This is a genomic window from Methylobacterium indicum (assembly GCF_001043895.1).
Taxonomy (GTDB): Bacteria; Pseudomonadota; Alphaproteobacteria; order Rhizobiales; family Beijerinckiaceae; genus Methylobacterium; species Methylobacterium indicum.
Window position 1 is genome coordinate 1 of record NZ_JTHF01000155.1, and the last position, 41,035, is coordinate 41,035.

General features: G+C 70.8%; 36 protein-coding genes and 3 pseudogenes. 23 read left to right on the forward strand and 16 right to left on the reverse strand.

The window, feature by feature from the left end:
- From QR78_RS18690 to QR78_RS18730, 11 genes and pseudogenes are all read right to left on the reverse strand, one after another.
- A partial coding sequence (locus QR78_RS18690; RefSeq protein WP_048429072.1) for a hypothetical protein occupies positions 1 to 850 on the reverse strand: 850 nt, incomplete at its 3' end.
- Positions 851 to 854: 4 nt separating this feature from the next.
- Positions 855 to 1,151 carry a DUF6881 domain-containing protein gene (locus QR78_RS18695; protein ID WP_048429073.1) on the reverse strand — a complete coding sequence of 99 codons (297 nt, stop codon included), beginning with the start codon at positions 1,149 to 1,151 and terminating at the stop codon, positions 855 to 857.
- An 18-nt stretch (positions 1,152 to 1,169) separates the two neighbouring features.
- Positions 1,170 to 2,168, reverse strand: a complete 999-nt coding sequence (locus QR78_RS32965; RefSeq protein ID WP_082171582.1) for a type VI immunity family protein — start codon at positions 2,166 to 2,168, stop codon at positions 1,170 to 1,172.
- Between the two features lie 7 nt (positions 2,169 to 2,175).
- Positions 2,176 to 3,195 (reverse strand): DUF4150 domain-containing protein, encoded by a 1,020-nt coding sequence (locus tag QR78_RS34990; RefSeq protein ID WP_244276298.1) that lies wholly within the window; start codon positions 3,193 to 3,195, stop codon positions 2,176 to 2,178.
- A pseudogene (locus QR78_RS36720) lies at positions 3,192 to 4,239 on the reverse strand (DUF2169 family type VI secretion system accessory protein). Before QR78_RS36720 ends, QR78_RS34990 begins: the two are co-directional and overlap by 4 nt.
- A gap of 9 nt (positions 4,240 to 4,248) precedes the next feature.
- Positions 4,249 to 4,512, reverse strand: coding sequence for a hypothetical protein (locus tag QR78_RS18705; RefSeq protein WP_048429074.1), 264 nt, complete (start codon positions 4,510 to 4,512; stop codon positions 4,249 to 4,251).
- Between the two features lie 267 nt (positions 4,513 to 4,779).
- Complete coding sequence (locus tag QR78_RS18710; RefSeq protein ID WP_048429075.1) at positions 4,780 to 5,772, reverse strand: DUF808 domain-containing protein; 993 nt, start codon at positions 5,770 to 5,772, stop codon at positions 4,780 to 4,782.
- A 156-nt stretch (positions 5,773 to 5,928) separates the two neighbouring features.
- Complete coding sequence (locus tag QR78_RS18715; protein ID WP_082171580.1) at positions 5,929 to 6,378, reverse strand: nuclear transport factor 2 family protein; 450 nt, start codon at positions 6,376 to 6,378, stop codon at positions 5,929 to 5,931.
- A gap of 348 nt (positions 6,379 to 6,726) precedes the next feature.
- Complete coding sequence (locus tag QR78_RS18720; protein ID WP_244276296.1) at positions 6,727 to 8,436, reverse strand: efflux transporter outer membrane subunit; 1,710 nt, start codon at positions 8,434 to 8,436, stop codon at positions 6,727 to 6,729.
- A 5-nt stretch (positions 8,437 to 8,441) separates the two neighbouring features.
- Positions 8,442 to 11,576 carry an efflux RND transporter permease subunit gene (locus QR78_RS18725; RefSeq protein ID WP_048429076.1) on the reverse strand — a complete coding sequence of 1,045 codons (3,135 nt, stop codon included), beginning with the start codon at positions 11,574 to 11,576 and terminating at the stop codon, positions 8,442 to 8,444.
- 43 nt (positions 11,577 to 11,619) lie between these two features.
- On the reverse strand, positions 11,620 to 12,912 hold the full coding sequence (locus QR78_RS18730) for an efflux RND transporter periplasmic adaptor subunit (protein ID WP_048429077.1): 1,293 nt from the start codon (positions 12,910 to 12,912) through the stop codon (positions 11,620 to 11,622).
- A 518-nt stretch (positions 12,913 to 13,430) separates the two neighbouring features.
- Here QR78_RS18730 and QR78_RS18735 point away from each other — a divergent pair.
- The 15 genes and pseudogenes from QR78_RS18735 to QR78_RS18800 all read left to right on the forward strand — a co-directional run bounded on the left by QR78_RS18735 (position 13,431) and on the right by QR78_RS18800 (position 29,827).
- The gene (locus QR78_RS18735) at positions 13,431 to 14,048 is read left to right on the forward strand and encodes a ParB-like protein (RefSeq protein WP_048429104.1); all 618 of its coding nucleotides are present in this window, start codon (positions 13,431 to 13,433) and stop codon (positions 14,046 to 14,048) included.
- Between the two features lie 193 nt (positions 14,049 to 14,241).
- On the forward strand, positions 14,242 to 14,484 hold the full coding sequence (locus tag QR78_RS18740; protein ID WP_048429078.1) for a hypothetical protein: 243 nt from the start codon (positions 14,242 to 14,244) through the stop codon (positions 14,482 to 14,484).
- Between the two features lie 138 nt (positions 14,485 to 14,622).
- Positions 14,623 to 15,762 carry an FtsW/RodA/SpoVE family cell cycle protein gene (locus tag QR78_RS18745; RefSeq protein ID WP_048429079.1) on the forward strand — a complete coding sequence of 380 codons (1,140 nt, stop codon included), beginning with the start codon at positions 14,623 to 14,625 and terminating at the stop codon, positions 15,760 to 15,762.
- 215 nt (positions 15,763 to 15,977) lie between these two features.
- Positions 15,978 to 17,093: an undecaprenyldiphospho-muramoylpentapeptide beta-N-acetylglucosaminyltransferase gene (gene murG, locus QR78_RS18750; RefSeq protein WP_048429080.1), complete on the forward strand. Its 1,116-nt coding sequence runs from the start codon at positions 15,978 to 15,980 to the stop codon at positions 17,091 to 17,093.
- Positions 17,094 to 17,135: 42 nt separating this feature from the next.
- The gene (murC, locus tag QR78_RS18755) at positions 17,136 to 18,551 is read left to right on the forward strand and encodes a UDP-N-acetylmuramate--L-alanine ligase (protein ID WP_048429081.1); all 1,416 of its coding nucleotides are present in this window, start codon (positions 17,136 to 17,138) and stop codon (positions 18,549 to 18,551) included.
- Positions 18,552 to 18,566: 15 nt separating this feature from the next.
- Positions 18,567 to 18,917 (forward strand): annotated as a pseudogene (locus tag QR78_RS36120) (endonuclease domain-containing protein); the annotation flags it as partial.
- A 320-nt stretch (positions 18,918 to 19,237) separates the two neighbouring features.
- The gene (murB, locus tag QR78_RS18765) at positions 19,238 to 20,158 is read left to right on the forward strand and encodes a UDP-N-acetylmuramate dehydrogenase (RefSeq protein ID WP_048429082.1); all 921 of its coding nucleotides are present in this window, start codon (positions 19,238 to 19,240) and stop codon (positions 20,156 to 20,158) included.
- A gap of 340 nt (positions 20,159 to 20,498) precedes the next feature.
- Positions 20,499 to 20,595 (forward strand): annotated as a pseudogene (locus QR78_RS36725) (D-alanine--D-alanine ligase); the annotation flags it as partial.
- A 127-nt stretch (positions 20,596 to 20,722) separates the two neighbouring features.
- Entirely contained in the window at positions 20,723 to 21,715 is a 993-nt protein-coding gene (locus QR78_RS18770; protein WP_048429083.1) for a cell division protein FtsQ/DivIB, read from the forward strand.
- A 79-nt stretch (positions 21,716 to 21,794) separates the two neighbouring features.
- A complete protein-coding gene (ftsA, locus tag QR78_RS18775; RefSeq protein ID WP_048429084.1) occupies positions 21,795 to 23,120 on the forward strand; it encodes a cell division protein FtsA in 1,326 nt (441 codons plus the stop codon).
- Positions 23,121 to 23,236: 116 nt separating this feature from the next.
- The gene (gene ftsZ / locus QR78_RS18780; RefSeq protein WP_048429085.1) at positions 23,237 to 25,105 is read left to right on the forward strand and encodes a cell division protein FtsZ; all 1,869 of its coding nucleotides are present in this window, start codon (positions 23,237 to 23,239) and stop codon (positions 25,103 to 25,105) included.
- A 397-nt stretch (positions 25,106 to 25,502) separates the two neighbouring features.
- Positions 25,503 to 26,450 (forward strand): UDP-3-O-acyl-N-acetylglucosamine deacetylase, encoded by a 948-nt coding sequence (gene lpxC / locus QR78_RS18785; RefSeq protein ID WP_048429086.1) that lies wholly within the window; start codon positions 25,503 to 25,505, stop codon positions 26,448 to 26,450.
- A 247-nt stretch (positions 26,451 to 26,697) separates the two neighbouring features.
- Positions 26,698 to 27,600: an outer membrane protein assembly factor BamD gene (locus QR78_RS18790; protein WP_048429087.1), complete on the forward strand. Its 903-nt coding sequence runs from the start codon at positions 26,698 to 26,700 to the stop codon at positions 27,598 to 27,600.
- Positions 27,601 to 27,723: 123 nt separating this feature from the next.
- A complete protein-coding gene (gene recN, locus QR78_RS18795; protein WP_048429088.1) occupies positions 27,724 to 29,397 on the forward strand; it encodes a DNA repair protein RecN in 1,674 nt (557 codons plus the stop codon).
- Positions 29,398 to 29,635: 238 nt separating this feature from the next.
- Positions 29,636 to 29,827 carry a hypothetical protein gene (locus QR78_RS18800; protein ID WP_338100689.1) on the forward strand — a complete coding sequence of 64 codons (192 nt, stop codon included), beginning with the start codon at positions 29,636 to 29,638 and terminating at the stop codon, positions 29,825 to 29,827.
- Between the two features lie 85 nt (positions 29,828 to 29,912).
- Here the strand turns inward: QR78_RS18800 and QR78_RS18805 are convergent, their stop codons facing one another.
- Positions 29,913 to 30,110: a hypothetical protein gene (locus QR78_RS18805; RefSeq protein WP_048429090.1), complete on the reverse strand. Its 198-nt coding sequence runs from the start codon at positions 30,108 to 30,110 to the stop codon at positions 29,913 to 29,915.
- 199 nt (positions 30,111 to 30,309) lie between these two features.
- Here QR78_RS18805 and QR78_RS32990 point away from each other — a divergent pair, with 199 nt between their 5' ends.
- Positions 30,310 to 30,486 (forward strand): DUF1328 domain-containing protein, encoded by a 177-nt coding sequence (locus QR78_RS32990; RefSeq protein ID WP_048429091.1) that lies wholly within the window; start codon positions 30,310 to 30,312, stop codon positions 30,484 to 30,486.
- Between the two features lie 132 nt (positions 30,487 to 30,618).
- Here the strand turns inward: QR78_RS32990 and QR78_RS18815 are convergent, their stop codons facing one another.
- Entirely contained in the window at positions 30,619 to 30,879 is a 261-nt protein-coding gene (locus QR78_RS18815; RefSeq protein ID WP_048429092.1) for a NepR family anti-sigma factor, read from the reverse strand.
- A gap of 211 nt (positions 30,880 to 31,090) precedes the next feature.
- On the opposite strand from QR78_RS18815, the gene QR78_RS18820 reads away from it, so the two are divergent.
- The 3 genes from QR78_RS18820 to QR78_RS18830 all read left to right on the forward strand — a co-directional run bounded on the left by QR78_RS18820 (position 31,091) and on the right by QR78_RS18830 (position 33,495).
- Complete coding sequence (locus QR78_RS18820) at positions 31,091 to 31,894, forward strand: response regulator (protein WP_048429093.1); 804 nt, start codon at positions 31,091 to 31,093, stop codon at positions 31,892 to 31,894.
- Positions 31,895 to 32,710: 816 nt separating this feature from the next.
- A complete protein-coding gene (locus QR78_RS18825; protein WP_048429094.1) occupies positions 32,711 to 33,214 on the forward strand; it encodes a hypothetical protein in 504 nt (167 codons plus the stop codon).
- Between the two features lie 74 nt (positions 33,215 to 33,288).
- Positions 33,289 to 33,495 carry a hypothetical protein gene (locus QR78_RS18830; RefSeq protein WP_048429095.1) on the forward strand — a complete coding sequence of 69 codons (207 nt, stop codon included), beginning with the start codon at positions 33,289 to 33,291 and terminating at the stop codon, positions 33,493 to 33,495.
- Between the two features lie 215 nt (positions 33,496 to 33,710).
- On the opposite strand, the gene QR78_RS18835 is transcribed toward QR78_RS18830, so the two are convergent.
- Entirely contained in the window at positions 33,711 to 33,905 is a 195-nt protein-coding gene (locus QR78_RS18835) for a con-10 family general stress protein (protein WP_048429096.1), read from the reverse strand.
- 313 nt (positions 33,906 to 34,218) lie between these two features.
- Between QR78_RS18835 and QR78_RS18840 the strand changes: the two genes are divergently transcribed.
- The 4 genes from QR78_RS18840 (at position 34,219) to QR78_RS18855 (ending at position 38,832) form a co-directional block, all read left to right on the forward strand.
- Positions 34,219 to 34,437, forward strand: coding sequence for a hypothetical protein (locus tag QR78_RS18840; RefSeq protein WP_048429097.1), 219 nt, complete (start codon positions 34,219 to 34,221; stop codon positions 34,435 to 34,437).
- A 130-nt stretch (positions 34,438 to 34,567) separates the two neighbouring features.
- Positions 34,568 to 37,534 carry an ABC transporter ATP-binding protein/permease gene (locus tag QR78_RS18845; protein WP_244278488.1) on the forward strand — a complete coding sequence of 989 codons (2,967 nt, stop codon included), beginning with the start codon at positions 34,568 to 34,570 and terminating at the stop codon, positions 37,532 to 37,534.
- Positions 37,531 to 37,977 carry a Crp/Fnr family transcriptional regulator gene (locus QR78_RS18850; RefSeq protein ID WP_048429098.1) on the forward strand — a complete coding sequence of 149 codons (447 nt, stop codon included), beginning with the start codon at positions 37,531 to 37,533 and terminating at the stop codon, positions 37,975 to 37,977. The genes QR78_RS18845 and QR78_RS18850 overlap by 4 nt, the downstream gene beginning before the upstream one ends.
- An 84-nt stretch (positions 37,978 to 38,061) precedes the next feature.
- Complete coding sequence (locus tag QR78_RS18855; protein WP_048429099.1) at positions 38,062 to 38,832, forward strand: SDR family NAD(P)-dependent oxidoreductase; 771 nt, start codon at positions 38,062 to 38,064, stop codon at positions 38,830 to 38,832.
- A gap of 10 nt (positions 38,833 to 38,842) precedes the next feature.
- Here the strand turns inward: QR78_RS18855 and QR78_RS18860 are convergent, their stop codons facing one another.
- Both QR78_RS18860 and QR78_RS18865 read right to left on the reverse strand, forming a co-directional pair.
- The gene (locus QR78_RS18860) at positions 38,843 to 40,165 is read right to left on the reverse strand and encodes a pilus assembly protein (protein ID WP_048429100.1); all 1,323 of its coding nucleotides are present in this window, start codon (positions 40,163 to 40,165) and stop codon (positions 38,843 to 38,845) included.
- A 156-nt stretch (positions 40,166 to 40,321) separates the two neighbouring features.
- Positions 40,322 to 40,765, reverse strand: a complete 444-nt coding sequence (locus tag QR78_RS18865) for a VOC family protein (RefSeq protein ID WP_048429101.1) — start codon at positions 40,763 to 40,765, stop codon at positions 40,322 to 40,324.
- Between the last annotated feature and the right edge of the window lie 270 nt (positions 40,766 to 41,035).

The following is a 41,035-nucleotide window of genomic DNA, read 5'->3' on the forward strand; positions in this document are numbered from 1 at the left end:
CGGCGGCGAGCGCGGCGATGCCGGCCCCGGGCGCGGCGGCGCGCGCGACCGCGACGCCGAACTCCTCGGCCCGCCAGCGCTCGCCGGTGAGGTCGGCCAGCAGGCGGTCCGGCGGCAGGAAGCGGGCACCGCGCGCGAAGGCCTTGGCGAGCCACCGCCCGATCAGGCCCCGCGGCGCGGCCACGTCCTCCTCCTCGACGCCGCGGAAGACGCCGAGCACGGCACCGCGCCCGGGACCGTGCGCCGGCTCCCCGGTCTCGAGACCGAGGGCCATCACGACCGCGGCCTCGCCGGGGATCAGACCCCAGGGATTGCCGCGCATCAGGATCCGCTCCTCCACCGCGAGGCGGTCGAGCAGGAGCGGGTGGATGGCGCTGTCGAGGGCACCGACCAGGACGTGGTCCTCGGCCCCGTCCCGGACCGCGACGGCGGCGTGGGCGAGGTCGGACAGGGCCTCGGCCGGCCCGCCCGGCAGGAGGTCGAGGTCGCGCAGGAGGCCGGCATGCGGCTCCAGCAGGGAAGCGCGGAACGCGTCCCGGTCGGGATGCTCGCAGAGCTCCGGCCGCACCGTGAGCCGCAGGAGCCAGCCGCCCGGCGGCGGCACCCGGCCGGCGCAATCGGCGAGCGCGGCGGCGAGCAGGCGCCGCAGCCGCCGACCGTAGTCGCGGCACTCGGCGATCGGGATCGCCTGGGCGAGCGTCGGTGGCAGCCCGTCCGCGCCGACGAGGGCGCGTTCGAACCGCTGTGCCCGCTCGCCCGCGGCGTAGCGCCGGGCGGTCTCGGCGAACGTGGCACCGAGCGGGCTGCACAGGCCGACGGCGAGGATGGCGGGGAGGCGGTCGGTGGGCATGATGCTATCGGGTCTGGCGTGCGCACGCCTCCGTCCAAAGATCCTCGAACTCTTCCTTGGTGATCAACCCGGCAGTCCACTCGGATGCGCCGTGAGCACGGAGTTCGTCGAGAGTCGGGATGGCCGGGACGGAGAGTCGGGTGTCGCGTGTCTCCGTTTCTTCCGAGGCGCGTTCAATGCGCCCGTCGGGGAAATGTGCGACCCGGCGGACTTCGGCGCGGTCGTCCCTGCCGATTTCGGAGACGACCAGCGTAGGGTCGTCGTCGGTGGGGCGGGATATGTCGATTCTGATGTATTCCATCGAATTTTCCTTCGAAAATCAGTCAAAGCGCGTAATCCATTCGCGCGTCGCCGCGTTGCCATCAACAATATCAGGTACGCGCAGGTACGGTCCGCGGTACTCTTCGAACCTGGCCGGCCTCAGGATTCGGTTGACGGCCTTATAGGCAGGTGGCACGTCATCGAAATTGGCGTCGCCGATCATGGGCCGAGCGCCGGCCTGGAAAATGACTCCGGTATCATAACGATGTACAATGACACCCGCTGGAGGACGCTCGGCAGCTTTTACGATGCTGGGATGCTTTTCAAGTATAATCGATCCTACAGCAGTCAACCAATTAACATCACGTATGACGTCTTCTCTTTTTTGTGTTTCAAGTCTAAAGCCATTGACGTCTGCGTAAACTAGTCCTGGAAATATTTTGTAAATCGGATAGCAAAGTTCGGGCTGGATGCTTGAGTATGTGCCATACAGAAGGGAAATTCCCGAAACAGCGTAGCTTGAGCGCAACTTTTCACAGGTATTTTTGAATAATTTGATGTAATCATCGACATTTTCATTTAATTTATTTAAGTAAAAATTGTAGTATAAACTTCCGCCAAGCGCGAAATTAGCAGCGTCAATCAAGCAAGAAAAATCGATATGCGAAGGTTCGAACCTCTTCAAGCCCGGTTCTACTCCACGAACGTAGAATGACATTGGTTCGTCAGGCTGTTCGAACCGCCAACGTAAGCGCCCGTGCCTTATGAATGAGCTTATGTCTTTTGATGAATTAATTTTGGTGTTGGACGTATCAGATGCAATGTATGCCTCTACAGGATTCAAGATATTATAGTATTCCTCAGCCAAATTTACAGTCGTATCTTTTAACTGCCGCCTGCCGGTGGCAACGAAGTAAAATTCCGATGTGGCTCCAAAGCTACAATTTATCAAATTGTGAGAATGGAAAAAATACTTGTCATCAAGTTCGTAAAAAGTATCGGTGCGATTTAAGTCTGCGATGTATGCAATAACTTCAGCGAGCGAGATCATGATCATGCCTCAATTATCGAGGTAGTGGGATGCCGAGAGGGACCGGAAGGGGCAGCCATTTCGGACCCTGACGCAGCGCGCGGCCGATCGCTTCGTATTTTCGCTGTCTTGCAAGGGCATCGGCAGTCTGTTCCGATTTTTGTCTGTCTTCTTCTTGACTGCAATCGTCACACCACTCTGGAACTCGAAATTCTCCATCGTACTTGGAGCCATATTTATTTGCAATCGCACGATAAGATAGATCTTTTGCAAGGTCATTCGGGGCGTCATCTCCAAATTTAATCTCCCACATATCAGTCATTTGGCCATCTTGAATATAAATTGCATCTATCCAGCGGCTTCCGCTATTCCTCCAGAACGGAAATAGTTTGCTGGGACTGATTATTCCTCCCGGAGGCGTCGTCGAGCCGGGAAGGTTTTTCGGATTCAGGGGGGCCCAAAACCCGATCTCGGAGGCTAAACCGGTTCCTGACCCCGGATCACCAGCAACAACTTCCGGGTATCGGCTACGGACATCTTTTGTAAAACAAATAGAATACCGATTGCTGGCGCTGAAATTTTTATTTTTTACATAACAGGGGCAGGCTATTTCGCAAATATGAACCTCTTTGCCGATTGGCTTCCTCGTTTGATATCCCCCGACGCTGACCGTATTCCCCCGGTTCATCATCATCTTGTCGGTCAACCGCGTGACCGGCCGGCCCTCCATGAACACGTTCGGCGACCAGGACAGCCACGTCGCCTCGTGCCGGTTCACCCCCGACGTGACGCCCCCGCCCGTGCCCGGCTCGTCGTCGTAGGACGGGTAGAAGCGCGAGCCCTTCACCCCGTTCATCGCCCCGCCATGCGAACGGACGGTCACCGTCCCGTTCTCCAGGTCGCGGGCATAGGCGACGTTCGCGTACGGCACCGGCGCCACCGGCGAGCGGCACACGTCCGGCAGCGTCGCGCGCACGAAGCCGATCGCCGAGTGCTTGTGGCACAGGGTCAGGTCGTTGATCTTGACCGTCTCGGTCGAGGTCAGGCCGCTCACCGCGCCACCCCCGCCATCTGCCGCACCGTCACGGTCGAGCCCTCGACCGCGTGGTCGCGCCCGTTGCACGCCACGGCGGCGTTGAAGATCAGCTCGACGCTGCGCGCGCTGCCGTCGAGGATCGCCGCGACGAGGCGCAGCCGCTCCTGCATGCGCGCCGTGCCGATGCGGGTGCGGGCCTCCAGGAGAACCTGCGGCAGGCGGAAGGCGTAGGGACCGTCCGGGTGCAGGCCCTCGACCTCGACCGGCTCGCCGCCGCGCAGCACCCCCGGATAGATCTGGTCGGCCGGGGCGGCCTAGTGGAAGGCCTCGGAGAAATCCTCCGGCGGCAGCGGCGCGCGGGTCGCCATCCAGGCCTCGTCGTAGGTGCCGGCATGGTCGAGGCGGGGGCGCCAGGCCGGCTGGAGCGGCCCGAAGCCGTGCGGCGGCGGCAGCGGCCGGCCGGGGACGACCGGCCGGGTCCTCGATCAGGGGCAGCGCCAGTTCGGCGCCTTCGGGCAGGTCGGACCATCGCGCCGTCCAGCCCCGCCCGACGGGGTTGTGCGGGTGCGGCGCGGCGGCGGGGCTGCCGGGCTCCGCGAACGGATCGACCCCGCCGAGGGCGGCGCGCCAGACCAGCCGCACGCCGGCGAAGTCCTCCGGGCCGTCCAGGGTCAGGCGGCCGCGGCGGCCCCCGGTGCGCCGCAGCATCCGCCGGCCGGTGACGCGGGCGCGCTTCTCGATCGCTCCCACGCGCACGCGCACGCGCACGGCGCAGGTCCGTCGCACCGCCTCGCCGGGGGCGCAGGCGATGCCCCGCACCAGGATGTCGGCCGCCGGCCGGAACGGCGCGATGTCGGCGGCGGCCTTCATCTCGCGGGCCTGCCCGTCGACATACTCGCCCACGAGCCGGACCGGGGGAGGCTCCGGCGCCACGTCCAGGAGGCCGTCGGCGCGCAGCGAGAAGCAGGCGCGCACCGCCACCACCCAGTGCTCCACCCCGTGCCTGTCGCGCAGGAACGAGCCTTGCGCCGCGAACGGGGTGCGGTTGTCCACCGCCCACATGACGGCGGCTCAGTTCAGGTCGATCACGGCGGCGCGCAGCGCGATCGTCTCGTCGGCCGTCCCGACGATCCGCACGCCCTCGACCCGGATGGTGCCGTCGCGCTTGAGCACCAGCCGGGCGACGCCGTTGGCGATGACGAGGTCGCCGGTGGCGGCGTCGACGCGCACCATCCGGGCGAGGGCCGCCAGATCGGCGGGCGGGGCCTCGCCGGGCGGCGTCCCGGCGGGGTCGAGCGGGTGTGCGCCCGCCAGGTCGTGGCGCATCTGGTTCATGGCCGTGCTCTCCCGCCTCCGGCCGGCCGCAACGGCTGTCGATCGGCCGAGGCCGCAACCTACATTCGCTGCGGGCGGAAGTCGATACAGCCTGAAGGACCTAGAGGAAGGTAAGATCATCGCCCCGGATCGTGACCGATCCGGCCCTTCGCCGCCGCCCATGTCCTGGCGGCGACGCCGCCGCGCCTTCCGGCGACGTTGCGGGAGGAGAACGGCGAGCCGCCGAAGACGGGGGCCGGACCGTCGCGCGGGCGATCACGCCCCGGTCTATGCCGGGTGCTTCCCGGCGGAAGCGTCGCGACGGCGCAGCAGGCCCGACACGCCGTTCACCACCGGGATCAGCACCCCGCCGACGAGGAGGCCGAGGAGGCCCGAGGCCGCGGCCGTCACCAGCCATTCGATGGCGCCCCTGGCGGATGGAAGCAGCGCGCCCAGGCTTTCCGCTGCGGCATGCGCCGCGTGCGCCGGAGCCGACAAACCGTAGCCCTCGAGCCCGTGCATCAGGATGCCGCCGCCGACCCAGACCATCGCCGCCGTGCCGACGACGGCGAGCACCTTGAGCAGGACCGGCATGCCCCTTACCACGAAGCGGCCGATCCCCCGGATGAGGTTGCCGAAGGGCGCGCCCGCCCGGCTGCGGGCAAGGGCGAGCCCGGCATCGTCCGCCTTCACGATGAGGGCGACGACGCCGTAGACCCCGACCGTGATGCCGATGCCGACGATCGCCAGGACCGCCGCCTTCATCCACACGCTGCCCTCGGGCAGGGCGGCGAGGGTGATGGCCATGATCTCGGCCGACAGGATGAAGTCGGTCTTGATGGCGCCCGCCACGCGGCGCTCCTCCAGGGCCGGGTCGTGCCCCGTGCCGGCCGGCTGCGCCTCCTCGTCCCCGTGCGACGCATGGGGGACCAGGGCCTCGTAGACCTTCTCGGCGCCCTCGTAGCAGAGATAGGCACCGCCCAGCATGAGCAGCGGGGTGATCGCCCACGGCGCGAAGGCGCTGAGCGCGAGGGCGCCGGGGAGCAGGAACAGGAGCTTGTTGCGCAGCGATCCCAGCGCGATCTTGCCGACGATCGGCAATTCGCGCTCGGCCGCGAAGCCGACGACGTAGCGCGGCGTCACGGCCGCATCGTCGATGACGACGCCGGCGGCCTTCGTCCCGGCCCGCGCGGCCTGCGCCGCCACGTCGTCGAGGGACGCGGCCGCGCTCCTGACCATGAACGCCACGTCGTCCAGAAGAGCCAACAATCCGACGCTCACGGAACCCCCCGGCCCATCACCGCTTCGCTGGAAACGGGGTAGAAACGTTTTGGCTCCGCGTCGCGATCCGTTCGATGGCCGCCGAGTCCCGACATGCGGGATCCGCGGGCTCGGCGACGGGACGCGAGCGGAGCCCCCGGTCGGCGTGCGCCGCGGCTACTCGACGGCCTGGGACGAGTGATGTCCCGTGATCAGCCACCGGCCGTCGATCTCCTCGAAGGTGAACAGGAACCGTGCCGGCACGATCTCCGTGCGGCCCTCCCTGACCATCGTGAAGCAGTAGAGGCCGCCGATGACGACGGTGCCGAGCCTGGCGCTGACGCGGCCCTTCTGCACCGTGATGCCGCAGCTCAGGCCCTCGTTGGCGAGAAACATCTCGAAGTAGCGGCGGCGGCTGTCCTCCCGTTCGCGCACGTCGTCGGAGAGCGTCGGCACGAGGATGGCGTCGGGTGCGTAGAGGTCGAGGACCGCATCGATGTCGCGCCGGCTGACGTTCTGCACCCAGGTCTGCAGGGCCTTGTTGGCTTCCGTGAGGCAATAGGTGATCGAACGCGCATTCGTCGCGCCAACGGCCGGACCCTCGGTCACGGTCTGGAAATCGCTCATCGCCTGCGGCAACCTCTCATGAATGGGCCACCCGTCACGATGCATGACGGAATGATATATTATAACGTTTCACGATCGAGGATCATCCCGGTCGGGCAGGAGATGCGGAATGAGGGCGGCGCGTCGTATGAGCGCAGTCGTCCCGGTGATCGCGGCCGGAATGGAAGCTCGGGGCCGGGGAGGCCACGGCCCCGACGGTCGCCCCCGCCCGAGCCATCGATCCCGTTGGCTTCGCGCGCGAAGACCGGATCGAAGGGGGCGCTCGTTCGCGGACGCGCACGGCATCGCCCGGGTGACGGCAATTGCGCGACGGACGCTTGCGCTTCGCCTCCGGCCGCGGGCGGTCCGTTACAGGAACGGCGCCGGGTCCTTCGGGTCGCGGGCCGGCTTCACGTCGCGGCGGTTCCACCAGCCGCCGCCGAGCGCCTGGAACAGGGCGGCGGTGTCGGCATATTGGTTGGCCTGGGCCTGGGCCTGGGTCACCACGGCCTGGAGGTAGGCCGACTGGGTGATCAGCAGCGAGGCGCTGCTGACGGCGCCGAGGCCGAATTGCTTGCGCACCAGTTCCACGCTCTGGCGGCTCGCCGAGACGGCGGCGTTGGCGGCGGCCACCGCGCGGCCATCGGACTGGAGGGCGCGGAGCGCATCGGCGACGTTCTGGTAGGCGCCGATGACGGTGGCGCGGTACTGGGCCTGGGCCGCGACCAGCGTCTCCTCCGCCGCCTGCTGGCGCCGGAAGAGGGTGCCGCCGTCGAAGAGGGGCTGGGCCACCGCGCCGGCGATGGTCCAGAGGCTGGCGGCCGGGTTGAGGAGCGCCGCGAAATTGGTCGCGCTGGCGCCGATCGCGCCCGAGATGGTGAATTGCGGCAGGCGGTTGGCCACCGCGACGCCGACCTGGGCGCTGGCTGCGTGGACCGCGGCCTCCGCCGCCTTCACGTCGGGGCGCTGCTCGACGAGCCGCGAGGGCAGGCTGACCGGCAGGGTGCGGGGCAGGTGCAGGGAGGCCAGCGTGAAGGTCTGGCTCACCTCCTCGCTCGGGAAGCGGCCGGCGAGGGCCGTGAGCAGGTTGCGCTGCTGCGCCAGCGCCCGCTGCAGCGGCGGCAGCAATTGCTGCGACTGGGCGAGGAGCGCGGTCTGCTGCACCACGTCGGCCCCCGCGACCTGGCCGGCATTCGACTGCTTGGTGATCAGGTTCAGGAGGTCGGTCTGGGCCTGGATCACCTTCTCGGTCGCGGCGATCTGGGCCCGGAGCGACGCCTCCTGGATCGCCGCCGCGACGACGTTGGCGGTGAGCGTGAGATAGGCGGCCTCGAGCTGCCAGCGCTGCCCCTCCTCCTGCGCCGCCTGCGATTCGAGGGCGCGCCGGGTGCCGCCGAACACGTCGGGGGCAAAGCTCACCGTCACCTGCGGGGTGACGAGGCTGTAGAGCAGCGAGTTGTCGTTGAGCGGCGATTGCAGGTCGCCGCCCGGGGCCTTGTTGTAGGAGGATTGCGCCCCGAAGCCGACCTGGGGAAAGAGCGCGCCACGCTGCGCCTCGGTGGTGGCGCGGGCCGCACGCAGCGTGGCCTGGGCGGCGTCGAGGGTCGGGTTGCGGGCGAGCGCCTCCTCGACCAGGCTGTCGAGGGCCCGGGAGCGAAAGAGCCGCCACCACTCGCCCGGCACGTCGCGCCCCTGCGCGAAGCTCTGGCCGAGCGCGCCGTTGCGCCGGTCCTCGGCGGTCACGGGCGGGTTGCGCAACCCCTCCCTGGTGTAGGCGGAGACCGGCGGCGGCGTCGCGCCCTGGAAGTCGGGCCCGACCATGCAGGCGGAGGCGGCGGAGGCGGCGAGCGCCGCCGCCAGGATCCGCGCCGCGGTGCGGGCGGCCGGGCGGGCGGCGGCCTCCGGGGGCTCGTCCGGCTCCCGGCCCGTGCCCCCCGCGGCGTCGGTCGCCGCGACGGTGACCCGGATCGGGGTCTCGTCGCGCGGCGCCGCGAGGGCGGCCGGCAGGCGCAGGAGGGTGCGCATGGGATGGGGCATGCTGGATTCGGCCGGGGCGGGCGTGTCGGAACCGGGCTGCATCTAGCTCACTCCGCCGGTTCGGACTGTCGCACCGGGGCGACAGGCGCCCGCGGACGGTGGCGCGAGAAGGCCGCGATCAGCACCGGCAGCACCACCAGGATCAGGATCGGGGCGAGCAGGATGCCGCCCACCACCACCAGCGCCAGGGGCTTCTGCACCTGCGAGCCGATGCCGGTGGAGATCGCCGCCGGCAGGAGGCCGACGCAGGCCGCCACGCAGGTCATCATCACCGGGCGCATCCGCACGTCGGCGGCGTGGTGGATGGCCTCCGCCCGCGCCCAGCCCTCGTCCATCAGCTGGTTGCAGTAGGAGAGCAGGATCACGCCCTCCATGGTCGAGATGCCGAACAGCGCGATGAAGCCGATCGCCGCCGAGACCGAGAACGGCGTGCCGGTCAGCACCAGGGCGAAGATGCCGCCGATCAGCGCCATCGGGATGACGCTCAAGGTCAGCAGCGTGTCGGTGAGCGAGGCGAAGTTGACGTAGAGCAGGAGCGCGATCAGCCCGATCGTCAGCGGCACCACGAGCTTCAGCCGCGCGATGGCGCCCTGCAGGTTGGTGAACTCGCCGACCCATTCGAGGTGGTAGCCGGCCGGCAGCTCGACCTGCTCGGCGACGCGCCGTTGCGCCTCGATCACCGCGCCGCCGAGGTCGCGCCCGCGCACGCTGAACTTGACCGGGATGTAGCGCTCCTGGTTCTCGCGGTAGATGAAGGCCGCGCCCGATACGAGCTGGACCTGGGCGATCTCCGAGAGCGGCACCTGGATCACGCCGTTGGGCGCGTTCGCCCCCACCGTGATGTTGCGGATGGTCTCCAGCGAGCGGCGGTACTCGGGCGCCAGCCGCACCCGCATCGGGAAGTGGCGGTCGCTGCCGTACTCGTAGAGGTCGCCGGCGGTCTGGCCGCCGATCGCCGCCGAGATCGTGGTGGCGATGTCGCCGGGCGCCAGGCCGTAGCGGGCCGCCCGCGCCCGGTCGATGTCGATGCGCACCGTCGGCTGGCCGAGCGAGGTGAAGACCGCGAGGTCGGTCACCCCCGGCACCGTCGCGAGCGCCGCCTTCACGTCGTTGGCGGTGCGGGTGATCTGCTCGAGGTCGGTGCCGTAGATCTTGACCGAGTTCTCGCCCTTCACGCCGGAGGCCGCCTCCTGGACGTTGTCCTGGATGTATTGCGAGAAGTTGAACTCGATGCCGGGCAGCTCCTCGCGCAGGCGGCCCGAGACCTCCTCGATCAGCTTCTCCTTGGTGAGGCCCGGCCGCCACTGGTCGGCGGGCTTCAGGGGGGCGAAGAACTCGACGTTGAAGAACCCGGTGGCGTCGGTGCCGTCGTCGGGCCGGCCCTGGTGCGAGACGACCGTGGTCACCTCCGGGTAGGAGCCGATGATCTTGCGCATCCGCTCGACGTAGGGGTTGCCGGCCTCCAGCGAGATCGAGGCCGGCATCGTGCCGCGGATGTAGAGGTTGCCCTCCTCCAGGGTGGGGAGGAACTCGAGGCCGAGGGTGCGCATCGCCAGCCCGGTGCAGCCGAGCATCGCCACCGTCACCAGGATGGTGAGGATCCGGTTGCCGAGGGTGAAGCCCTGGAGCGGCCGGAAGAGCGCCCGCAGGATCTTCACCACGATGGTGTCGCGCTCCTCGACGTGGTTGGGCAGGATCAGCGCCGAGAGCGCCGGGGAGACCGTGTAGGTGGCGATGAGACCGCCGACGAGCGCGTAGGCGTAGGTCTTCGCCATCGGCCCGAAGATGTGGCCCTCGACGCCCGTCAGGGTGAAGAGTGGCAGGAAGCCCACGATGATGATCGAGGCGGAGAAGAAGATCGCCCGGTTCACCTCGCGCGCCGCCGACGCGATCAGCCCGAGCTTGAGCCCGCTGCCGGCTTTCGCCGGTCCCTTATGCTCGGCGAGGTGGCGGAAGATGTTCTCCACCATGATCACCGTCGCGTCGACGATGAGGCCGAAATCGATCGCGCCGAGCGACAGGAGGTTCGCCGATTCGCCCCGCGCCACCATGATGGCGATGGCGAAGCCCAGCGCGAAGGGAATCGTCGCCGCGACGATGATCGCGCTCTTCAGGCTGCCGAGGAAGAGCCACTGCACCAGGAACACCAGCACCACGCCGAAGACGAGGTTGTGCATCACCGTGTGGGTGGTGGTGTGGATGAGCGCGCTGCGGTCGTAGAGCGGCACCACCTGCACGCCGGGCGGCAGGATGCCGGACGCGTTGATCTTCTCGATCTCGGCCTCGACCCGCTGGATCGTCGGCAGGCTCTTGCCGCCGCGGCTGAGCAGCACGATGCCCTCGACGATGTCGCCGTTGTTCTCGTGCCCGACGATGCCGAGCCGCGGCGCGTTGCTGACCTGGACCTCCGCCACGTCCTTGATCAGCACCGGTACGCCGCCGACCTGGGTGATCATGGTGTTGCGGACGTCGTCCATGTCGCGGATGAGGCCGACCCCGCGCACCACCGCCGATTGCTCGCCGACATTGAGGGTCTGGCCGCCGACATTGGTGCTGGAATTGTTGAGCGCGGAGACGACCTGGACCAGGGTCAGCCCTTGGGCCTGGAGCTTGTGCAGGTCGACCGCAACCTCGAATTCCTTGGTCTTGCCGCCGAAGGCCGAGACGTCGACGACGCCGGGAATCGCCTTGAAGCGGCGCTGCAGCACCCAGTCCTGCAGGGTCTTCAGGTCGGTCGAGGAGAAGCCCGGCGGGCCGACCACCTGGTAGCGCATGATCTCGCCGATCGGGCTCGTCGGCGAGATCTGCGGCTGGGCGTTGTTGGGCAGGGGCGGCAGCTGCGACAGCCGGTTGAGCACCCGCTGCAGCGCCTCCTGGTAGGTGAAGTCGTAGGTGAACTGGATCTTCACGTCCGAGAGGCCGAACAGCGAGATCGTCCGCGTCACCGTGGCGTTGGGAATGCCGGCGAGCTGCACCTCGAGCGGGATGGTGATGTAGCGCTCGATCTCCTCGGCCGACTGGCCGGGATTCTGGGTGATGACGTCGACGAGCGGCGGCACCGGGTCCGGGTAGGCCTCGATGTTGAGCTGCTGGAAGCTCGCGTAGCCGATTCCGAGCATCGCCAGGAACAGGAGCAGCACCAGCACCCGCTGGCGCAGGGCGAAGTCGATCAGGCGGTTCATGCGCGGCTCGGGGTCGGGAGGCCGGGTATCGGAGTGCCGGGTTTCAGGACGCTTTGTCGCCGGAGGCGGCCCGGTCGATGAACAGGCTGCCGCGGGTCACGACGCGCTCGCCGAGGCTGAGGCCGTCCGTCACCTGCACGAGGCCGCCGCCGGAGAGCCCCAGGGTGACGGCGCGCGACACGATGGTGCCGTCCGGCCGCTCGACCCAGATCCGGGCGCGGGCGCCCTCGTAGACGATCGCCCCCGCCGGCACCGCCGGGGCGCGCTCGTCGCGCCCGGTGAGGATCGTGAAGGTCGCGAACATCTCGGGCCGGAGCAGGCCCTCGGCGTTGTCGATCTCGGCCCGGACCGGCAGGCGGCGCGTCGTCGGGTCGAGGGCGGCGGCCATGTAGCTGATCTTCGCCTTGAACACCCGGTCGGGGAAGCCGATCACGCTCGCCTCCAGCTCCTGGCCGAGCTTGATCCGCGGCACCTCGCTCTCGCGCACGTTGGCGACGAGCCACACGGTCGAGAGGTCGCCGATGACGAAAGCCGGGTCGCTGCCCGCGGCGAGGTACTGGCCGAGGCCGATCTTGCGCTGCACGATGGTGCCGCCGATCGGCGCGCGGATCTCGGTCTCCGGGCTCATCACGCCACTCTTGGCGAAGGCGTCGATCTCCGCGTCGGACTTGCCGAGGATGCGCAGACGGTTGCGCACCGCCTGGAGCGAGGCTTCGGCCGAGCGCTGGTCGCTCTGGGCCGCGATCACGTCGTTCTGCGCCTGCTGCCAGTCCTTCAGGGCCACCGCCTTGGCCTGGAACAGCTCCTGGAGCCGGGCCGCCACGGTCTGGTTGAGCTTGAGCAGGGCGGAGTTCTTGGCGAGCGCGTTCGTCGCCGCCTGGTAGTCGTTGAGGGCCGAGACCATGTCGGCGGCCTCCAGGGTGAACAGCACCTGGTTGGCCTTCACCCGGTCGCCGGCCCGGACCATCACCTTGGTCACCCGGCCCGCATAGGGCGTGTAGACCGGGACGTTGTCGTCCTCGTTGACGCCGATCCGCCCCTCGGCGAAGCCCTCGGGCCGGAAGTCGCGGGCCTGCACGGTCTCGATGCCGAAGCTCGCGAGCTGCTGCTTCGTCGGCCGGAAGACCGGGGCCGCGGTCTCGCCGGCTTCCGGCGCCTGTCCCTCGATCCCCTCGCGCGGCGCCAGGAGCGCGGCGATGCGCTCGCGCACGGGCTCGAGGGCGGGCACGCGCCAGACTGCCACGGCGGCGCCCGCCACCAGCAGAAGCGCCAGGAGCCGGACCACGCGCCGGCCGCGCGGCCGCGCCGACGTGCTCAGGGGAGTTTGGGTGTCCATCGCGCGCCGACCATCCGCCCGGGGGAACGGCCGGCCCCCGGATGCCCCGGCGCCGCCCGCGGGGAGCGTCCGAGTCGATCCCGGGTCGGTCGGCCCCTGTCCTTCGTGCCTCATTACCGGATCTCACCGGCGTCCTGCCGTGCCGTTGCGTCAGTGCGATGACGGTGCAGGATCCGGGCCGAGGCGCCACGCCCAGCGGGGCGGCGTTCGGTGGTGGTGTCTTGGCGAGCAAATCGCGGCCGAGTCAAGGACGGGCGGGCCGACCCGTCCCCGTGCCGCGGGGGCCGGACGGAGGGCTGCCGCGACGGTCGAAAACCGATGGAAACCCTTGTGATCGCAAGAGGATGAGGGATATCTAAAAAATAGTCGGAGCACCATGGATTAAGTCGTCAGAGCTTGGTCGAACGGCCGGTTTCGACCATACGGCACCGGCTTGGCGGCTTGACGCAAGGGAGGGTGTGGCCAATTTCCATCGCTTCGGCGCGGATGTCCCGCGCCCAGCAGGGACCATGGCCTCGATGTCCGTCCGCGATCCGATCCTCCACAGCGTGCCGATCGCCGAGTTGCGGCCGACCCAGATGACGGTCGGCTACCGGGAGGTGGCGGCCAAGCGCAAGCGCTGGCGCGAGGTGGCGGACAAGGACCGGGAGGCCTTCCTCGGCTCGCACATGATCCCGGTCCTGCTCGGGCCGAAGAAGCGCCGCTACGTCATCGACCACCACCACCTCACCCGCGCGCTGCAGGAGGAGGGGGTCGAGAGCGTCTTCACCACCGTGGTGGCCGACCTGCACCACCTCGAGAAGGACGCGTTCTGGGTCGTGGCCGACCACCGGGCCTGGGTCCATCCCTACGATGCCCACGGCGTGCGCCGCGACGTCGGCGACATGCCCAAGCGCATCGAGGATCTCGGCGACGATCCCTTCCGCAGCCTCGCCGGCGAGCTGCGCCGGGCCGGGGGCTTTGCCAAGGACACGACGCCGTTCAGCGAGTTCCTGTGGGCCGACTTCCTGCGCCGCCACATCAAGCGCAAGGATGTGAAGGACGATTTCTCCGACGCCCTCGACGAGGCGATGGAGCTCGCCCGCTCCAAGGACGCGTCGTACCTGCCGGGCTGGAGCGGGCCGCACGAGGGGTAGGGCGCATCCCGGAGGAATGACGGGATCCGGCTCGCCGAAAGCATGATGCGGTCACGGCCCGCGGAATGAGCCTCCCTGGGCGGGCGGTGACGCAACGAAGCCCCCCTCCCATCAAGTTTATTTGCCGCACTCCCCCATCCGGCCTAGCCTCCCGGACGGCGCGCGACGCGCCGCAGACGGGGGGACGTTCGCGATGTTCGATTCGCTCCTGAAGAGCATCGGCGCCGAGCCGGTCGACAACGAGACCCACTTCTACCGCTTCGAGCCCAAGCCCGACATCACCGCCTACGAGCTCGCCCTGATCCTGCGGCGCTTCGGGGCGCTCACGGCCGGGGCGGCGCCCCTGCACGGGGTGATGCTGATGCCCTGGGAGACCCTGGACGACGCCTACGCCCGGCATTTCGAGCCGGCGCCCCACGGCATGTTCCAGGGCTGACGAGCTCCAGGGCCGACGGGCACCGGCCGACGTCCCGGGGGCGTCCCGGCTTTCCCGGTCGCTGCGGCGAGGCGGCAACACTCGGTTTACCATTCCGTCCGATGGTCGCGACTGGTGAACGAGGGGCCTACGCAAGCCATGATGTCCCGCGCGGAACGCTCGCATCTGGGCGACTGGTGGTGGACGGTCGACCGGGCGCTGCTCGCCGGCCTCGGCGTTCTGATGACGGCCGGGCTGGTCTTCCTGATGGCCGGCGGTCCGCCCGTGGCCGAGCGCCTCGGCCTGCCGACCTTCCACTTCCTCAACCGGCAGGTGATGTACCTGCTGCCGACCATCGCCCTGATCCTGGCGGTGTCGTTCCTGTCCCTGCGCCACATCCGGCGCATGGCCTTGGTCACCTACGGCCTCGGCATCGTGCTGTGCATCGCGGCCACCAAGTACGGGCCGGAGATCAAGGGCGCGCATCGTTGGATCCAGTTCGGCTCGATCGGCGTCCAGCCCTCCGAGTTCGTGAAGCCCGCCTTCGTGATCCTGGCCGCCTGGGCCTTCGCGGAGGGCGCGCGCCGGCGCGACATGCCGGGCGGCACGCTCGCCGTCCTGCTCCTGCCGATGACCATCGTGCCGCTGATCCTGCAGCCGGATTTCGGCCAGACCATGCTGGTGACGATGGTGTGGTGCTCGATGGTGTTCGTCGCCGGGCTGCACTGGTTCTGGGTCGCGGGCCTCGGCGGCGCCGGCCTCCTCGGCGTGGCGGCGGCCTACGAGTTCCTGCCCCACGTCCGGGCCCGCATCCAGCGCTTCATGGACAAGGATTCGGGCGACAACTTCCAGACCTTCTGGTCGCAGGAATCCTTCAATTCGGGCGGCTGGTTCGGCACCGGCCCGGGCGAGGGCGTGGCCAAGCGCCACCTGCCCGACGCCCATACCGACTTCATCTTCTCGGTGGCGGGCGAGGAGTTCGGCGTCATCATCTGCATCGCCATCGTGCTGCTGTTCGCCTTCATCGTGATGCGCGGCCTGGTGCTCGCGCGGCGCAGCGACGACATCTTCTGCCGGCTCGCCATCACGGGGCTCACCGCCCTGTTCGGCCTCCAGGCCTGCATCAACATGGCGGTGAACACCCGGCTGATGCCCGCCAAGGGCATGACCCTGCCGTTCATCTCCTATGGCGGCTCGTCGCTGATCTCGCTCGCCCTCGGGATGGGCTTCCTCGTCGCCCTCACCCGGCGCCGGCCGCGCACGACGCTCCTCAACCGCGACGAGGGCCAAGCGCACTAGGGCCAAGCGCACTAGGGCCAAGCGCACTAGGGCCAAGTGCACTAGGACCAAGCGCACTAGGACCAGGCGCACTGATCCCGACCCCGCGACGTCCGCACCGATCCCCGCGGGGACGCCTCGAGGGGTGACCTCGCCGCCCCGCCGTGACACACGGGGGGGCTACTCGACCCGACCGGAGACCGCATGTTCCTCCTCCGCTCCGCCCCGGCCGCCCGATGACGGTCGCCCAACCCCTCGTCCTGCTCGCGGCGGGCGGCACCGGCGGCCACCTGTTTCCGGCCGAGGCCCTGGCCTTGCGCCTGCGCGAGCGCGGCATCCGGGTCGCGCTCGCCACCGACAGCCGGGTCGCGGCCCTGTCGGGCGAGTTCCCGGCCTCGGAGATCGTGGCGGTGCCCTCCGCCACCCCGTCGAGCGGGCGCTCGCCGTTGCGCCGCCTCACCGCCTTCGCGACCCTCGGGCGCGGCTTCGCGGCGGCGCTCCGCGAGATCCGCCGCCTCAACCCCGCGGTCGTCGTCGGCTTCGGCGGCTACCCGACCGTGCCGCCGCTGCTGGCCGCCCAGATGCTGCGGGTGCCGACCCTGCTGCACGAGCAGAACGCCGTGATGGGCCGGGCCAACGGCTTCCTCGCCCGCGCCGCCACCGTCATCGCCACCGGCTTCCCCGAGGTGCGGGGCGTGCCCGCCAAGGCCACGGCGCGGCGCGTCCATACCGGCAACCCGGTGCGCCCGGCGGTGCTGGCGGCGAGCGAGATGCCCTACCCGGCGCTCGGCGCGGAGGCGCCGCTTCAGCTCCTCGCCTTCGGCGGCAGCCAGGGCGCCCGGGTGATGAGCGACGTGGTGCCGGACGCCGTGGTGCGGCTGCCGGCGCCCCTGCGCGCCCGCCTCACCGTGATCCAGCAGGCCCGCGCGGAGGATCTCGCCCGGGTCCAGGCGCTCTACGAGGCCGCGGGGCTCGCCGCCTTCACGGTGGCGCCGTTCTTCAAGGACCTGCCGGCCAAGATGGCGACCTCCCACCTCGTGGTGGCGCGCTCGGGCGCCTCCACGGTGGCGGAACTCGCGGTGATCGGCCGCCCGTCGATCCTGGTGCCGCTGCCCGGCGCCCTCGACCAGGACCAGGCGGCCAACGCCGCGGTGCTGGGGCGGATCGGCGCCGCCTTTCCCACACCACAAACGGACTTCACCCCTGAGCGGCTCGCCGCCGACCTCGGCGCGCTGCTCGGCGATCCGGCCCGGCTCGCCACGGCGGCGGCGGCCGCCAAGGGCGCCGGCCTGCCCGACGCCGCCGAGCGCCTCGCCGCCCTGGTGGTCGAGACCGCCCTCTCGGCCCGCTGACGGCCGTTCGAACAAGAAGACACGCGAAGGACTCCGACTTCCATGAAGCTGCCGAACAAGCTCGGACCCATCCACTTCATCGGCATCGGCGGCATCGGCATGTCCGGCATCGCCGAGGTGATGCACAATCTCGGCTACACGGTGCAGGGCTCGGACGCCTCCGACAACGCCAACGTGCGCCGGCTCTCCGAGCAGGGCATCCGCACCTTCGTGGGCCACCGGGCCGAGAACCTGGCCGATGCCGCCCTCGTCGTGGTCTCGACCGCGATCCGCCGCGACAACCCGGAGCTGGTCTCCGCCCGCGAGCGCCGCCTGCCCGTGGTGCGCCGGGCCGAGATGCTGGCCGAGCTGATGCGCTTCAAGTCCTGCGTGGCGGTGGCCGGCACCCACGGCAAGACCACCACGACCTCCCTCGTCGCCACCCTGCTCGATGCCGGCGGCCTCGATCCCACCGTCATCAACGGCGGCATCATCAACGCCTACGGCACCAATGCCCGCATGGGTGAGGGCGACTGGATGGTGGTCGAGGCCGACGAATCCGACGGCACCTTCCTGAAGCTGCCGGCCGACATCGCGATCGTCACCAACATCGATCCCGAGCACCTCGACCATTTCGGCTCGTTCGACGCGATCAAGGACGCCTTCCGGGCCTTCATCGACAACATCCCGTTCTACGGCTTTGCCGTGATGTGCATCGACCACCCGACGGTGCAGGACCTCGTCGGGCGCATCGAGGACCGGCGCATCGTCACCTACGGCGAGAACCCCCAGGCCGACGTCCGCCTGCTCGACGTCGACCTGAAGGGCGGCCAGAGCCGGTTCCGGGTCATGATCCGCGACCGCCGCCCCGGCTTCCGGATGGAGATGGAAGAGCTCGTCCTGCCGATGCCGGGCAAGCACAACGCGCTCAACGCCACCGCGGCGCTCGCGGTCGCGCACGAGCTCGGCGTGTCGCCCGACGCGATCCGCAAGGCGCTGGCGAATTTCGGCGGCGTCAAGCGGCGCTTCACCCGCACCGGCGAGTGGAACGGCGTCCAGATCTTCGACGATTACGGCCACCACCCGGTCGAGATCCGGGCGGTGCTCAAGGCCGCCCGCGCCTCGACCGACGGCGGCGTGATCGCGGTGGTGCAGCCCCACCGCTACTCGCGGCTGGCCTCGCTGTTCGACGATTTCTGCACCTGCTTCAACGACGCCGACACGGTGATCGTCGCCCCCGTCTACGCCGCCGGCGAGGCGCCGATCGAGGGCATCGACCGCGACACCCTGGTGGCGGGCCTCACCTCCCGCGGCCACCGCAACGCCATCGCGCTCGAGCGCACCGAGGACCTCGCCGGCATCGTCGGCGGGCTCGCGCGCCCGGGCGACTACGTGGTGTGCCTGGGCGCCGGCAACATCACGCAATGGGCCTACGCGCTGCCGGGCGAACTCGCCTCGACCGGCGAGAAGGCGGCGTGAGGCTCTGACACTCGGATGCGCGGCCCCGACGATCCCGGTACGGCGCGGGCCCGCACCCTGAGGCGGACCCAGACCGACGCCGAGCGGGCGCTCTGGTCGCGGCTCCGCGACCGTCGTTTGGCCGAGGCCAAGTTCGTGCGCCAACTGGCAGTCGGGCGCTACTTCGCCGACTTCGCCTGCCGCGAGGCGAAGCTCGTTGTCGAGCTTGATGGAAGCCAGCATGCCGAGAGCGTCTACGACCGCGAGCGCGACGCCTGGCTGACCTCGCAGGGCTGGCGCGTGCTCCGGTTCTGGAACGGCGAGGTCGCGCGCAACATCACCGGCGTCCTTGAGACCATCCTGGCCTCCCTCATGGAGGGTCGCCTATCCTCGCCCATGCCGGTGTTCCGGGAGACGGACGAAGCGCGGGTATCCCCTCTCCCCGCGGGCGGGGAGAGGGCCGTGTCACCGTCCAGGGGACACGGCAAGCGGAGGCGAAGCCGAAGCGAGGGTGAGGGGGGCTCGACGAGCGAGGCTCTTCCGGAGACACCCCCTCACCCCCGCCCTGCGGGCTCGCTGCATCCCCTGAACGGGGACGCAGCCCTCTCCCCGCCCGCGGGGAGAGGGGAGAACCCGCGCATTTTCCTGGCCCCGGACAGCTCCGCCGTCAGCGGGGAGGGGCATCCTGCATCATCCCGAACGGATCCATGACGACCTCCGCCGCCATCCTCGCCGCCCTGGCCCCCGCCGCCCTGCGCGGGCGCCTCCTGCCCGACCACCCCCTCGCCGACCTGACCTGGTTCCGGGTCGGGGGGCCGGCCGACGTGCTGTTCACCCCGGCCGACGAGGACGACCTCGCCGCGGCGCTCGCCGCCCTGCCGCCCGAGGTGCCCGTGACGGTGATCGGGCTCGGCTCGAACCTGATCGTGCGCGACGGCGGCGTGCCGGGGCTCGTCATCCGCCTCGGCGGCAAGGCCTTCGGGTCGATTCACGTCGAGGGCGAGACGATCCGGGCCGGCACGGCCGTGCCCGACATGAAGCTCGCCCGCGCGGCGGCGGAGGCCGGGCTCGACGGCCTCGCCTTCTACCGCGGCATCCCGGGCTCGATCGGCGGCGCGCTCAGGATGAATGCCGGGGCGCATGGCGGCGAGACCACCGACGTCCTGGTCGAGGCCCGCGCGGTCGACCGGAGCGGCACCCTGCACGTCCTGTCCCACGCCGAGATGGGCTTTGCCTATCGCCACTGCTCGGCCCCCGCCGACCTGATCTTCACCCAGGCGACCTATCGCGGAAAGCCCGGCGACCGGGCCGCGATCGAGGCTGAGATGGACCGGGTGACGGCGGCCCGGGAGGCGGCGCAGCCGATCCGCGAGCGCACCGGCGGCTCGACCTTCAAGAACCCGCCCGGGGCCAAGGCCTGGCAGCTCGTCGACGCCGCGGGCTGCCGCGGGCTGACCCGGGGCGGCGCCCAGGTCTCGGAGATGCATTGCAACTTCCTGATCAACCGCGGCGGCGCCACCGCGGCCGACATTGAGGGGCTGGGCGAGGAGGTGCGCGCCCGCGTCCGCGAGACCTCCGGGATCGACCTGCACTGGGAGATCAAGCGCATCGGCGTGCCCGCCCGCTGATTCGCGAATCGGCCCGCGGGTTAACCAACCGGGCGGGTCCGGCCGACGATCGACCCTGTGGCGGATGAGCCGCACCCGCGGCGGCGGGGCGCCCCCCGCCGCTCACGATCCCGGCCCCGTCCGAGCCCGGACGGTGCCGCCGGCCCCGCAGCGGCGGGCCGCCCGGTCCGCCCGCAAGTGTTTGTAAGCGCATGACGATCCGGGGCCGTGCGAGGCGCTGACAGGCCGGCCCGGGACCCCGCCGAGGGACGGATCGAGGCCCGCCGCCGGGGCTCGCCGCGCGGCCACACCGGGGGCCGGGAGGCACGCGATTCCCGTGCCCGGGCCGGAAATTTTACCGGATATTTACCAGCGAGTTCGAGAGTTGGCGTTAACGGCGCATCAAGCACTTGGACGCCGGGACGCCAGCCGCACCGACCCTTCACGCCACGACGACCACCGGGCTCTCCGCCCCGGTGAGCCCGTGGTCCCCGGGGCCGGACGACAGGCCCCGGACGATTCGAGGCCGCTTCCCGCGCCGGAGATCGCAGCCCGTGCCGGGTCCAGTTTCGGTGAACTCGTCCAATGGATGGTGGAGGACGCTTCCCTGAGCCGCCGATCGCCGCCGGTTACGCCGGCGGGGATGCCGGCACGCCCGCTCCCCCTCCGGGGACGGCGCCGGCCTGGGGCGGCCCTGCGCGCGAATCGCGCCTGGCCCGCTCCCTGCCGCGGTTCCTCCGCCCGCGCCGCTCGTCGGTGGCGGTGCCGATCGAGCGGCGGATGCCGCGCCACCTCGGGATGGGCCTGGCCTTCGGGTTCTTCGGCCTCGTCGCGGGAGCCGGCTTCGTGTCCGGCGGAGGGTATGCCGAGTTGGCGGCCCGCTCCGGCACGCCCCTCGACATGGCGGCCCGGGCGCTCGGCTTCGGCCTCGACAAGGTGACGATCTCGGGGCTGGTGCAGCTGCGCTCGGCCGAGATCCTGCAGGCCGCCGGCATCGACCAGCGCAATTCGCTGCCCTTCCTCAGCGTGGTCGACGTGCGCGACCGGCTGTCCACCGTGCCGCTGATCGGCGCGGTCTCGGTGCGCAAGATTTACCCGCGCGAGCTCCTGATCACGCTCACCGAGCGCGAGCCGAGCGCCCTGTGGCAGCGCAACGGCGAGATCGCCGTGATCGCCGCCGACGGCACGGTGATCGACCAGATGCGCGACGGCCGCTTCTCCGACCTGCCGCTGGTGGTGGGCGAGGAGGCGAACCTGCGCACCAAGGAATACCTCGCGCTCCTTGAGGCCGCGGGCCCGCTCAAGGACCGGATCCGCGCCGGCACCCTGGTGTCCGGCCGGCGCTGGACCCTCAAGCTCGACGGCATCGACGTGCGCCTGCCCGAGACCGGCGCCCGCGAGGCGGTGGCCCGTCTCGTCAAGCTCGAGGCCGAGTCGAGCCTGCTCGAGAAGGACATCATCGCGGTCGACCTGCGGCTGCCCGACCGGGTGGTGGTGCGGCTGACCGAGGAGGGCGCGGCGGCGCGCCTGGAGGCCCAGAAGAAGCAGCAGAAGAAGCCGAAGGGGACCGAGACATGACCCGCGCGCGAGACGTGACGCCCGCCGGTCTTCCCCGCCCCTCCGTTCCCGTGTCCCAGCCCTCCGTGAGCGTCGCGTCATGAGTCTCCTCCAGCACGGTCTCACGCCGCGCTTAAAGCCGCTCTCGGCGCGCCGGAGCGCGACCCTGTCGGTGCTCGATATCGGCACCAGCAAGATCGTCTGCCTCGTCGCCGAGCTGCAGCCGGTCGAGACGCTGGCGACCCTGCGCGGCCGCACCCACCTCGCCCGCATCATCGGCATCGGCCACCAGCGCTCGCTCGGGCTCAAGGGCGGCGCCGTGGTCGACCTGGAGGCGGCGGAGACCTCGATCCGCCAGGCGGTCCACGCCGCCGAGCGCATGGCCCGGGTCGAGGTCCAGTCGGTCATCGTCAGCCTGTCGGGCGGTCGCCTCGGCTCGCAGCATTTCGACGCCAAGGTCCCGGTGCGCACCGGCGCCGTCACCGGCACGGACGTGCAGCGGGTGCTGGAGGCGGCGAGCACCCACAGCATCAGCCCGGGGCGCGCCGTGCTGCACGCCCTGCCGACCGGCTACTCCCTCGACCAGCAGAGCGCGGTGGTCGACCCGTCGGGCATGCTCGGCGAGCGGCTGGGCGTCGACCTCCACGTCGTCACCGCGGAGATCGCGGCGGCCCGCAACCTGATGCTGGCGGTGGAAAACACCCACCTGCGCGTCGAGGCGGTGATCGCGACACCCTACGCCTCGGGTCTCTCGGCGCTGGTCGACGACGAGGCCGAGATGGGCGTCGCCGTCGTCGACATGGGCGGCGGCACCACCAGCGTCGGCGTGTTCTCGGGCGGCCACCTCGTCCATTGCGACGCGCTGGCGGTCGGCGGGCACCACGTCACCATGGACATCGCCCGCGGGCTCTCGACCCGGGTGGCGGCGGCCGAGCGGCTGAAGACCCTGTACGGCGCCGCCATGGCGACGGCGTCCGACGAGCGCGACATGATCGCGGTCCACGGCGTCGACGAGGACGAGCGCGACCTGCCCCACCACATCCCGAAATCGCACCTCGTGCGGATCATCCGCCCGCGGGTCGAGGAGGTGCTGGAGCTGGTGCGCGACCGCCTGCGCAACGCGGGCTTCGCCGCCCAGGCCGGGCGCCGGGTGGTTCTGACGGGCGGCGCGAGCCAGCTCGTCGGCCTGCCGGAGGTCGCCCGCCGCATCCTGCAGGGGCAGGTCCGGATCGGCCGGCCGCTCGGCATCAAGGGATTGCCCGAGGCCGCCAAGGGCCCGGCCTTCTCGGCCGCCGTCGGGCTCCTGGTCTACCCCCAGGTCTCGCACGTCGAGCATTTCGAGCCGCGCGGCCAGTCCGGCCATGCGGGCCTCGGTTCCGATACGTACCTCTCCAAGGTCGGACGCTGGATCCGGGAGAGCTTCTAACGGGATCGCCTCCCGGCGCGGGCCCCGGAAACGGGCCGCGCCGGAGGGGCGGGACGGCAAACGGCGCCGCTCGAGGCGCCACCAGAAACGAAACGATCATCAGAGGCTCGCGCATCATGGCCATCTCCCTGCAAGCTCCGGACATCCGCGAACTGAAGCCCCGCATCACCGTGTTCGGCGTCGGCGGCGCCGGCGGCAACGCCGTCAACAACATGATCGAGTCGGGCCTGCTCGGCTGCGAGTTCGTGGTCGCCAACACCGACGCCCAGGCGCTGACCTCCTCGAAGGCCGAGCGCGTGATCCAGATGGGCATCGGGGTGACGCAAGGGCTCGGCGCCGGCTCGCAGCCCGAGGTCGGCCGCGCCGCCGCCGAGGAGGTGATCGACGAGATCCGCGATCAGCTCTCGGGCGCCCACATGTGCTTCATCACCGCCGGCATGGGCGGCGGCACCGGCACCGGCGCGGCCCCGGTCATCGCCCGCACCGCCCGCGACATGGGCATCCTGACCGTCGGCGTCGTCACCAAGCCGTTCCAGTTCGAGGGCGTGCGCCGCATGCGCACCGCCGAGTCGGGCATCAACGAGCTGCAGCAGGCCGTCGACACCCTGATCGTGATCCCCAACCAGAACCTGTTCCGGGTCGCCAACGAGAAGACCACCTTCGCGGACGCCTTCGCGATGGCCGACCAGGTGCTCTATTCGGGCGTCGCCTGCATCACCGACCTGATGGTGAAGGAGGGTCTCATCAACCTCGACTTCGCCGACGTGCGGGCGATCATGCGCGGCATGGGCAAGGCGATGATGGGCACCGGCGAGGCGTCCGGCGAGAAGCGCGCCAACCGCGCCGCGGAAGCCGCGATCGCCAACCCGCTCCTCGACGACGTCTCGATGAAGGGCGCCCGCGGCCTGCTGATCTCGATCACCGGCGGCAACGACCTGACCCTCTACGAGCTCGACGAGGCCGCCACCCGCATCCGCGAGGAGGTCGATTCCGACGCCAACATCATCCTGGGCGCCACCTTCGACGAGAGCCTCGACGGCATCATCCGGGTGTCGGTGGTCGCCACCGGCATCGAGCCGGCCCTGATCAACGCCAACGCGATCGGCTCGCCGGAGATCGCCCAGACCGAGCAGCGCATCGCCGAGGTCGCCGAGCGTCTGCGGGCCGAGGCGCGGGCCCGGGCCGCCGCCCCGGCGGCGCCCGCCCCCTCCTTTCGTCCCGCCGAGGCCCCGGTAGCGCGGGCCCCGGCGCCGGAGCCGGTGGCGCATGCCCCGATGCACGCGCCGCTCCATGCGCCGATGCACGCCCAGGCCCCGGCTCCCGAGCCGGTGCGCATGGAGATGCCGGTCGCCCACCAGGCCGCCAGCCTGATGCGCGACGAGGTGCAGATCACCCCGGCCCAGCCGCGGAACCCGGTCTACGAGCCGGCCCCGGCCCCGGTCGCGGCGTCCGAGCCGCAGATGCCGATGGCCTCCGGCCCGTTCATCCCGCCGTCCCCGGCGGTGGTGCGCGCCCCCCGGATGCCGCGGGTCCAGGACCTGCCGATGCCGGCCCAGAACCAGATCCGCGCCAGCCGCGGCGAGGAGCCGGTCCAGCAGGTGAGCCCCGACGCCAAGCGCACCTCGCTGCTGCGCCGCCTCGCCACCGTCGGCTTCGGCGGCCGGCGCGAGGACGAGGCCGGCCAGCCGGCCCAGGCCCCCGCGCCGCAGGCTCACGCGGCCCCGCAGCCGGCGCCCCGGCCGATGCCCCAAGTTCCGGTGCATCAGGCTCCGGTGCATCAGGCTCCGGTCCAGCACGCCCCGGCCGCCCCGCGCCAGCCGGCGCCCCAATACGCCCCGCAGGCCGGCTACCCGGCCCAGCCCCAGGGCTACCGTCCGGCGCAGGGCAACCTCGACGCGCAGGGCCGCACGGTGCCGGCCGGCACCCGCATGATGGACGACGATCAGCTCGAGATCCCGGCCTTCCTGCGCCGCCAGGCGAACTGACCGCGGGAGCCTCGGGGAGCATCCCGCCCGGGGGTATCGCCGGCAGGCGGTGCCCAAGGGTGCCCCTGGTGCCCCGATCCGGCCACGCGGGGCCCGCAGTGCCGCCCAAATGACACACCCCGAGGCCCCCCGGCCTCGGGGTCGTCGCGTTTTTTAAACTCTTGAAGGGTAAGGGCTTTTCGAGTCCGATGCGGGTCCCCGGAGTTGTTACAGAGCGTAAGAATCCGTGATTTGGCCGTGCTTCGGAGCGCGACTATAGGTTTTCTACGCACAAGGGCGAAGGCCAGGCGATTGCCGGCACCGACACCCACAGGGGCTTCAAGCAACGGACGGATCGCCTCGAAACGTGGCCTGGGCAACAGGACATGATGGTGAGTCGCGGCCGAGGGCTGAGGTAATGAGAACAAGTCAGCAGACGACCCTACGCTCCGCCGCGAGCCTCTCCGGCATCGGCGTCCACTCCGGTAACCCCGTCTCGATCACCCTTCATCCCGCGGAGGCGCATCACGGCATCGCCTTCCTGCGCACCGGCCTCCCCGACGACCGCGACCGCCTGATCCAGGCCCACCACGCCCAGGTCAGCGCCACCGAACTCTGCACCGTCATCGGCAGCCGCGAGACCGGCGCCGTCGCCACCATCGAGCACCTGATGTCCGCCCTCTACGGGCTCGGCATCGACAATTGCCTCGTCGAGATCGACGGGCCCGAGATGCCGATCCTCGACGGCAGCGCCGGCCCCTTCGTGGCGGCGATCGAGGCGGCCGGCACCACCTCCTGCGGCACGCCCCGCCGCTTCATCAAGGTGCTGAAGACCGTCCGGACCGAGAAGGGCCGCGCCTATTCGGAGCTGCGCCCGTTCGAGCGCGGCTTCCACCTCGACGTCGAGATCGATTTCGAGAGCCCGGTCATCGGCCGCAGCCGCAAGGCGCTGACCCTCACCCCCGCCGCCTACCGCCGCGAGATCGCCCGCGCCCGCACCTTCGGGATGATGCGCGACGTCGAGCGCTACTGGAAGGCCGGCTTCGCGCTGGGCGCCTCGCTGGAGAACACCGTCGCGGTCGGCGACGGCGGCGTGGTCAACCCGGAGGGCCTGCGCTACCCGGACGAGTTCGTCCGCCACAAGATCCTCGACGCGGTCGGCGACCTGGCGCTGGCCGGCCTGCCGATCCTCGGCGCCTACCAGTCCTTCTGCGGCGGCCACGGCCTCAACGTCGCGGTGCTGACCGCCCTCTTCGCCGATCGGTCGAACTACGCCATCGTCGAGGGCAGCCCCGCCCGCCGCGAGCCCGTCTTCGCCGAGTTCGGCGTCGGCCTCGGCGCCGCCGTCTACGCGCCGGAACTCTGAGCGCGCGACCGTTGCGGCCGGGCCACATCCGGCGGCTTTCGGCACGGAATGCCGGTCTTTCGCAGATCTCGCGCCTCTCCGCGCCGTCTTGGCGCCCTATTCGCCCCACAGGGTTAAAGAAGTCCCCGACCGATGGCCGCTTGCTTCCGCGCTGTGGCCCTCACGGGCTTGGCGCGCCGCGCCGGCCTGGGCTAAGGGGCTCGTGGATCAGCGGCACGACAAGCCGCCTGCTTGGGGAAGAACCCGAATGCCGTTCGCCCACCCGCTTCGCGCCGCGAAGGTGACCGTCCTGCGGACCGCGCTGCTCGCGGCATGCGGCCTGGGACTTGCCGGCTGCGACGCGATCGATTCGATCAATCCGTTCGCCAACGAGAAGTACAAGACCGAGGTCGTCCCCGACGTCCCGGCCGACAAGATCTACAGCCAGGGCCTCGCCAAGCTGGAGGATCGCGACTACGAGGGCGCCACGAAGAAGTTCGAGGACCTCGACAAGCAATACGCCTATTCCGACTGGTCGCGGAAGGCCGTGCTGATGACCGCCTACTCGAACTACGAGGGCGGCCGCTACGAGGACGCGATCACCGCCTCGAAGCGCTACCTGCAGCGCCATCCGGGCTCGAAGGACGCGGCCTACGCCCAGTACCTACTGGCGATGTCGCACTACAAGCAGATCCCGGACGTGACCCGCGACCAGGACCGCTCCGAGAAGGCCCTCGTGGCGCTGACCGAGCTGGTGCAGAAGTACCCGACCTCGGAATACGCCGCCGACGCCAAGGCCAAGATCCAGATCACCCGCGACCAGCTCGCCGGCAAGGAGATGGAGATCGGCCGCTACTACCTCGAGCGGCGCAACTTCCCGGCCGCGATCAATCGTTTTCGCGATGTGGTGAGCAAGTACCAGACGACCCGCCACGTCGAGGAGGCGCTGGAGCGCCTGGCCGAGGCCTACATGGCGCTCGGCATCACCGGCGAGGCGCAGACCGCCGCGGCGGTGCTCGGCCACAACTTCCCCGATTCGCCCTGGTACAAGGACGCCTACAACCTGCTCCAGAGCGGCGGCCTGCAGCCGCGCGAGGAGAAGGCCTCCTGGATCAGCAAGGCGTTCCGCGGCGTGATCGGGATGGACACCCGCACCGCCGAGGCGCAGTAAGAGCCTCGCGGCGTCCCGTCGGACATGCGGCCGTGGCGCGCACTCGCGCCGCGGCCCGTTCGGCTGTAGATACCCGCCCGTCCCTCCTCGTCCCTTCCTCCTCCACGTCCCGGCAAGGGTGGCATGCTGGTTCAGCTCGCGATCCGCGACATCGTCCTGATCGATAAGCTCGAGCTGAACTTTCGCGAAGGCCTGAGCGTCCTGACCGGGGAGACCGGCGCCGGCAAGTCGATCCTCCTCGATGCCTTCACGCTGGCGCTCGGCGGCCGCGGCGACGGGCGCCTGGTGCGCCAGGGCGAGGCGCAGGGCCAGGTGACGGCGGTGTTCGACGTCGCCCCCGACCATCCGGCCCGGACCATCGCGGCCGCCTCCGACATCGATACCGAGGGCGACCTGATCCTGCGCCGCATCCAGGTCGCGGACGGGCGCACCCGCGCTTTCGTCAACGACCAGCCGGTCGGCGTGCAGGTGCTGCGCGCCATCGGGGCGGCGCTCGTCGAGATCCACGGCCAGCACGACGACCGGGCCCTGTCGGATTCCACCACCCACCGGGCGATCCTCGACGCCTTCGGGGGCCTCGGCACCCGCCAGGCCGCGGTGGCGGAGGCCGCGCGCCGGGTGCGCCAGGCCCGTACGGCGCTCGCCGAGCACCGCGCCCGGGTCGAGGCCGCCCGCAAGGAGGTCGATTTCCTGCGCCACGCCGTCGAGGAGCTCGCCGCCCTCGATCCGAAGCCCGGCGAGGAGACCGAGCTCGCCGAGCGCCGCACCCTGATGCAGCAGGGCGAGAAGGTCGCCCGCGAGCTCAACGAGGCCCTCGACGCCGTCGCCGGCCAGGGCTCGCCGACCGCCCATCTCTCGGCGGCGCTACGCAAGCTCGAGCGCCGCGCCGCCCAGGCGCCGGGGCTCGTCGAGCCGAGCATCAACGCCCTCGACAACGCGCTCGTCGCTCTCGACGAGGCCCGCACCAGCCTGGAGGACGCGCTCCAGGCGGCGGAGTTCGACCCGCGCGAGCTGGAGCGGGTCGAGGAGCGGCTGTTCGGCCTGCGGGCGGCCGCCCGCAAGTACAACGTCGCGGTCGACGACCTCGCGGCGCTCCGCGGGCGCTACGAAGGCGACGTCGCGGTGATCGATGCCGGCGAGGAGGCGCTCGGCCGCCTCGAGGCGACGCTGGCCACCGCCGACGCGGCCTATCTCGAGAAGGCCGAGGCGCTGAGCAAGGGCCGGCGCAAGGCGGCCTCCGCCCTCGACAAGGCGGTGCAGGCCGAATTGCCGCCGCTGAAGCTGGAGCGCGCCCGCTTCATCACCGAGATCGCCACCGATCCGGAGGCCCGCGATCCCGCCGGCCTCGACCGGGTCGAGTTCTGGGCCCAGACCAACCCGGGCACCCGTCCCGGCCCAATGATGAAGGTGGCGTCGGGCGGCGAGCTGTCGCGGTTCATGCTCGCCCTCAAGGTGGTGCTGGCCGACAAGGGCTCGGCCCCAACCCTGATCTTCGACGAGATCGATACCGGCGTCGGCGGCGCGGTGGCCGACGCGATCGGCGCCCGCCTCGCCCGGCTCTCGGCGCGGGTCCAGACCGTCGCGGTCACCCACGCGCCGCAGGTCGCGGCCCGGGCCTCGACGCATTTCCTGATCGCCAAGGAGGCGGTGAAGGGCTCCGACCGGGTCGCCACGCGGGTGAAGCCGCTCGCGGCGATGCCGCGCCAGGAGGAGATCGCCCGGATGCTCGCCGGCGCCACGGTCACCGAGGAAGCCCGGGCCGCCGCCGCCCGCCTGCTGCAGGCCGCCGAGGCCTGACCCGAGCGGCGAAGCCGTCAAGCCTGCCGCGACGGCCGATCTTGCTGTATGGTCAAGCTCAGGCGACGATTCGCCATGGTGGCGATCTGGCAGCGCTGCCGCGATCGGCATGGTGAACAAAGATAAAATTTTAACGAATTCTTTACCATGTCGGCCGAGAGTCCTTCGTCTCGGCGCGGGTCAGCCTTCCCTCGGATCCGCGCGACGGCACGGGGCCAGTGGTCCGATGAATCAGGAAGTGAGTGCGTCCCGGGATTGCGTCGAGGAGACGGGCCTGCCGGCGCTCGGCGCCGAGGCGCAACGGCGGCTCGGTCGGACGCTGCGCTCGCTCTACGAGCGGACCGTGGACCGGCAGCCGATCCCGCTCGACCAGGTCGACCTGCTGCTGCGGCTGCGGCACCGCGAGCGCGAGTTGCAGCGGCTTCGCTGACCGCCCGCTGCGAAGCGGGCGCACGTTGATGAGGGAAGACGGCGGGACGAGGGCCCGCCGTGTTCGCGAGAGGGGAGGGCGCGTCTCAGCGCCGCCGACGGTCGCGCACGCGAACCGGCACGAGAGCCGGGGCCTGTGCCCGGGCACCGGCCGCCGCCAGCGCCCCCGCGAGGCCGAGCGCCGCGAGTATGCCGGTGATCACCATCGGCGAGGCCGTGAGGAGACCCGCCAGCAGGGCGAGCAGCACGAAGCCGGCACGCAGGGCATTGGAACGGATCATCATCAAGCCTCCATCCAGACGCCGGTGAGAACGTATGGCGCGAAACCCGAGTTCCGCGCCGCCCCCGCCGACCACGCCATTCCAATGTGGGGTGTCCGAGGCGATTGCGCCACCTGCGACAGATCGGAACCTATAGTCAGGCTTGCCGTTATCTTGCCATGATCGGCCGTCGGCCGAGAGATCTGACAAGAGGGGTCGCGCCATGCTGGGTTGGGCTGTCACTTTCCTCGTCGTGGCCCTGGTGGCCGCGCTGTTCGGCTTCGGCGGCATCGCCGGCACGGCGGTCGAGGCTGCCAAGCTTATCTTCTTCGTCGCCGTCGTCCTGTTCGCCATCTCGGCCGTGGTCGGCCTGATGCGCGGGCGCTCGCCGACGCTCTGACCGGCGGGATACCGCCGGGTCGGCATCGAGACCTGAACGTTGCAACACCCACGCCGTCCCTCCCCGCGAGGGGCGGCGCGCTTGTATCGGGCGCATGCGAAGGGCGCTTCGCGTCGAGCGACCCTGCACGGATCACTCGTCGGTCGTCTCGGGCGGCGGCGCGGCGGCGCCTCGTTCCAGATTGGCGAGGAGATCGAGGAAGCGGTCGGGAATCGGCTGCTGCATCATCTCGTCGTACATGGCACGCAAATGCGAGCCGATGCGCCCCTGGACGCCGCGATCGAGCGTGGGTTCGCCGGACCCGGCGGCGGGATCGTCCCCGTTCTCCGGGGACTGATGGGACGATCGCGGACCCCCTGATCCCGGGTCCTGCATCCCCTTGCCATCGTTCATACCATTCCCCTTCGCCCGTCCTGGACACGCGGACAGAGCGATGCCATGGCGCCCGGTATGCCGGGTCGCGCGCTTGCGGCGACAACGCGTTCCCGGGGAATCAGTTCCGCGCCGCATCGGAACGAATGCGGCGGCGCGGCGTTGAAGGGCACGAGGTCCGACGAACCCAACGATAAGACCCGAGCGGAACGAGAAGACCAAGGGGATCTGAATGTCGACAGCACAACTCGTGGTGCAGCACCTGCCTTACCTGCGTCGCTACGCGCGCGCCCTCACGGGCAGCCAGGTGGCCGGCGATGCCTACGTGGCCGCGACGCTCGAGACGCTCGTGAACGAGCCCGAGACCCTCGGGCGCAGCACCAACGTCAAGGCCGACCTGTTCCGCGTCTTCACCCGGATCTGGAACTCGCTGTCGGTCAACGGCCAGACCGAGCAGACCCAGCACGATCTGCCGGCCGAGGTGCGGCTGGGCCAGATCACCCCGCTGCCGCGGCAGGCCTTCCTGCTCTCCTGCCTCGAAGGCTTCTCCGAGGAGGACGCCGCGACCATCCTGGGCGTCGACGTCTCGGAGGTCCGCGACCTCGTCGACGAGGCCGGCCGCGAGCTCGCCGCCGACATGGCGACCGAGATCCTCATCATCGAGGATGAGCCGCTGATCGCCATGGACCTCGAGGCCTTGGTGGAAGGTCTCGGCCACAACGTCACCGGCGTCGCCCGCACCCGCACCGAGGCGGTCAAGCTCGCCTCGACCAAGCGCCCCGGCCTGATCCTCGCCGACATCCAGCTCGCCGACGGCTCCTCGGGCCTCGACGCGGTGAACGATCTCCTGAAGTCGTTCGAGGTGCCGGTGATCTTCATCACCGCCTATCCCGAGCGCTTCCTCACCGGCGAGCGGCCGGAGCCGGCCTTCCTCATCGCCAAGCCGTTCCAGCCCGCCAACGTCTCGGCGGTGATCAGCCAGGCGCTGTTCTTCCAGCAGAGCGCCCGCCGCCGCGAGGCCCGCGCGAGCGCCTGACGGCCCGGCGTGCCGCTCCCCGCGGCGCGCGTCTCGACACATCGCAGTCCCGGACCCGCCGTGAGGCGGGGGCCGGGACTTCGTCGTTTCAGGGGGGGGCGTCGCGACGGTGAATGACAGGCGGGGCGGCGTCCCGCGCGATGCCCCGCATCCCGCCTTCACCAAGGGGGCCCGCTGGAGCGGACAGGCTGAACGGGCTCCGGCTGGTGAGGGCGGGCCCCGACCCTCGGGGCCATGAGAAACGGCCGGGTCGGGTGTGAGGCCGAATGCCCCGAGACGACCCCGATTCGATGCCGGACCGTCATCGGCGCGCCGCAGCCAGCCTGTGTCCGGTCGCTGCGGCGGCGCGTCGCGGTTAACGGTCAGCTAACGGTCTCGCAGCGCACGGAGAGGCCATCGCGCCGACAGGCGTCGGGACGTAGAGCGCATCCTGCATTGCCGATAGACTTTGCCGTGTCTGTGAACAGCGCCCCAATACAAAAGAACGGGCCGGATCAGGATCCGGCCCGTTGGAAGAGTTTCCGGCCAATGCACAAGGGGAATGCGGGGAGGACCAGGTGGCCGGGTTGCCATATCAACGGGAATCCCACCGGAAAGGTTCCGCATCGCTGCAAGATCGCGCGTTTGTCGTTGCATGTGGCGAAAAAGCCGCGCTTGTAGAGCGCGGGCCGGGGCCACGACCCGGTTAACGAGCGGTTGCCACGATGCCTCGCATTGCCGGCACGAACTGTCCCAGTCAGGCACGGAGGCGGGAACTACTACCGACGGGCGCGCGTTAAGAAAGCATAATCAAGCTTCGCCGCGAGGGCCACGCGTATGCTCCGCCCCCAGTTCTTCTTCGGAATTACGGTTCCTGCCGCGTTCGTCGCGCTGGTCGGCCAGCCGCTGGTCCAGCACTCCGTCGAGGCCTTCGCCCGCCCGGCCGTCGAGCAGGCGGCCATCAAGGGCGACCGCCTCGGGCCGGTCCGTCCGGCCGCGAAGGCGCAGGTGCCGGTGGCGGTCGAGATCACCGGGCTCGGTGCCGCCAAGGTCACCCTGCGCAACGCGGCGGGTGACGTCGTCTACCAGGCCGACGCCCACAGCAACACGACGCTCGTCGCCCGCGACACCAGCATTCCCCAGGTCACCGTCCGCGAGCGTGCAGGTGCACCGGTGGCGCAGCGCGACGTCGGTCAGGCCGGGCAGGCCGTACGCCGGATGCCGGAGGGCTGCGAGGGGGCGATCAGCGGTCTTGCCGGGCACGAGGCCCGCCGCCTGCTGCCGAGCCGCTGCCTCGCCGATGCCGGCGACAGCCTTCCCTCCCGCATCGCGACCCTCTGACACTTCGCAGAACCGAACGCTTGCCGAGCTTTCCCCCGGTTCCTTGCCGGGTTCTTGTCACGAGACCGCCCGCCATGACCGATCCCCGCGACTACGAGCTTCCTTCCCCCGAGCCGCTGCGTCTGGAACGGGTCCATCGCGACGGGCAGGTCGAGCCGGACATCGATCGGCTCGCGAGCCTGCTGGCCGGCCTCACGGCGGTGAGGCCCGTCGACGACGTGATCTGTGCCGCGATGGCCAAGCGCAACCTCGTGGTGACGACACGCGCCCGCGCCGCCTGACCGGCGCACCCTTCAGAGCGACGACGACCCCGGAGGCCGAGGGCCTCCGGGGTCGTCGTCGTGTGCCGGCATGCCGTCTGCGGCCCATGCCGATGCGCCGGAGGGGCATCGAGGCTCCCTCCGGCGCATGAGGATGGGTCTCAAACCGTTCGCCCCGGTCTCGCGGGGCCGGTCCGTGGATCGACGCGAGGGGCCGGCCCTGCCGGATCCCGCCCTCACTCGTCCGTGGCGCGCCCGCTGCCCGAGGCCTGCCCGCCCTTGCGGCCGGCCGACGAGGCCAGTTCGCGGTCCTGCGAGAAGGAGCGCTTCTCGGCCGGCACGCTGCGGCCGCCCTTGCTGGCAATCTCGCGCTGCCGCTCCAGATCCATGGAAGCGAAGCCGCGCTTCGAAGTCGAATTTCCGGTAGCCATGAGTGCCTCCTTGGCCGGTGTTCTCAGACCGAACAACCTTCAGCGGAAATGATGGTTCCTGCCACGCATGCAGGCTGAGCCGGGCAGACGGTCCCGAATCGGGCCAGTACAGGCGGGCCGGCGACTTGAGTCACGCCGCCGCAGGTATGCTGCGAACCGGCCGGAAGCTTGGCCGTAAGCGGCCCGGAGCGGTGGGAACCCCGCGGGCGGGCCGGCGTTCGCCCCGGACTTTGCGGCAGACGGGCGAGATTTCGCTCGCCCGTTTCATGTCGCGGAAAGCGGGCCGGCGCCCGCCCGTTTCGGAGCGATCCCGATGACCAACAGGACCATGGTGACCCGCGAGGCGGCGCAGCATCCCGAGACCGCCCCGGCGCCGAACCGCGACGCCCCTCCCGCGATGCCGGCCGAGGAGGGCAGCCCGCGCCCGACCACGACGGAGGAGCCGGGTGATTCCCCCCAGCCCAACCGCCAGTTCGGCGACCGGCCGATCGGCGGCCTGACCACGCGAAAGGAGCAGCCGCGCAAGGAGTGACGCACGGCCGGCCGGTGCCGGTGCGGCAGCGGTTCCCAGCCCCGCTCCGCCCCTCTACACAGGCAGGCGGGATCTGGGGCGGCGGACCATGAGCGGCGGGGCGGGAGCGGCGGAACGGACGGGCGGCGGTATGGCCCGGGAGGCGGGCGACCGCCCGGCCGACGGCCGCAGCGGGGAGCAGGTCGCGGGCCGGGAGGCGGTGCCCGCCCGGGCCGGCAACGACCGGGAGGCGGGCGACGCCTCCGGCGGCCTCGACCGCAGCCTGTTTCGCTACATCTGGCGCCACTCGAAGCGCGACCAGATCCTGATCTGCGGCGTCGTGCTCGCCTCGCTGCCGCTTTACTTCGCCTCGCTCGACCTGCCGCGGCGCATCGTCAACGAGGCGATCCAGGGCCACGCCTTCGAGAAGGGCAACGAGACCGCCAAGTTCCTGATCCTGCGCCTGCAGGTGCCGGACTGGTTTGGTGGCGAGCGGCTGCTGTTCTCCGGCTTCGACGTCGACCGGTTCGAGCTGCTGTTCGGCCTCTCCTCGATGTTCCTGCTGCTGGTGCTGATCAACGGCGCCTTCAAGTACTGGATCAACGTGGCCAAGGGGGCGCTCGGCGAGCGGATGCTGCGGCGCCTGCGCTTCCAGCTCTTCTCGCTGATCATGCGCTTCTCGCCGGACGCGCTGCGCCACACCAAGGCCTCCGAGGTCGCCACCATCATCCGCGACGAGGTCGAGCCGATCGGCGGCTTCATCGGCGACGCCTACATCCTGCCGGCCTTCCTGGGCACCCAGGCCGCCACCGCGATGGCGTTCATCCTGATTCAGAACGTCTGGCTCGGGCTGCTCGCCGCCGGGGTGGTGGGGGTGCAGTTCGTGGTCATCCCGCGCCTGCGGCGCGAGCTGCTGCGCCTTGGGCGCCAGCGCCAGCTCGCCTCGCGCCGCCTCGCCGGCCGGGTCGGCGAGGTGGTGGACGGCATCGCGGCGGTGCATTCCAACGGGGCCGAGGCCTGGGAGCGGGCCGAGATCGGCCACCGCCTCGGCGGGTTGTTCGACCTGCGCCTGCGCATCTACCGGCGCAAGTTCATGGTCAAGTTCCTGAACAACCTGCTCGCCCAGATGACGCCGTTCCTGTTCTACTGCATCGGCGGTTATTTCGCTCTCAAGGGCCAGCTCAGCATCGGCCAGCTGGTGGCGGTGATCGCCGCCTATCGCGATCTGCCGCCGCCCCTGAAGGAGCTGATCGACTGGGACCAGCAGCGCCTCGACGTGCAGGTGAAGTACGAGCAGGTCTTGCAGCAGTTCCTGCCCGACCGGCTTCTCGGGCTCGACGCGCCCGGCCGCGACGACTCGCTCTGCGGGCGGCTGGCCGCCGAGGGCGTCGGCGTGCAGGAGCCGCACGGGCCGGTCCTCTCCAACGTCTCCCTGTCCTTGCCCCTGCCGGCCATCGTCGCCATCGTCAGCGACGGCGGTCCCGCCGCCTCGACCTTCGCGCGGGTGCTGGCGCGCCGGGTCGTGCCGACCTCCGGCCGGGTCACCCTCGAGGGGCACGACCTCGCGGACTGGGCGGGCGCCGCGCTCACCCGGCGCATCGCCTTCGCGGGCGTCGACCCGATCCTGTTCCCGGGGTCCTTGCGCGACAACATCGTGTACGGCCTCAACCGCCGCCCGCCGGCCTCCGGCACTCATTCGGCCGACGCCAAGCTGCTGGCCGAGGCCCACCGCACCGGCAACCCGGTCGAGCCGTTCCCGGCGGACTGGATCGACTACGCCCAGGCCGGCGTCGCCGACGCGCGCGAGCTCGACGCCCTGATCCTCGACTGGCTCACCCGCATCGGCATGGGCGAGGAGGTCTACCGTTTCGGTCTCCTCGGCCAGGTCGATCCCGAGCGCCACCCCGATCTCGCTGCCCGGCTGATCGAGGCCCGGATCGCCTTCCGCGAGCGCCTCGCCGCGGAGGGGCACGCCCACCTCGTCGAGCCGTTCGACCCCGCCCGCTACAACCGTCAGGCGACGGTGGCGGAGAACCTGCTGTTCGGCGTGCCGACCACCACGGCGCTCACCGGACGGGCGCTCGCCGAGCACGCGGTGGTGCGCCTCGTCCTCGACCGCACCGGTCTCGCCGACGACCTCGTCACCATGGGCGAGCGGATTGCCGCCACCATGCTGGAGATCTTCCGCGGCCTGCCGAGCGGGCACCCGCTGTTCGAGCAGTTCTCGTTCCTCTCCGCCGACGAGCTGCCGGAATTCGAGGCGATCCTCGCCCGCCGCACCGCCACCGAGGCCTCGGCCGAGCGCCACGGCGGCGGGATGCTCAACCGGATCCGGCGGCGCTGGATCGGGCTCGGCCGCTACGGCTCGGCCGACGCGACGCGGCTCATCGCCCTGCCGCTGGCCTATATCGAGCCGCGTCACCGCCTCGGCCTGATCGACGACGCCTTCCGCGACCGGCTGGTCGAGGCGCGAGGCCAGCTGCGCACCGCCCTCGACGAGGCGGGTCTCGGCGGCGTCGACTTCTACGATCCCGACCAGGTCTGCGCCGCCGCCCCCTTGCGCGACAACCTGCTGTTCGGCCGCATCAACCAGTCGGTCGCCGACGCCGTCGAGACCGTGACGGCGACCGGCACCGCCCTCGTCCAGGAGATGCGGCTCGCCCCCGCCATCACCCGGGTCGGCCTCGACCACCAGGTCGGTCCCGAGGGGCGCTTCCTGTCGGGGGGACAGCGGGCGGTGGTGAGCCTGGTCCGCGCCCTGATCCGCCGGCCCGACCTCCTCGTCCTGGACGGCGCCCTCTCGCCGATGGGCGAGAACCGGGCCCGCACGGTGCTCGGACTCCTGCTGGAGCGGTTCGGCCGCGAGAACAGCCTCGTGGCGGTGCTCCCCAACGACCGCGTCGCCGACCGATTCGAGGTGGTGCTGCGGGCCGCCGGCACGCAGATCCACGGGCCGGACGCGAAGGCGGCGCCCCCGGCACCCGCCGCGGGCGAAGCCTCCGGCGGAGAGGTGCCGGCGGGGGCTGGCGTTGCGGCGCCGGCTGCGGCAGTCTCCGGGCGCGCCGACAACGAGACGGGGCCGGAACCGGCGCGCGTCGAGCAGGATGTAAGGGCATGACGCTAGAGACCGAGGTGCAGTCGCTGCGCCAAGTGCCGATGTTCCGCGAGGTGGATCCGGCTCGCCTGAAGCTGCTCGCCTTCACCAGCGAGCGGGTGCATTTCGCCGACGGACAGCGCTTCTTCGACCGGGGCGATGCGGCGGATGCGGCCTACCTGATCCTGGAGGGCGAGGCGGCCGTCACCCTGGACGGGCCGCAGGGGCCGATCCGCCTGGCCCTGCTCGGCGCCAACGCGCTCGTCGGCGAGATGGGCATCCTGGCCGACCAGCCGCGCTCCGCCACCGTGACCGCTGCCGTGCCGACGACGGCGCTCCGCATCGACCGGCGGGTCTTTCTCGAGCTTCTGAGCCAGTTCCCGCAGATCGCCATCGCGGTGATGCGCGAGCTCGCCCATCGCCTTGAGATGACCAACCAGCAGCTGGCCCAGACGCGGGCCAGCTGAGAACCAGCATCGGCGAGGCTCGCCGATGGAACGAGGCTTGCCCGCGAACGAGGCAGGCCCGAGACACGATCCCGGGGGGAGACCATGGACCTCGCAGCCGGCCTGAAGGGCCGCCACGTCCTCGTGACCGGGGCCTCGGGCGGCCTCGGCGAGCATTTCGCCCGGCTCTGCGCCCGGTGCGGCGCCGCCGTCACGGTGGCGGCGCGGCGCAAGGAGAAGCTCGACGCCCTGGTGCGCGATCTCCTGGCCGCCGGCGCCCCGGAGGCCCGGGCGGTCTCCCTCGACGTCGCCGATGCGGACTCGGTGACCGCCGCCTTCGCGGCCCTGCACGCCCTGCACGCCCTGCCGGACGTGGTGGTCAACAATGCCGGCATCGCCGAGGGCGGGGCGGCGATCGACGTCGACATCGCGACGTTCGACCGGGTGATCGACACCAACCTGCGCGGCGTCTGGGCGATGTCCACCACGGCGGCGCGCGCCTGGCGCGACGCGGGGCGCGGCGGCGTGATCGTCAACGTCGCGTCGATCCTCGGCCTCCGGGTCGCCGGCGGGGTCGGGCCCTACACGGTCTCGAAGGCCGGCGTGGTGCAGATGACCCAGGCGCTCGGCCTCGAATGGGCGCGCTACGGCATCCGGGTCAACGCGCTGGCGCCGGGCTATATCGGCACCGACATCAACCGCGAGTTCTTCGAGACGGCTCCCGGCCAGGCGATGCTCAAGCGCATCCCGATGCGCCGCCTCGGCCGTCCGGAGGACCTCGACGGCGCCTTCCTGCTGCTGGCCGGCGACGCCTCCGGCTGGATGACCGGCGCGACCCTGCCGGTCGATGGCGGCCATCTCGTCTCGGGGCTCTGACCGGAGGCTCTCAGTTCGTCAGCCGGACCTGCGCGAAGGTGTTGAACAGCTTCCTCATCGCGTCGCCGATCGCGCCGGTCTTGCCCGCCTCCATGTAGAAGTCCCCGCTGGTCGCGCAGGCGGCGAGCTGGGACGGGATGTCGTCGAGGCGCGTGCCCCGGCCGCGGATCTGGCTCGGCTGGCCGAGGGTGGCGTTGTAGCCCCAGTCCCAGGTCATCGGCAGGTAGGGCGTGTAGATCACCCCGACCCAGACCGGCAGCTTGGCGCTGCCGCCCGGCGCCTTGAGGGCGGCGCATTGCGCCGGATCGAAGGGCGCGACGAGGGCGCGCTTCGGCACGTCCCAGGTCCAGGACCGGCCCGGATCGGCGACGCCGTCGGTCGCCAGGATCACGAGCTTCTTCGGCGTGGTGATGCCGTCGCCGCTCGGGCCCACCGCCTTGGTGAAGGCCGGCATGATGGTCGAGAACAGCGTCGCCCCGTCGCTCTCGCCCGAGGCGCTCGGCGCCTTGGGCAGGTTGCCCGCCACCTTCGACAGGTCGCTCGTCGGATCGAGCACCTTGGTGAGCTGGGTGCTGAACGCGTAGATGGCGATCCGCACCCGCTTGCTCGCCGCCTCCTGCTGGCGCAGCGAGGCGACGAAATCCAGGATGCCCTGGTTCATCTCGTCGAGGCGCAGGGTGATGCCGTTCGCCTTGGCCCACTGGTAGCTGTCCAAATTGGTATTCTTCACCGGCTGGCCGTCGTGGCAGGCGAAGGCGCATCCGTTCAGGTTGGCCTGGAGCGCCGCGATGTCGGCGCTCGTCGCCCCCAGCGCCATCGAGCCCGAGACGTCGATCAGCAGGTAGACGTCGATCAGGGGCGACAGGTCGGCGCTGGCCTGCGAGACCCCGTCATAGGGCATCGCCGTGGTGCCGATGATCCCCATCAGGGTCGTCTTCGTCGAGGCCGTGTAGGTGCCCGAGACCGTGACGCTGCGGCCCGTCAGGGCGACGGTGAACGTCGCCTGGGGCGCCGTGGCCGTGGCCGCCTTCGGCGCCAGGGTGGCGAAGAGCTGGGTGGCCGCGTCGCTGCCGGCTTGGCGGATCGCCACGTCGGACAGGCCCTTGGCATCCGCCGCCCGCACCGCCTGGGCGCCGGCCAGCACCGCGGCGTCGAGGGCGGCGTCGAGGCGCGACCGATCCTGGCGCGAGCGGGCGAAGTCGACCCCGGCCCCGGCCAGGATCACCAGCATCAGGGCGGTCAGGCCGACGATCAGCGCGACGCTGCCGCGCCGGTCGTGCCCGAAGGCCCGGATCCGCGTCGTCGGGGGGAGCAGGAAGAGAGGCAGGGGCATGACGGACCGACCGGGGGGCGTCCGTCATCCTGCCCCGGCGGGCGTTTCCCCGCCGTGAATGCGATCGGCGAAACCCGCGGCCGCGCGGTCGCGGCGGCGGACTCGTCTCGACCCGGAATCCGTCCCGTCGGCGGCGATCCTCGGCGCCGCCCGGCGTCACGTCGTCGGATAGGTGATGAACTCCATCAGCGATCCGTCGGGATCGCGGAAGTAGACGCTGATGCCCTCGCCGACCGCGCCGTGCCGCGGCACCGGGCCGAGCTCGACCGGCACGCCGTGACGCTCGAGGTGGACGATCGCCTCCTCGATCGGGCCGTGCCAGCGGAAGCAGAGGTCGCTGTTGCCGGGCGCCACCGGCAGCCGGGCCCGCGGCTCGCCGATCTGGCCCGGCCCGTGGCAGTTCAGCTGCACGCCGCCGAAGCGGTAGGCGTAGCCCCGCCCGACCGGAACGACCTCCGCGCCGAGCACGTCCCGGTAGAAGGCGGTGGAGCGCTCCCAGTCCGAGACGTGGATGACGCAGTGATCGAGGTGGATCGCCGGACGGACGACCGTCTCGGGCACCGCACCGACGAGGTCGGGAAGGGTCTCGGTCTCCGGCATCGCGCGCCTCCGATCTTGCCACCTCCAAGGTAACGCGGCGGCGGCACCGGTGACCAGCGGGCCGGCGGGAAATGTCGCGCCGCCGCGCGGCCTGTCGCGGTCAGGCGCGCCAGAACGGCTTGCGGCTCTCCCGCCGCACCGTATCGGGATCGAGCCCGGTATCCAGCATCTGCGCCGGTGTCAGCTCGGCGAGGACCCGGCGGTCCCGGGCGCGACGCCACCAGAGGCGCAGGAGGGCGGGACGAGGCGGGGAGGTGTCGGGGACATGAC

Coding starts and splice junctions, on each gene's coding strand:
- QR78_RS18695 (WP_048429073.1), bottom strand. CDS start 1,151: ATGGAATACATCAGAATCGACATATCCCGCCCCACCGACGACGACCCT.
- QR78_RS32965 (WP_082171582.1), bottom strand. CDS start 2,168: ATGATCATGATCTCGCTCGCTGAAGTTATTGCATACATCGCAGACTTA.
- QR78_RS18705 (WP_048429074.1), bottom strand. CDS start 4,512: ATGAACCAGATGCGCCACGACCTGGCGGGCGCACACCCGCTCGACCCC.
- QR78_RS18715 (WP_082171580.1), bottom strand. CDS start 6,378: ATGAGCGATTTCCAGACCGTGACCGAGGGTCCGGCCGTTGGCGCGACG.
- QR78_RS18720 (WP_244276296.1), bottom strand. CDS start 8,436: ATGCAGCCCGGTTCCGACACGCCCGCCCCGGCCGAATCCAGCATGCCC.
- QR78_RS18725 (WP_048429076.1), bottom strand. CDS start 11,576: ATGAACCGCCTGATCGACTTCGCCCTGCGCCAGCGGGTGCTGGTGCTG.
- QR78_RS18730 (WP_048429077.1), bottom strand. CDS start 12,912: ATGGACACCCAAACTCCCCTGAGCACGTCGGCGCGGCCGCGCGGCCGG.
- QR78_RS18735 (WP_048429104.1), top strand. CDS start 13,431: ATGTCCGTCCGCGATCCGATCCTCCACAGCGTGCCGATCGCCGAGTTG.
- QR78_RS18740 (WP_048429078.1), top strand. CDS start 14,242: ATGTTCGATTCGCTCCTGAAGAGCATCGGCGCCGAGCCGGTCGACAAC.
- QR78_RS18745 (WP_048429079.1), top strand. CDS start 14,623: ATGATGTCCCGCGCGGAACGCTCGCATCTGGGCGACTGGTGGTGGACG.
- murG (WP_048429080.1), top strand. CDS start 15,978: ATGACGGTCGCCCAACCCCTCGTCCTGCTCGCGGCGGGCGGCACCGGC.
- murC (WP_048429081.1), top strand. CDS start 17,136: ATGAAGCTGCCGAACAAGCTCGGACCCATCCACTTCATCGGCATCGGC.
- murB (WP_048429082.1), top strand. CDS start 19,238: ATGACGACCTCCGCCGCCATCCTCGCCGCCCTGGCCCCCGCCGCCCTG.
- QR78_RS18770 (WP_048429083.1), top strand. CDS start 20,723: ATGGATGGTGGAGGACGCTTCCCTGAGCCGCCGATCGCCGCCGGTTAC.
- ftsA (WP_048429084.1), top strand. CDS start 21,795: ATGAGTCTCCTCCAGCACGGTCTCACGCCGCGCTTAAAGCCGCTCTCG.
- ftsZ (WP_048429085.1), top strand. CDS start 23,237: ATGGCCATCTCCCTGCAAGCTCCGGACATCCGCGAACTGAAGCCCCGC.
- lpxC (WP_048429086.1), top strand. CDS start 25,503: ATGAGAACAAGTCAGCAGACGACCCTACGCTCCGCCGCGAGCCTCTCC.
- QR78_RS18790 (WP_048429087.1), top strand. CDS start 26,698: ATGCCGTTCGCCCACCCGCTTCGCGCCGCGAAGGTGACCGTCCTGCGG.
- recN (WP_048429088.1), top strand. CDS start 27,724: ATGCTGGTTCAGCTCGCGATCCGCGACATCGTCCTGATCGATAAGCTC.
- QR78_RS18805 (WP_048429090.1), bottom strand. CDS start 30,110: ATGATGATCCGTTCCAATGCCCTGCGTGCCGGCTTCGTGCTGCTCGCC.
- QR78_RS32990 (WP_048429091.1), top strand. CDS start 30,310: ATGCTGGGTTGGGCTGTCACTTTCCTCGTCGTGGCCCTGGTGGCCGCG.
- QR78_RS18815 (WP_048429092.1), bottom strand. CDS start 30,879: ATGAACGATGGCAAGGGGATGCAGGACCCGGGATCAGGGGGTCCGCGA.
- QR78_RS18820 (WP_048429093.1), top strand. CDS start 31,091: ATGTCGACAGCACAACTCGTGGTGCAGCACCTGCCTTACCTGCGTCGC.
- QR78_RS18825 (WP_048429094.1), top strand. CDS start 32,711: ATGCTCCGCCCCCAGTTCTTCTTCGGAATTACGGTTCCTGCCGCGTTC.
- QR78_RS18830 (WP_048429095.1), top strand. CDS start 33,289: ATGACCGATCCCCGCGACTACGAGCTTCCTTCCCCCGAGCCGCTGCGT.
- QR78_RS18835 (WP_048429096.1), bottom strand. CDS start 33,905: ATGGCTACCGGAAATTCGACTTCGAAGCGCGGCTTCGCTTCCATGGAT.
- QR78_RS18840 (WP_048429097.1), top strand. CDS start 34,219: ATGACCAACAGGACCATGGTGACCCGCGAGGCGGCGCAGCATCCCGAG.
- QR78_RS18845 (WP_244278488.1), top strand. CDS start 34,568: ATGGCCCGGGAGGCGGGCGACCGCCCGGCCGACGGCCGCAGCGGGGAG.
- QR78_RS18850 (WP_048429098.1), top strand. CDS start 37,531: ATGACGCTAGAGACCGAGGTGCAGTCGCTGCGCCAAGTGCCGATGTTC.
- QR78_RS18855 (WP_048429099.1), top strand. CDS start 38,062: ATGGACCTCGCAGCCGGCCTGAAGGGCCGCCACGTCCTCGTGACCGGG.
- QR78_RS18860 (WP_048429100.1), bottom strand. CDS start 40,165: ATGCCCCTGCCTCTCTTCCTGCTCCCCCCGACGACGCGGATCCGGGCC.
- QR78_RS18865 (WP_048429101.1), bottom strand. CDS start 40,765: ATGCCGGAGACCGAGACCCTTCCCGACCTCGTCGGTGCGGTGCCCGAG.